We start from the raw sequence: 47,021 nt of genomic DNA, 5'->3' as shown, positions 1-47,021 counted from the left end.
ATCAAATATTTATTATAAATATAAAGGTGTCGATATTATGCAAGATACACAACAAAAATTACCACTATTAATTACCACAGGTGAACCAGCGGGTATCGGCATGGACGTTGTGCTGCTACTAGCGGCAGAGCGAAAATTGCAAGATTTTAAACGGCCAATCTGGGTTACGGCAGATAGTAAGGCGATGCAAGCGCGTGCAGATGAGCTTGTGACTGCTGGCGTATTAGACGTTTGTCCGCCTTGGCAAACTGTGGATGTAAATATAGAAGCTGATCATTTTTTGGAACAATTATCACAGCAAACTATAAATAGTGATAATACCTTTATTCTGTTTAACATAGATTGTGCTACGCCAGTCGTTCGTGGGCTCATCGATATTAATAACTCAGCGATGGTGGCAAAACAGCTAGAGGTTGCTCATAAACTGGCAGCAAATAAAACCGTGGCGGCTATCGTTACAGGGCCATTGCAAAAATCTGCGTTGATAGATGCCGGTATCAAACTGCTGGATGGCACCATGTTTAGCGGTCATACCGAGTTTTTTATGCAGCAAAGTGGCTGTGAAAAAGTCGTGATGATGCTAGCCAATCAAGCCATGAAAGTCGCACTTGTGACCACGCATTTGGCGCTAAAAGATATTCCTGCCGCCATCACTGCTGATAACGTGCGCCAAACCGTACAAATTGTCGTCGATGATATGCGTGAAAAATTTGGCTTAATGCAGCCGCGTATTTTAGTGTGCGGTCTCAATCCTCATGCAGGCGAGGGTGGACATTTGGGCGTCGAGGAGATTGAAATTATTAATCCAGTGCTGCGAGAGTTTATCAGGGCAGGTGTGAATATATCGGAGGCGATGCCAGCGGATACGTTATTTACTGCTAAGCATTTGGCAAACTGCGATGCCGTTATCGCTATGTATCATGACCAGGGTTTGCCAGTACTCAAATCGCACGGCTTTGGCGATACCGTTAATTTAACGCTGGGTCTGCCGTATATTCGTACTTCTGTTGACCACGGTACGGCGCTTGATTTGGCAGGGCGTGGCGGCGCGAGTGCTACTAGCTTATACCAAGCGTTATTGATGGCAAATGAGATGGCAGATAGATCGCTTGTCGATGTACCTTTTGCATAAGTCATTGTCTTAGGGGTATTTATCACGCAATACTAGATAATTTTAGTGTCAGTAATGCCTATTCATAAATCATCAAATATGACCTAATATAAGTGGTTCCATTATACCAGTCTGTTATAAGTGGTCTATTAATACGTTTGAGGCGTGAAATAGCTGGTTCCCTTGGGGTATAGGCTAAATATAGTAAGTTCAAGTTAGCTCAAACGCTGATTACCTAAAACAACTCTGATGTTGATATTCTAAGTACATCAGATTTACTTAGCCAAATACCTTTAGAGCATTTTATACCACTAAGATAATTTTTAAGGTACTCTATAAAACTAAATCCGGTACATTCAAATGTATCGTCACCATCACAGTAGTGCCAAACTTGTAGTTCTGGATCTGTCGTATAAATAAAATAATAAGACGTTTCATTCAATCGACTAAAAAAGTAAGGTTGACCATCAAGATCTTTTTGAGTAATAAAACCCTCATCAACTAGTTCTGGTTGCCACCATAAGTTGATACTCATATGAACTAAAAATGTTGTCTCATCAGAACGATTATTGTATTTATTGAATACAAAAAAGTCATCCATAAAAAGGCCTCCAGAGCATTTACCAAAAGTCTGTAACCAAAGCCTGAAATCCCCTTTGGCTTCTATGTTTAACTTCTCCGTATAAACATCTATTTCTTCATTTTTAAGTCCATCAATAGCATTTATATCTATGTTCCAACAAATATCTTTACTAATGTATGGCATAAACTGGTCGATAAACTCATTCATTTTATAATTCCAATTTTCAATAACCTATGGATTCTTTGATGTTGATTCCTCAAATATCTAAATCATCATTTTAGATAGCCTGTTTGAATAATTGCTTAGAATTGTACTACCCCCAATACATAGGTCTGCATGACCCATATTACCGATTTCATAGCTACTGAAGTTACAGCTAATACTAGGAGTTCGATGCCTGTATAGCGCACCGAACATATACTGATAACTCATTGAGTGAATATACCACTTTGAAAATGGGTTTAGAGACTGAATTATGTTTAAAGAAGAGTTAATAGAATTTCTATTGTCTACCGAGAACTTCAACGAGCTTGGTGAATGGTATATGTCTGATTTTGATGATAAGCATGTCCAGGGTATCAATTATGAGCAAGGCTATCCTATGCTAGAAGACTGCTGTGAGGTCTGGATACAATATCCGGAGTATACTTGGGAGTTAATAGATATTATGGGTAGTATAAGAAATATAATATCAACCAATACATTCCCAGATATTTTTATTGAGAACAAACAAAATATCTTAGCTATCTATTTTGATACTGAAAATAGAGTTCGAACTATAATTAGTAGAGTTCACGAAGGGGTTAATATTGATGAAAAGTTAATTGAAAATTCTATAGAGTCAGGAATCAAGGATGAGAAACTTATGTTTTCTAAGCTTTTCTACCGTTCTAATATTAACTGGTCTGTTTGAACAGTGAGATGCTTGCAAATATACCCCTAAAATCCTTTTTGCACCCATAACAATGCTTACGATGAATAAAGATGATGTTATCTACTACCAAAAGCTCACTGCATGTACACAACGAAGTACACCGCTGGCACTTCAATAACTCAAACCATTGCTATAATTATCCTACAGCCAAGAACTCAATTCCTCACTAGGGGACCGAATAAGATTTAGGGCAACCTCAATGGTTAGAAAAAACAGTCATAAGCATACTTTTAACTCAGCAACCGCCTAAACCTATCATTTTTTATTCGTATTGAATCTCCGTCGATACTCGCTAGGTGTCAACCCAACAATGCGCTTAAATATCTTACGAAACGCACTGACATCACTATAGCCCACCTTCCACGCAATTTGCTCAACAGGCGTTAAAGAGAACTGGAGAAAGTCTTTGGCACTACCGATGCGTAATCGTTGACCGTATTCTGTTGATGTCATCCCCGTCGCCTTATGAAAACGACGCAGAAAAGTGCGCTCCTCTAACTGCGCACAATTGGCTAGTGTGGACAAATCAATATCCTGCGCTTCTGTTTTTTGCAACCAATGCTGCACCTTTAATATGGCGGTATCACCATGCGTGAGGTTGGGTGAAAAAGCACTGTAATAGCATTGTTCACGTCTTGAGGGATCAATCAATAACGCACGAGCCGTCTCATTCATCACCTGTGAGCCAAGAAAGCGATCAACCAACCGTAATCCTAAATCTGTCCAAGCCATCGCGCCACCAGCGGTCACAATATCACCGTCTTCGATAATAATGCGATCCACATCAAGCGCCACATCAGGAAAACGGCTTTTAAAGCTCTCTGCATAACCCCAATGCGTGGTTGCTTTGCGTTTAGAAAGTAGTCCTGTTTCAGCAAGTAAAAAAGCTCCAGCACAAACGGATGACATTATCACACCTGATGAATGCTGATCTCTCAGCCATTCTAGCCAAGGCGCTGCTGCTGGTTGTGTAATCGGAGCCTCTAACGTTGGCGGGATAATAATAGCCGCTAATTGTCCAACGCTATCAGGATCGCTAGAAAAAGTGCAAATAGGCTGCAAATCAGAGTCTTTAACCTCCCAGTGACTGACCTGTAAAGGCAGTTCGGTTGTATCTTGACGTTTGGCGGCAATCTTACTGGCAACCACCAATAAATCAGTCAGCCCAAGGACAGCCGCCATTTGTGCTTTTTCATAAACGACCAAGCCGATTTCGATAGCATGTTTTTGATTCATTTGTCGTTATTAACCTCTTATGTGTCGATGTAGCCACTCGTTAGTGTAGCACAGTGCTTGTAAAATGTACGTCTACACACTCAACTCCATAAACAAAGAGGCACTACCATGAACACACAAGCACTTATCGTTGTAGACATTCAAAATGAGTATTTCCCACAAGGTAAATTATCACTCGTAGGCATTAATGAAGCCGCTGATAATGCCGCTTTGGTGATTGAGTCTGCCAGACAAAAAGGCCATACCGTCATTCATATTCGCCATGAAATGCCATCTGCTGATGCACCGATTTTTACACCTGGTACCGATGGTGTGGTGATCAATGAGAAAGTAAAACCTGTAGAGGGTGAAGCCGTCGTTGTTAAGCATTATCCCAATTCATTCCGAGAAACCTCTCTTAAAGATCTGCTTGATAAAGAAAGTATCAAAGACGTTACCGTGATTGGCGCTATGAGCCACATGTGTGTGGATGCAACCGTTCGTGCTGCAGTAGACTTTGGTTATACAACCACTACGGTTCATGACGCATGTGCCACGCTTGATTTAGAATTTAATGGAACGATAGTACCCGCAGCACAGGCTCATGCCACTATCATGGCAGCGATTGCGTTTCTATATGGCGAAGTGGTTGATACCCAGACTTGGATTGCACGTTAATCTAAAGTAATTAAGCAAATCACGATTAACTCGTCAAACAGATTTATCAAATAGACTCTCATCGAAAAGGTAGACATTATGAAGATAGCGAAATTTTTGACCAGCACCACACTGTTAAGTGGCGCGATGTTTTTAACCGCCTGTAGTACTTTTTCCAGTCCAACCGTCAATACCAATGCTGCAAAAGAAACGGCGACCCATACCGTGCAATTTCAGCAAATCCGTAATGCCACGATCAAGCTTAATTATGCGGGCACCACTTTTTTAGTGGATCCTATGCTAGCGTCTAAAAACGCTTATCCAGGGTTTGAAAATACCGTGCATAGTGAAATCCGCTATCCAATGGTAGATCTGCCAATGTCTGTTGAAGAAGTACTTAAGGCCGATGTGATTATTTTAACGCATCTACATGCCGACCATTGGGATCCAGCGGCACGCAACCTCGTCCCTCGTGACATGCCAATCTTTACCCAAGATGAAGCCGATGCGGCAACTGTACGTAAAGATGGTTTTACCGATGTCAGAGTATTAACTCAGCAAGGCGTTGTGTTTAAAGGCACTAGAATCAATAAAACCATTGGGCAGCATGGTACTGATGCAATGTACAAAATACCAGCCCTTGCCGAAGGACTTGGTAAGACGATGGGTATTGTGTTCCAAAAGTCAGGCTATAAGACCGTTTATGTAGCAGGCGATACCATTTGGGATAAGGAAGTAGAGAATGCGCTTACTCGCTATAAGCCTGATGCGGTCGTCCTGAATACAGGATATGCGAAGATGACTGGTTTTGTCGATGATTCTATCATTATGGGCAAAGACGATGTATACCGTGCGTATCAATTCTCTCCTAATACTCAGATAATTAATGTGCACATGGATACGGTCAATCATGCCACGCTAACAAAGGCAGAGCTGCGCCGCTTTATCGAGGAAAAACATCTGGATAAACAACGTGTGCTTGTTCCTAATGATGGTCAAACCTACAAGTTCTAGCACTGATTCTAGACAAATCGTTTTTCAATTCTTCCTTGTGTGGCAATACCCAAAGTGTGTTGCCACACATCATCAATACGGTATAACTGAGATCGTTCTTGGTCATGATAAATTCCGATTAATAAGCTTAGTTTACTTTTACGGTTTCTTTAGCATAGCTCAAAGTTATTTTCTTTGTCTCTATAGGTTTGGGGTAAAAGGTTCGAATACGTAGCATTCCAACTTTCAAATTGTATATGAGCAATATCTGATACATCGTCCAGGTTTGCCTTACGTGTAAAAAACATGTGGCACTCCATCGTTAAATATTAGAGTAATACCACAGGGTAGCAAAATGCATCATTTGATGTCTCTAAACGTTCCCAAGATTGTCTAACATTAAAGCTCCTTCATCAAGTCGCATAAAGAAACGTTATATAAAATAATTGTAGATTCGAAAAAGCCAATAATTTGATTGCATTAAAGTATGGATGCTTTATCGATAATAATATTTCAAAAATACGTCCTAATTATGAGCTGTGCTATAATTCATTTTCATAAAAAAAGCACGTTGTTGCGACAGCGCTATAGCCCACTTATCATTGATACATTAAGACTCTTTTATGTCCAAAACTCCGTTTGATGCTCAAACCATTTCCAACAGCTTAAAAGCTGCCAAACACCAACCGCGTAAACGCTTTGGTCAAAACTTCTTACATGACCGTAGTGTTATCCGTGAGATTGTTGAGAGCATTCGTCTAGAGCGTGATGATAATTTAATCGAGATTGGCCCCGGTATGGGCGCGCTGACTGAGCCATTATTGGCCGAAGTGGATGCGATGACGGTGGTGGAGCTGGATCGTGATTTGGCAGATAGCTTACGTATTCGCATTGGTGCCAACAGCCATCCAAACTTCGAGATTATCAAAGACAATGCGATGCACGTTGATTATCGTGATCTCTATAGCGAAGAGCGCGGTAAGCTACGCGTGGTAGGCAATCTGCCTTATAATATTTCTACGCCGATATTATTTCATTTGCTCAATTATGCCGATGTGATTCAAGACATGCATTTTATGTTGCAAAAAGAGGTGGTTGAGCGTATTACGGCTGATGTTGGCAGCAAAACCTATGGTCGTTTGTCCGTCATCATGCAATACCACTGCGATACTGACTATCTGCTAACAGTGCCTCGTGGCGCATTCAATCCACCACCAAAGGTGACCAGTGCTGTTTTTCGACTGACGCCGCATATTAACAAGCCAGTCGTGGCAGAAGATGAAGCGTATTTTGCCATTGTAGTACGCGAAACTTTCAATCATCGTCGCAAGACGCTACGTGCAATTTTTAAGAATTCGACCTTACTACCAACACTTAGTGAAGAGGATTTTTCTGCTTGCAGTATCGATCCACAAGCACGTCCTGAGACATTGAGCGTTAAAGATTTCGTAAGTTTAAGCAATCGTGCACGGCACTTAGAAGTATAACGAGTCTTTTATCATTCTCACATCTAAATCACTGAGGTATTATGAGTTTTCGTCATCAGTATGTCATCGGTGATTTGCAAGGTTGCTATGCTGCCTATCGCCAATTGCTCAAAATATTGGATTTTGATCCAAGCCAAGACAAACTATGGTTTGCAGGCGATTTGGTGGCACGCGGTGAGGACTCATTAAATACGTTGCGTGATGTCAAAGCACTGTGTGAGCAGGGAGCAGCTGCGACGGTACTTGGTAATCATGACATTAATTTGATTGCCGTATGGCGCGGGGCGACCAAAATCAAGAAAAAAGACAAGACCGCACCAATTTTTGCTGCTGATGATTGTGATGAGTTGCTGGAATGGTTGCGACATCAGCCAATATTGGCTTATCCTGACGAGCATACTGTACTCGTGCATGCGGGTATTCCACCGCACTGGAGTATCGAGGCGGCAGCGGAATATGCAAAGCAGTTAGAAGAACAAATGCAAAGCAGTTTAGAGCAGCTAGATCGGTTGTTGCCAAACTTATATAGCAAGAGCGCTGATGACTGGCACCCAAATATTAGTGGTTTCACTAAAATGCGAGCGATTGCTAATTATTTTACCCGTATGCGCTTATGCAAGCAGGATGGCACACTTGAATTTAGCTTCAATGCAAACATAGATGAACCAATGCCAAAGGATTTTTTGCCTTGGTTTGAATGGTACGTACCGCGCACTCGAAAGATATTGTTTGGTCATTGGGCAGCGTTGCAAGGGAACGTTGATCTGCCCCATGCTCGTGCGCTTGATGGTGGCTGCGTTTGGGGCAATTATCTAATGGCTTACCGATTGAGTGATGGTGAAGTCATAACGTCAAGTGCGCAATGCCCGAGTCCATGATTGTGGACTCTAGATGATTAGCTGAACACAATTGATTGACATACCACTTTAGCGATCATGAAAACCACTAAGTTATCAAAACCACCAAAGTTGCCAGTTAGCTTGGCAACTTTGGTGGTTTTTTAGGTTTCGGTAGTGGCGTTTTAGCGTCTCCATTCGCTTTGCCATCAGGGCCATTAGGATTTAATCCATCATCAATTAATTGACCAGTATCGCTATCAGAATTATTGAGCGTTTTGGTTGCTTGGTCATACTGAATGTCATCGGTATAAGGCACGCTGTTTAACTCTTCATCTACTAAACCATCATCAAGATCCACCACTTTGGTCGGAGAGAGGTGAGGCTTTGTATTATCGCCCTCAGGCTGATTGTCATAGTATATATCTGTCTTCGTTTGCGTGTTTTTTGAGCTTGCTTGCTTAGATTCAGGCAGTATTCTGACATCAGACAATCGCCTTACTACATAATTACTCGGTAATGTTTTTCCAACTTTTTGCATTGAGGTATCATCAAATATCATGTGCCCTTGGCTATCGATACGTGCATACTTCATTGGTTTGTCACGTGGCCAAAAAAAGTCAGAGGGATGGCTTATAATATGTCCAAACACTAACTTTGTGAGGCGACTCCATTCGAAAAAACGTACTTCTTTAGAGCGTAATGCGACAAATAATGCTAGCGAGAAACTGACCATGAGATTGACAATACCAATAAGTGCCACGCCCAGTATCGAGACTAAAATAACACTCCAGCTTATTTGATCGGCAGACAGATTGAATAATCCATGTGCTAAGTTTGCTGAGGCAAAAGCAATGTGGCGAATATCAATCGGCAAGCCAAATATAAAGCCAATAGTAGCGGTACTACCGAGGAAAACCCCGAATAAAAAGTTACCCATGATTGCGCCCAAATTGGCTTCAATAAAGTCGCCTAGACGCTGAAGCCATGACTTGGGCAATATAAACTTGAGCAGTCTGTGACGCTGTATACGCGCGCCTACATGGTTATAAACCGCTAGATTGTCATAGTAGCCTGCAATCAGACCTGACAAAAACAAATACACACCAGCGATAGCCGCGTGGGGGAGCGCTAACGAATGGAACGGATCAAGGTCATGAAGTAAGTGTTCCGCTTGTTCAGTATCAATCATCGACACGCCCGTATATTGTAGCCAGGCAAAAGAGATGATAAGCGCAACGGGTATCGCCAGCATAATGTTACCCATGATAGCGATAAATTGAGTACGTAAAATATCGACAACCAATTCTGATAATTTAGTCAATTGATGTGACTTTTTACCAGAGCCCTCAGATATGGTAGAGGCAATGGCCGCCGCCGTCATGGCTGGCTGCTTGGTCGCCACTGTGCCATGAATGACATGGATAAATACGAAGCCTAAACCATAAATCATACTATTGATAAAAGCTCGGCCCATCGGTGCGAGTGCCAAGTTATATGCCAGTATTTTGGTAGTGGCCATAAAAGCGATAACAAAACCACCAATAGAAGCTTTTTTAAACATCTGACGATAGCCAGCTCTATCGGTACTAATATAATGCTCACCAACACGACTGGCGTTTTCAGTGACTTTGCGCGAGAGTAATTTGGTATTGTTATCAATTAAATAGCCGATACTATAGCGGCGATTGGCAGTGGTAATCAGCGTTTGTATCAGCTCAATCACAGCACGATCACGCTTTTGATGATTCTCTGTCACCAGCTCCGTTAAGATGCGTATACGTTGTAAGCTTTGATCTAACCGCAGCATCATATTGGTTAAACGAATAGAGATGCCAGTTTTGTAAATACGTTTGCGCACAGTCGCAACGATATCTTCGCATTGCTCAACCATAACCAATAAAGGCGCAGGATCAACCGCATGCTCAGGGGTAATATCCGTCAAACTATCAAGCTCGTGTGCTTGCCTGTATTGATTGACAAAGAGCACCGCTTCTTGATTTTGAGCCACGAAAGAGGCTGAATAATTCAATATCTGTGGGTAGGATTCCATCAAATCTGGATGCAGGCCGATACCAGTGATACGATAAGATAAAATAATAATAGCGTTTAAAATACTGTTTTTGACAGTAGCCACCAAGTCTAAGTGCTTCTCTTCTACTCTAATTAACGCAACCAGCTCATCCCATTTTTCTTTTTCAATATTGGCGAGCCAACGTTCATCAGAGCGGTTACTAAATAAATAACCGACCAGCTCAACGACCGAATCCTCTTGAGGCAATAGCGGTAAAAACCGATGCCCAATTAAACGGCGTAAACTGTTAAAGAACCCTTGATCTGACATGATGCCAGTATCGGTATAAAGGGCGATTTGACGGTATTCGATAATCAATTTTAAGACAAAGCTAGAGAGCCCATCTCCATATTCTGGATGCTGACGAAGCACATCAATCAGTGATTCAATGTTTTCATTGGCTAAAGCGGTTTCCTTTTCACCCACTCTTAGCTCATCTATTAAGCGTTTGAGCACTGCTGGATCAGGCACATCGCTTAGCGCTGTAATCTGCTGCAAAATGTGTTTTAATTCTGACACGTCACATCCTTTATAATAGTTATTTCGATCGTTTTTATATTCAAAATGAGTCATCGTGTAATTGGGTGCAATGCTCAACATTGCTAAAATGCAGTCATACTTTTGCGTCATTTGAGCGATATTGATATTTGCGTTATTTTAATCGTAACCATGCGTCGATAGTTAATTATTTTGTTAGCAGTTGTTTTATTAGCCATGACTATTATTTGACAAAAAAAAGGACAGTAACGTTACTGTCCTTTTTATGAGAGTACTATAGATTGGTTATTGTGACTATTTAGATAGCAGGCACATCAAAGTAGTCAAGATCAAAGTTCATCATCGCATCACTACCAGCTTGAACCATTTTTGCATGAGCATCCAGACGTGGCAAGATACGGCCGACAAAATAATCGGCAAGCTTGGCTTTATTGGTATAAAAGTCACCTTCTTTACCATTCGCCGCTTCTACCATTAATGCAAACATGTACGAATAAGCGAGATAGCCAAAGGCATGCATATAGTCAACGGCACAGCCATTGATTTCATTTTTACGTTCACCAATATTGCTAAGTACGGTTTTGGTCAATGCATCAATCGTATCTACCGCCTCTAGCGTTGCTTGCTTGATGGCGTGATCCGCTTGCATATTGTTCACAAAGTCACGAATTTCACCCAAGAAATGCATGACATATTTGCCATTATTTTTCGCCACTTTACGACCCAATAAATCGAGGGCTTGAATACCGTTGGTGCCTTCATAAATTTGAGCAATACGAGTGTCACGAACGATTTGCTCCATACCCCATTCGCGGATGTAGCCATGACCACCAAAGACTTGTTGGCAATCAACAGTGGCTTCAAGCGCTTTATCGGTTAAGAATGCCTTAGCAACTGGCGTCAATAGGGCAACGCGAGCAGACGCTGCTTGTGCTGCCTCAGGATCAGTACTAAATTTTTCTTCATCCAGGCTTTTGGCGACATACATAGCAAAGCAACGTGACGCTTCACTGTTGGCTTTAGCATTCAGTAGCATACGGCGAACATCGGCATGATGGATGATTGCGTCCGCAGGCTTTTCTGGGCTTTGCAGTTGTGTATCACTACGACCTTGACCACGGTCATTGGCGTATAGAGCTGCATTTTGATAAGCAAGCTCAGAACCGCCAAGGCCTTGCAAGCCCATGGTGACACGCTCATAGTTCATCATAATGAACATTGAAGACAGACCAGTGTTTTCTGCCCCAACCATCCAACCCTTAGCACCGTCAAAGTTCATGACACAAGTGGCAGATGCCTTGATACCCATTTTGTGCTCGATAGAACCGACGGCTAGCGTATTGCGCTCGCCTAAGCTACCGTCTTCATTGACTAAGAATTTTGGTACGACAAAAAGCGAAATACCTTTTGAGCCTTCTGGTGCGTTAGGCGTTTTTGCCAGTACTAAGTGAATGATGTTTTCAGTGAGGTCGTGCTCACCGCCAGTGATAAATATTTTAGTGCCAGAAATACTATAACTGTCGTCATCGTTAGGCACGGCTTTGGTTTTAATGATACCTAGGTCAGTACCTGCATGTGGCTCTGTTAGGCACATGGTACCAGCCCATTCACCGTTATACATTTTCTCTAAATAGGTTTGTTTTTGCTCTTCAGAGGCGGCCGCATTCAGACAAAGTGTCGCACCGACGGTTAGGTTTGGATACAACGCGAATGATTGATTGGCCGTGAAAATCATTTCTTCGGCAAGCATGGTCACCATTTTTGGGAAGCCTTGACCGCCATATTCAGCGTTACCACTTAAGCCAACCCAGCCTGATTCAGCATATTGCTTATAAGCGTCTTTAAATCCGGTCGGAGTAGTGACGACGCCATTACCTTCAAAGGTTGCACCTTCTTCATCACCGCTACGGTTAATGGGAAGTAGGATGTTTTTTGACAGTTTTGCCATTTCTGTCAAAATCATATCGACTGTTTCCATGTCAACGTGTGCTAACTTTTCGTTATTTTGCCAAAATTCTGGCGCTTTGAATACATCAGTTAATATAAAGCGCATGTCGTTCAGAGGGGCATTATAAACAGCCATAAACATTCCTTGGTTTAAATGAATAAAATTGGAGTTGTTAAGATTATCAACTGTTTTTCTGATGTAACCTTATTAAATCATAATCAAAGTTTAACAAATAAGCGTGTAAGCGGGGTATTTCTTCGTGAATTATGCGTACACCAAAAATTAGTAACGGCTATTGCAGTAAATAACTATAGTCGATGAAAAGTTAAATCAATACATTAATAGTCAGATACTACTGGTATAAATTTTCTTCGCTTGCTATGCCGTTGCAGACAGAGGTCTCTGAAAATTCATTCCAGCAGTACGGTAGCGCTTTTATTGTTTTTAACTACATATTTTGAAAGTAGTAATGACTCATAAAAAGCTGATAATCATCAGTTATCAGTAGGAATGTTCAACATAACGGTGCCTAACGTCACTAAAGATATATGCATAAAACAAATCGGCAACACACCTAAGTATGTTGCCGATTATTAAGAAATTTTAGTGAATCAATGAGCCGTTAAAAATTTAATTAAAAAGCAAACTGATCAACATTCATGCTCATGTACGGCTCAACGCCAGTAGCGATACGCTGTGCGTGAGTCGTGGTACGTGGCAATAATTTAGCAAAGTAGAATTGTGCAGTTTTTACTTTGGCATCATAGAATGCTTGTTCGCTACTACCGTTTGCGATTTCGGTTTGAGCAATTAATGCCATACGCGCCCATAAGTAGGCAAGGGTAACGTAACCACTAAAGTACATGTAATCGACCGCTGCGCCGCCTACGGCTTCAGGGTTTTCAGAGGCTTGTTCGCCAATGCGCGACGTTAGGTTGCCCCATTCTTCAATATGCTTGACAAGAGGAGAGATGAATTGATCCATCTCATTATTGTCTTTGTTGTCTTCGCAGAACTGCTGAATAACGTTGGTGAAGTTCGCAAGCAATTTGCCTTGTGAGCCCAATACTTTACGACCAATCAGATCAAGTGCTTGAATTTGAGTCGTGCCTTCATAGATACAGGAAATAGTTGTATCACGGACATTTTGCTCCATGCCATACTCAACACAGAAACCACTACCGCCTAATGCTTGAACGCCATGTCTGGCGGACTCAAGACCCGTTTCGGTTAAGAAAGCTTTACCGATAGGCGTAAGCAATGACAGCATTTGATCAGCATATTTGCGAGCATCGCCTTCACCTTTTGCTACGGTATCAGCAAACTGCGACATATAACCAATTAATGCACGGCCACCTTCAGCAAATGCTTTAGTCGTCAATAGCATATCACGAACAGCAGGATGCACGATGATAGGGTCAGCCACTTTTTCAGGGAATTTAGCGCCGTCTAAAGAACGAAATGCTAAGCGTTCATTGGCAAAAGCCAATGCACCTTGAAAAGCGAATTGAGAGGCGGTAACCCCTTGAATAGAAGTACCGATTCGTGCCACATTCATAAAGGTAAACATGTAGTTCAAACCACGGTTTTCTTCACCGATCAAATAACCAGTTGCTCCATCATAGTTGATGACGCAAGTGGCTGAGGCTTTAATGCCCATTTTGTGCTCAATAGAACCACAAGAGACCGCATTACGCTCGCCTAAGCTGCTGTCGTCATTGACCATGAACTTTGGTACGACAAATAAAGACAAGCCTTTGGTGCCCGCTGGTGCATCTGGAAGACGCGCTAAAACAATATGGATAATATTGTCAGACATATCATGCTCGCCTGCAGAAATCCAGATTTTGCCACCGTTAATTTTATAGGTTCCATCAGTATTAGGTTCAGCTTTGGTGCGCACTAAGTTTAAGTCAGAGCCACATTGTGGTTCAGTCAAACACATGACACCTGTCCATTCACCGGAAACTAGCTTTGGCAAATACTTTTGTTTTTGCTCGTCAGTGCCATGATGTTCAAGCGTAGAGACACAGCCTTCAGATAACCCAGGATACATACCAAACGACCAGTTAGCGGTACCTACAAACTCAGAAATAGCTGAGTTTAGCGACATTGGCATGCCTTGACCGCCGAACTCTTCATCAGCTGTCAAAGAGGTAAATCCAAGTTCGCAATATTGCTTATAAGCTTCTTTGAAGCCTTTAGGGGTAGTGACTTCACCATCGTTAAAATGACAGCCTTCTGCATCACCGCTCATATTCAGTGGTGACAGCTCATTTTCAGCGAAGCTAGCGGCGGCTTCTAGATAGCTATCTACAATATCGGCCTCAATATGAGAGAACGCGTCAATCGTTTGATAATGTGCAGTGCTGTTTAAAAGTTCATGCATGACAAATTTCATATCACGTAGGGGCGCTTTATATTGCATAACTTCCTGTCCTTTTGGGAATGCAATCGAGACCAATAGTTAATCATTCTATGACAGCGCGAAAATTTCGCACATGAGGCAGAACTGACTATATCCGGACTTTCTACTGAAGTTGTAGACAAGGATGCGAATTATCTAAGGTATCGATTGTATAAATAGTATTGAGACGAATAGTAATTGTCAGAGTCCGTTTAATATTTAATCAGGTCTAACAAATTCATTATAAAAGATAGGCTTTCAGAGGCGATTATACAAGTTTGGTGACAGCACTGATAAGTCATGAACCTATCTTGCATCGGTTATATAATCGACGGTAGGGGTTAAGAGTGAAAAGCATGATCGCTATTAAAATGCTAATAATATTAAAAAGATACAAGGCAATTAAGACACATGTATTAGGGCGTGTCCTCAATCTGAAAATGGTGATAAAAATAAGATAAATGGCAGCCAAACAAGGAAAATAGCGCAGATAATATCGAGATATTGACCAGCTATTTGACGTAGTTTGGCAAGATTTAGCTATTTTTAGCCCATTTAGTCGCTTTTGTTCAGATTGAGGACATGCCCTAGGAGGCATATTGCTTAGTCAACATTTCAGTTGCAACCTCAGCGGTTACTGGTCTACCAAGCCAATAGCCTTGACCATACTGACAGCCCATAGCCAAGAGTACGTCGCGCTGCTGCTCGGTTTCGATACCCTCAGCGATGACTTGCATATCTAGGGCAGTGGCCAAGTCTAAAATGGCCTTTACAATCGCGTGCTGGGTACGATCAGTCGCGATATTGGAGATAAAGCTTTTATCAATTTTAATAAAATCGAACGGATATTCTTGCAGGTAACTTAAGGAGGCATAACCCGTACCAAAATCATCCAAAGCGAGAAATACGCCTAACTCTTTGAGCGAATTAAGTTGTTTTTTTACGTGAGCATGGCGCTGGATTAAGGAAGATTCAGTCACTTCAATATGTAATTGCTGGGCGAAGATATCATGCTGTGTCAGTAGGCTGCTCACCATCTCAAAAAAATCAGGATGGATAAATTCAGCCGCGTCCGCATTGATACAGATATGCTGACAAAAACCTTGTTGTAGCCAAATGGATAACTGTTTGGTAATTTGAATAGCCATTTGTGAAAACAGCTCAAACGATAGCTTGTGAGTGATAATAGCATCAATAAAATGTATAGGTGATAGTAGACCACGAGTTGGATGTTGCCAGCGTACTAACGCTTCAAAACCAGTGATAATACCAGTAGCCAGCTCAAATTTTGGTTGATAATGAGGTACAAACTGACCTTCAATGGTGGCGACTCTAAGCTCAGCTTCTAATTGCAAGCTACCGTTGGTTTCCTCATCAATAGCGGTATTATACCAGCAGATATCATCACCACCTTGCTGTTTGACATAGTGTAGGGCTTTTTCAGCTTTGGTTAATAACCCGATCAAATCATCGTCATTTTTGGGGAAATAACTGACTCCAGCGGAAATACGACAATAAATGTTTGTCTCTGGCGCTAAGTTTTCATCTAAACAAAAAGGGCGCTCACACATTTGTATCAAACGGTCTAATTGATGACGTATCATATTGGCGTCATTACACTCAAATGCTAAGGCAAAGTCATCACCGCCAAAATGAGAAAAACAATGCAAACTATCTAGCTTAAGTTCTTTGACGCGTGTTGCGAAATCTCTTATCAGAGTATTGATACCATCAGGGCCTAACAAGCTTGCAAGGTTACGATAACGGTCAATATTTAGGCGCACAACGATGACTTCTTGGTAACTGTCTAATAATAAATCACTGGTTAGACTCAAAAATACTTTACGGTTTGGCAAACCAGTCACTTGATCGTAATTGAGCAGGTGTGTCACTTGCTTTTGATCTTTGACAACCGCAGACATATCACGCACCATACCGACATAATAAACAGTATGCTCGATACAAATCTTGCGATAAGTCATATGACATTCAATAATTTGGCCGTAGCGGTTCGGCATCGAAAAATCACTTTCATAAATACCACTGCTGTCTAAGTGATCAATAATATCCGCTAAAATGACTCTTTCTTCTTTCTCCAAAAATTCTGCTGCATATATACCAAGCGGTCGTCCCAGTATAAATGCCTCACTATAACCAACGATCATCTCGTAACTGGCATTGACCGATAAATAGCGAAATTTGTCATCTAAGATAAAAATAGCGTCATCAAACTGTTCACATAACTTGGTCAGTAATTGCTGCTTATCGGCGATGGGAATAGGTTTAAAAGTAGGCATAATTGGGACTCATAATCTCAAAATTGAGTGATAGATTTAGTTGCGTCTATAAGGTCTGAACCACTAATGACTCAAAGCATGCATGGTTGCGAGCGCCACTACTGGTGCAGTCTCAGTACGTAATATCCTTGTACCAATTTGCCAAGCTTCGAAACCAACTTCTGCTGCTTGCTCATATTCGTCGCTACTGAGTCCGCCCTCAGGGCCAATTAATAACTCAACATAAGCATTTTTTTGCTTCAAAATTGTTGGCAGCGACTCAGGCATAGCAGGTTGCCCTACTGCGGGCACACTCAGTTGTATACGCAAGTCAGCTGCTCGTTGTAATACTTGATAATAAGGGTCTTGACTGAGCGTAGCAACTACAGGGCTAATCGCTATTTCTACGTTTGCAGGCTCAGCTTCTAAATGGCTCAGCCAATCATCGATGGATAAAGGCGCAATAATAAGCGGTGGACGATTCAGTCCGCATTGTTCACAGGCGGCGATAGCAACTTGCTGCCAATGCGCCAGCTTTTTTTCTACTTGTGCTGGCTTTAGGTTGACCTCGCCGTGATGACTGCTAAGCAGTTGGATGGCGGTTGCACCAAGCTCAGTCGATTTTTGGATCGCATAGTCCATTCGTTCACCGCGACTCATTACCAACCCTATTTTGGTAAAAACAGATGGACTGCGATCATCAGCTAGATGCGCAAGTAAAGTCGCCGTGGCGTGTTTTTTGCTGATGGTCTGTAGCTGCACCTGATACTCACCACCAAAGCCATCAAATAAAACACCTTGGTCACCAATATTTGCCCGTAATACACGGCACCAATGGTGGACGATGTTTTCTGTTAATTCGACGCTAGCACCAATAGGCAGTGCGCTCAGTTGAGGAAAGGTGTTGTTCTGATCGTTACTGGTGGCATAAAAAAAACGTCGCACAGTCGCTTAGTCCTATATTTTGTATAATGATATGCTTAAATATCTTAGCAGAATATTGTTTGAGAAGGGATTCTCGTTAGTAGATTTTACATTATATTTATAATAATAAGTTTCATCTGACGTGCAAATAAATAATAGCAGCAACAAAAAACTGGCGCTCCTAAGAACGCCAGTCATTAAATGATAAATACAGTACTGGTTTAAGCAGAGGATTCTAAGCAGAAAGCCCCAACGCTTCAACCAAACGCTTATTAGGCTCAATCTTATTCATGCTATAAAAATGCATGGCGGGTACGCCCTCACTAATTAAGCGCTCACATAAGCGATAGACCACGTCAAAACCAAACTCACGAATGGCAGTGCGGTCATCACCAAAATCAGCCAATCGCTTACGCACATAACGTGGAATATCAGCGCCACAGCTATCAGCAAAGCGTATCAGATTACTAGAGTTGGTAATCGGCATAATACCGGCAACCAAGGGCTGCGCTATGGTATCGATACCGCGCTTCTCTAACGTATCACGCAAATGCAAATAGCTATCAGCGTTATAGAAAAACTGTGTAATCGATGCACTGGCACCCGCTTGGTACTTATTGACTAAGTTACTAACATCAAGCTCAAAGCTACGCGCTTGAGGATGCATCTCAGGATAAGCGGCCACTTCGATATGAAAATGATCACCTGAATGTTCACGGATAAACCGAACCAAGTCTACCGCAAACGGCAACTCACCCATACCCACCTGACCTGAAGGTAGATCACCACGAAGCGCTACCAGACGCTTGATACCTAAGCTTTTATAATGCTCAAGCAATTCAGCAATTTGCGGTTTATCATCACCGATACAAGATATATGCGGTGCAATATCCGTATCACCGCGTTTGCATAATGCTTGAACGATATCTAAGGTGCGGCTACGAGTAGAGCCACCAGCACCGTAGGTTACCGAAAAATACGCCGGTGACAGCTTATTTAGCTCATCGTAAGTGTTCAGTAGCTTTTCATGACCTTGCTCGGTTTTGGCCGGAAAAAACTCAAAGGAGAAAGTAGGCTTAGTCACAGTCTGGCCCCTTTTAGTATTTATAAGCGTCAGGTTTGAACGGACCTTCGACAGGCACACCCAAATATTCGGCTTGTTTTTCGGTCAGCTTAGTCAAAGTGCCGTTAAAACCTGCAACCATCGCAGCAGCGACTTCTTCGTCTAGCTTTTTCGGTAAGACTTTGACGTATAAATTGTCAGTACGATTATCTGCTGGCAAGTCGGCAAATTTTTCTTCGAATAGATACATTTGCGCCAATACTTGGTTAGCAAATGAGCCGTCCATCACGCGTGATGGGTGACCAGTGGCATTGCCTAGGTTTACTAAGCGGCCTTCAGCAAGCAAAATCAAATAATCGTTTTCATCGTCTGAGCGGAAGATTTGATGGACTTGTGGTTTGATCTCAACCCAGCGCCAGTTGTCACGCATAAACTGAGTGTCGATTTCGGTATCAAAGTGACCGATATTACAAACGACCGCACCAGGTTTAAGCGCCGCTAGCATATGTTTATCACAAACATGGTAGTTACCAGTAGTCGTGACAATCATATCGGTGTCTTCGAGCAAGCGAGTATTGATATTGTCTGCGCCGCCCGTATTATCACCATTAATGTACGGTGATAGTACTTCAAAACCGTCCATACAAGCCTGCATCGCACAGATAGGATCAACTTCTGATACCCGTACAATCATGCCTTCTTGACGTAAGCTTTGCGTAGAGCCTTTGCCCACATCGCCATAACCTATCACTAAAGCGCGGCGACCAGCAAGAAACATATCAGTTGCGCGTTTAATAGCATCGTTTAAGCTATGACGACAGCCGTATTTGTTATCATTTTTAGACTTGGTAACAGCGTCATTAACGTTGATAGCTGGTACTTTTAGCGTACCTTTATTTAGCATCTCAACCAAGCGATGGACGCCAGTGGTCGTTTCTTCTGAAATACCATGGATATTATCGAGAAGCTCAGCATAATCATTATGAATCAAAGCCGTTAAATCACCGCCATCATCCAGGATTAAGTTTGCATCCCAAAGTTGACCTGATGCTTCACCGCCGACATGGATTTGCTGACGCAAGCACCATTCGTACTCTTCTTCTGTTTCGCCTTTCCAAGCATAAACAGAGATACCAGCAGCAGCAATCGCAGCAGCAGCATGGTCTTGAGTTGAGAAGATGTTACATGACGTCCAGCGAACTTCAGCACCCAACGCGACTAGTGTCTCGATAAGAACAGCAGTTTGAATAGTCATGTGGATACAGCCAGCGATTTTAGCGCCTTTAAGTGGCTGATCTGCTTCGTAGCGGCGACGCAAACCCATTAGGGCAGGCATTTCAGCTTCGGCAAGAGTGATTTCACGGCGGCCGTAATCAGCAAGGCTGATATCAGCGACTTTATAGTCAGTGAAAGAGGGATCGATCGTATGGGCAGATGGGGTGTTAGACACTGCGTCCATAATATGCTCCTATCAGTGGTTAATTTATGATAAAAAGAATAAAAACGCAGGTGCCGTTATTTGCGCTGTGAGCGACCAAAACAATGGACACTCAACAGTTAACCGAGCCTAACATAATCTGTGATTTGCATAGCTTTAGAGCCTAAATGCAATATTAGATATTATGGCGCAACACCTCTCGGAGGTCGTTATTGTAATGTATGGCAATTAATTTGTCACCTATTGGCTAAGTAAAATAGTAAGCGTCTGTGATGCGTATGACACGTAAAATTGACAGCCATAAAAAAAGGCCATCGATTGATGACCTTAATTGTTCATTTAAGTTTGCTCAATTTAACTGAAATTAGAACCAGTTGTAAGTTAGTGAGGTGAAGTAGTTTGTCCCTTCAGTAGCATATTCTGTACCGAATTGATTAGCCAAAGTATAGTCTTCATCAGTAAGATTATCGACTCGTAAATTAGCACGAAGATTAGGCGTAATATAAACGCTGCCACTTAAATTAACCAAAGTATAACTATCTAACTTGGTTTCATTGGTTACGTCAGAGAATCTATCATCAGTATGTTTAGCTTCAAGGCGCACATCAAAAGTAGGTTGCTGATAGCCAATATAAATTAAACCGCTATTTTGAGGACGGTAGACGAGGTCGTTACCTTTATTCGCACTATTTGATGTGTCGTCCTTTGCATCTAGATAGTCATATCCTAAACCAAATAAAAACGAATCAACGCGCCAGTCTGAGGTCAGGCTTAAGCCTTTGATTTTTGCTTTGCCAGTATTGGTATTACCACCGATTAAATCTTTGACATCGGTATGATAGCCAGTCAGGCGTGAAGTTTGATTATCATTATTATATTCTACGAACACTTCCGTATTTTTGCTGGTTTCGGGCTTCAAATCTGGGTTGCTAAAACCAGGGTAGTAGAGATCATTAAAAGTTGGTGCGCGAAAGCCGGTCGCATAGTTTGCCCCAATGCGTACACCATCCAGTGGACGTACAGCAGCACCTATATTGTAGGTGCTTTCGTTACCATATTGAGAGTTATCATCAACGCGGTAATTGGCTTGCAAATCATAATAAGTATCTGCTAACTGATAACCAACAAAGGCACTTTTTACTTCTCTATCGTCAGGTGAGTAGGCAACTTGGGCGGCTGGTTCTGGAAAGTTTGAAAAATCCAATACATCTGAGGCGTCAAGTTTTTGTGAAAGCCATTCAGCACCGATGGTCACAGTACCCGGTTGGGCGTTAATCTGACTCTCTAAACGTGCCTGCTCTTGGGTGGTATCAAATTGACTGCCTTCTTGATAACTAATAGAGTTAGCATCATGTGAGGTCAGTTTGTCAATACTTTGGCCATAGCTAAACTTGGTAACAGTTAATGGCGTTTGATGTTGAATAAAAGCATTGGCGCTACCATTTTTTTGATCTGAATAGGCATTAGGAAAAGTATTTCCTGCTGAATCAATATCAGTAGTAGAGTCAGAATACAATGCACTGATTCCAGCGCTTAGAGAGTCTGAAAGCTTATGCCGTAATGCTAGACTGGCGTTAGTAGATTCGAAACCATCATCATCAGCGTTATAATCAAGAGAGCTACTATTAGCAATCGCATTAAAACCGTCTGTTTCATTGCGACTGATGCCTAAACTCAATGACGAAGTATCGTTTTTAAGCTGGCCTGTGACGCCTACTTGGTAGTGATTGTTACTGCCGTAACCAGCGGTCGCAGAAACATTGGATTGTTCTACACTGTTGCCTTTAGTGAAGATTTGAATCACACCGCCCATGGCATCAGAGCCGTAAATACTAGAACCTGATGCACCATATAAAATCTCGATACGGTCAATTTGATCAGCAGGTAATAGGTTTAAAGAAGGTGTTCCTGTAGAAATAGAGCTATAACGAATGCCATCAATGATTACGAGAACTTGTTTGCTGTCATAACCACGCATATAAAAATTGCTAGTAGTTCCCATACCGCCGCTTTGAGCGATGTTGATACCTGATTGATTTTTTAGCACATCAACCACTGTTTGACCCTGATAACGCTGTAACTCTTCGCTATCAATAACGCGAGTTTGCGCAATGACATTGCTTGTTTTAGTTGGCGTGCGCGTGGCGGTCACCACAATTTTATCAAGTTCAACTTGTGGTAGCTCATTATCGCTGACAACGTTTATCTCATTGGTAGCTGCTGTAGCGCTAACGGCAAATATGCCAAGCGAGCTTAGGATACACAACCGAAGATAAGTGGTCGAAGATGAACGTGATAAAATCATTTTTAATTCCAAATTAATCAAATAAAGACGTTACAGAAGAGAAAGTCAAGAAGGTAAAAATTACAAAAAGTAATAATTAGATTACAAGCCGCCATTATCTATAAAAGTGATTCACTTATAAACCACTTTAACCTAATATTTATTCACGTTAAGATGAATATTTTTCATGATTGGAGGTTTGTGATTGTTTAAATACCTGTATTATTTTTTATATGAGCTATTTACTATCTATATTGAAGATAGTAATGAAAACTAGCACATAAGAGAGCTAACACAGACGATTGTAAAAACGCGTAATCAAAAGTACTGCTGCAATAAATAGTTGTTATCATAGAGCCCTTTTCCATCTATTTTTAGTTGTAGTATCTATTAAGCTAAGAGGTTTGTTTTGTCTATCAAGCGTAATGTAATCTTCAATATGGAATTGTCCTCATCACATGCAGTTATCAAAATGCCATTAATAGTAGTGGCATTTTTGCTTGCGATGATGATGAGTTTGTTATTTCCTAATACATCCTTTGCCGCTGAAGCAGGGGCGCTTGGTGTGGGTAGCAGTAATAGTGAGGAATCGGCAGACACACCGACACCTGACTCATTTGGGCGTGATACGCCGCGCCACACTGTACAAGGATTTATCAGTGCGCTGAGTGAAAATGATTATTTGCTGGCAAGTAATTATCTGAACTTATCAAAGTCTGACAATCCGACCACTATTGTGAGACAGTTTAAACAAGCGCTGGATGCAGGAGGGCGTTTCCAACCTGATCTACAGATTAATAATAATATCGAGGGTAATTTAACCGACCAATTGCCGCCAAGCCAAGAAAATGTTGGTGCGATTAACATTGGCGAAAAAAGCGTATCGCTGATACTCGAAAGAGTGGTGTCCAAGCAGGGCGAGCAATACTGGCAGTTTTCGAGTGATACGCTCAATTCAATACCAGAGGTGATAGAGAACACCGAGCCCACTTTGGTTTCTCGTTATACCCTTGATTCATTAGAAGGTAAGAAGCTTTTTGGTTACCAAATGGCTGATTTGGTCGCTGCAATAGCCATGATTGTTAGTAGCTTTGTGCTCACTTATATTGTGGTATGGCTGTTGTACCATCTATTGCATATTACCTATCCACGCGTGCGTGGTGCGCCATTGCCGCTGCCTAATAAAGTGATATTACCACTGGCTGTGGTCATTATGGCTCTGATATTGTCTGAGGTGATGGTCTATGCAGGCGTGTCAGTCACGCTGCGCGAACCGGTCAATCGCTTCGCTGATATTGCTTCTTGGCTTGCTCTAACTTGGTTGCTACTCCGAGTTATCGATGCGATATTTACTCGAGCGGTAAACTTAAGTTACAAGAAAAACTATACGGAGCGAGTCTCGATTTTGGGCCTGATGCGCAAAGTTGTTAAGGCGCTGCTGTTGATATTTTCTGTCATCGTCATCTTCGGTAACTTGGGTTTTGATTTGACGACTGGTATCGCAGCGTTGGGTGTGGGTGGTTTAGCATTGGCACTTGGTGCGCAAAAGACCATCGAAAACCTTGTCGGTAGTGTCGTTGTGGTGGCAGATTCGCCCGTACGGATAGGGGATTACTGTAAGTTTGGCACGTATGAAGGTACCGTCATTGATATTGGTATTCGCTCATCGCGCGTGCGTACATTGACGCGTACGATTGTCACTGTACCAAACGGTGATTTTTCATCAATGCAGATCGAGAATTTTACCTCTCGTGATATGTTCCGCTTCTTTCATCAGTTATATATTAAGCGCAATGCTGATATTGACTTGGTCTTTAAAATGGTAAAAGACTTGGACGCATTTATTAAGGAGCATGACTTAACCAATCAAGAGTGGAATCAGGTCAATATCTTAGAGCTACGCCAAGATTGCTATGTCATTCAGTTGCAGGCTTATATCAATGCCAGTGGTATTATTGAGTTTTATGACAAACAGAACGTTTTATTTGTCGATATGCTAAACCAAGTAGCCAGATACAATGTTGAACACGCGCTACCAACGCAGCAGCTCATCGTCAATCAACCTGAACTTGAGCATCACACAGAAAACGACACTAAAGATGACGGAGTTGAATCGATAGAAGATACAGAAAATGACAACGATACAGATAAGGATGATACCACTGCTACTGACCCTCAGGATGTTCATGGTTCGATAAGTTTGAACAAAGATAACGATGGTACTAATAAGGGTGGGCAAATAACTGGCTCGAAAAATAGTAGACAAAGCCACAGACTCAGAGCGTTAAGAAATAAAAGCCGTCTACTAAAAAAAAGTACTTTTAAGCATGCAAAAAGAACATTTGGTTTTTCTATATGGAATCAGCCTTAAAAATTTTGGTGGTGTTCTAAAAAGTATGCTGGCATCAGACATAGCCATAATTGACATAATAGAACACCAGATCAAACACTTTAAAGTGATTGTCGAGCTTCTTTGAGAAACAACAAGTCTTTCTAACGGCTCGACGTAATCGGTGTCTTAAGCGGCAGTTATTACCTTCTATGCCAACGGTATACTGTTTGCCAACCCGTTTGTTATCTGCCTTAAAAGCCGTTATAAAGCTGTCCCAGTTATCCATGCTAATAGAGTCATAGCCCACTTTAAGTTGCTTAAGATGTGCTCTTAGCTTCTTAGCCGTTTTCAAGTCACGTTTACCCCAGACATAAGCCACCATCTCATTGGTAACACGGTCATAAGCATAAATGAGCCAGACTTTACGTTTCTTGCGATACACGTAAGTCCAGAACTCATCAACCTCTAAGCGTTCATAGTAGCGCTTTTTAGGCGCAATTTTATAAACGGATGAGCCTATGGTGCTGAGCACTTTGCCAATACTAACCTCTACTATAACGGCTATGTCTCTAACACCACAACCTCGAACCGTCATTAGTCGTATGAGGTCTTCTATTCTAGAGTGACAGCCGTTATAAGTTAAGGCATGATCTCCAATGAACTGACGTCTACAGTCTTTACATTGGTAGTTTTGCTTACCATAGCTTTTTATGCCATTTTTCTTTAAACTGGGACTGTGACAGTCGGGGCAATTGATATCTATTTGTGTCTTCATAACCTCAAATATATCATCTTGCTTCGGCTGTTACCCTCCTTTATTCTTCAGCATACTTTCTGATACACCACCAAAATTTTAATCAAACAAGACACTTAGATGGGTCATGGCACAAGGTTAAGTGTTTACCTTACAAAGGCATGGCTGTTTTATTGCGCAATAAACCATAGTATGACCATAATAAAAGACTGGCAGCGCTACGATGGGGCGACCAGTCTTGCGTCAGATGCTTTAACTGTTTGGGTGTCGGGCGCTCTGCCAAACCGAGTAACTCCATCGCTGCGACTTTGATGGCTAAGTCATCGACCGCAAGTACATCTGCTCGTTTTAATGAGAATAATAAGTACATCTCGGACGTCCAGCGTCCGATACCAGTCACAGCTGTCAGCGTTTTTATGACTTCTTCATCGGGTAGGGTTTTTAAGGCAGCAAAATCTATATCATGCTCTACTAATGATCGGACGTAACGTGTTTTTTGCTTAGACAAGCCTTTTTCTCGTAACGTCTCGTCTGTCGCTTCATTAATCGCTTGCGGATTGGTCAGATTGGCATCAACCAATCGTTGCCAAATACTAGCGGCTGCTGCCACAGACAGCTGTTGACCTACCATCGCTCTCATTAGCTGCTCAAACCCACCAACATTGTGCCTAAGGCTTGGTAGTCCAACTTGCTTATAGACCGAAGCAAATTTTGGCTCGATAGCAATTAACATTGTGATGTGTTCATCTAACGCTTGAAGGTTTTCAATGGTTTGTATACTCATAATTGATTCACCTTAACAATGAGAAAAATGTGTGCATGAAAGTACTGTAGATATATATCTAAAGGCAGTTATAGAATAAACATACGATTGGCTTATATAAAAAAGGACTGCTTATTCGCAGTCCTTTTTCAGGTTAAAACAGTAATACTTATTCGCCATCAGTTTTAGGCTTTTTAAGCAGTACCAATACAGCACCGTTACCACCGTCTTTTGGCGGGGCAGAGCAAAAGGCCAACACTTCTGGCAACTGACGTAACCAACCATTCACACAGGTTTTTAGGATGGCTTCGCTGCCTTTGCCATGAACAATTTTCACCATAGTTTCATTGTTCTGCTTGGCTTGGCTGAGTAATTGCGTCATCGCATCGCGTGCTTCTTCAATGGTACAACCATGGATATCTACGGCATCATACCAGCGCAACTTGCCTTTTTTGAGCTGATCAAAGATTTTGTTTTGCAAGGTTGGCTGTTTATAAGACAAGTATGCCTCTCCAGCGACAGGATTTAGTAGTGCTTGCATGTCTGACAAGCCTGCACCTAAGTTGCTGGCCTCACTACCTTGAGCGGCAGCACGTTTCGATAATGTCGTTGCATCAGGTTTGCGTGCTTTTTCTGCACTGGCAGGTGAGCGAACGTTTTTGTCTTCAAGCTGATTAACGCCATGCATGGCTTGCATAAACAGAACTTTATCGTCATCGACATGTTCACTGTTTAATTGTTTGACCGTCTTTTTGACCTGTTTTTGGCTCAGCAATGAAACAGGCTCTGTTGGCTTTTGATTTTCGCCTTCAGGCGAATCTGCGTCATGCCCTTTGCTTAGTTGGCCTTTGAGCTCTTTGAGTTGGTCTTGCATTTCTTTTGAAAATAAGGAGTTTGACATAAAAGTTAACGTATCGTTGGTTGATGAATGAATGATTTCATACTATTTATAATAGCCAATATTGTATTCATATTGGCCATCTAATCTTATTAAATCCTAAACTATGTCAGTTACTTTACCCGTCTGCTGCGACGCTCGCAAGTAAGGATTGTAACGCTTGTCCAGGATGATCGGTCTTCATAAACTGCTCACCGATTAAAAAGTGCTGGATATCATGGCTCAGCATCAAACGAATATCGTCTGCACTATGGATGCCACTTTCGGTGACGATAAGAGGTCGCTGTAAGTTATCATTTGGATTAGACGCCATAGCATCGTCAATAGCCAGCTCTCGTAATAGAGTGTTCTTTAGATTAAGTGTTGTTTGCAAATCTACTGTAAAAGTATTCAAATCGCGATTATTGATACCATAGATGTTGTGTTCTGAACGTGGTAATTGTAAAGCACGCTCCAGTTCAGCCTCGGTATGTACTTCAATCAATACGTCCATACCTAGGTCGATACTCAGTGCATGTAATTCTCTTGCTTGAGTGTCATCGAGGCAGGCCATGATCAACAATATACAATCTGCACCCATTAAATAAGACTGATAGATTTGATAAACATCAATCATAAAGTCTTTACGTAATATAGGCAGGCTTACAACGTTAGAGGCTTGAATAAGATAGCTGTCATCGCCCTGAAAATAATCACGGTCTGTCAATACAGACAGGCAGCTGGCACCCGCTTGTTCGTACTGCTGAGCAAATAAGGCAGGCGCAAAATTATGGTTAATAACACCTTTAGAAGGTGAGGCTTTTTTGATCTCAGCGATGATGCCGACACCGTTCTCTTTAGCACTGGCATATCGAAGAGCAGCAGCAAAACCTCGGCGTGGTTTGTCATCAGCGGCCACTTGCACTTTTAAGTCTTCAAGAGATAATACTGCGCGAGCCGCTTTTACTTCTTCTATTTTGGTTGCGACGATGCGCTGTAATACTGACGGAATATTTGTATTGTTCATGCTGGTATCCGAATATCATTAAATGTGAATAGATAGTGCTGGCTAGGTTTGCACAATAATGGTGCTTACTGCTTACTGCTTACTGCTTAACCTTTAGCTGCGAGCAACTGCGTGTATTTGGCTAAAGACTCAAGCTTGATTAAAGCCTCACCATTTTGGAGGATTTTTTGTGCTTGGCTGACACCATTTGGGTAATTGCTGGCAAGCCCTGCGGTATATATCGCCGCGCCTGCATTTAATGCAATCATATCACGAGCTTTGAGTACCGAGCGATCGTTTGTTTCTGTTCCAGATAGTGCAGCACGAATCAAATCAAGGCTTTGCTGTGGAGAGTCAACATCGAGACCAATCAGCGTTTGTGACTCAATGCCCGCATCTTCTGGCATCATCTCATACACGGATATTTCTCCATCTTTTAGCTCAGCGACCGTGGTGGAGGTTGCAAGGCTGATTTCGTCTAATCCATCTTTTGCGCCAACGACCATCACATGGCGTGCGCCCAAGTTTTTCATTACTTTGGCGATAGGTTCACAGAGTTGAGCCGTAAAGACGCCAATGACCAGATTGGGCGTTCCAGCAGGATTGGTTAATGGCCCCAAAATATTAAAGATTGTACGTGATTTTAATTCGCGACGTACTGGATTGGCATAACGCATGGCGCTGTGATGATTGGGTGCAAACAAAAAGCCAAGCCCTTGATTTTCGATACAGTCTTTTGCTTGCTCAGGCGTGAGCGCAAGACTAATACCTGCTTGTTCGAGTAAGTCTGAGCTACCAGATTTGGTCGATACGCCGCGGTTACCATGTTTGGCAACTTGCGCCCCTGCGGCTGCGGCAACAAAGGCGGATGCGGTAGAAACATTAAATAAATTAGCACCATCACCACCCGTACCGACGATATCCACTAAGTAATCACAATCCTTCGGCGTAATATTCGCCGCCAAAGCGCGCATGGCACTGGCAGATGCGGTGATTTCATCAATGGATTCACCCTTCATCCGCAATCCCGTCAAAATAGCGCCCATCATCGCATCGCTACATCTTCCTTGCATGATGACAAGCATGACCTGATACATCTCATCAAACGTTAAGTCAATATGCTGAAATATTCTGCCTAAAGCCGTGGTTAGCAGCTTGTGTATTTCTTCATCAGACAGTCGAGCAATCGTATCTGGTGCGTGGTTTCCCTCTGTTTTAGTCGTGCTCATTATTATCTCGCTTAATATTTTTTATGTATTGGTTTTATTGTAGGCTATTTAGATATGATTACTGTGATTGAGGACTAATCTTATTATTAAACTTTTATTCTCAGTCCACAGCTAACTGACTTGCGGCAATTGGTCTGAGGCTAATACAGCCAAATTATGAGTCTGCAAAAAGTTATTGAGCAACTGATAGCCAGCTTCACTTAAGATAGACTCAGGATGGAATTGTACGCCTTCGATGGCAAACGTTTTATGACGAATGCCCATTATTTCCTCGATACTACCATCAATATTTTGAGTCCATGATGTCAGCTCCAAACAATCAGGTAAACTGGTCTTGTCAATGACGAGTGAATGATAACGCGTGACTTGCGATGGATTAGGTAGTCCTGCAAAAACGCCTTCGTCATTATGATAAATGGCAGATAATCGTCCATGCATGATTTTACCCGCTTTAACCACTCGTCCACCAAATGCTTGTCCAATCGCTTGGTGTCCTAAGCAAATTCCCAATATTGGAATAATCCCCTTAAAAGTTTCGATAACATCTAACGAAATACCAGCACGGTCAGGGTCGCAAGGGCCGGGGCCGATGACGATTACGTCGGGTGCCAAGTTTTTAATGTGTTCGATAGTCATTTGATCGTTACGCCAAACGGTGATGTCCTGCTGTAATTCACCGAAGTACTGTACAATATTGTACGTAAAGCTGTCGTAATTATCGATCATCAGAATCATTAGATTTTCAACTTGTGCACGTGATGGTATTTTCAAAAATTATAGTTATCTATGTTTATTTTGAGATGTCTTAATAATCAAATTCGAGTCAGGTTAACAGTGACAATCGCTTTTGTAGAACGCGGTTATCTTACCACTATTTTGCCGTCTATCAAATGTGGTGTGCAAGCTGCGTAAATGAGCGGTGAATAAAAATTGGTTTTTCTTATCTCGCAGGTTGTGCTTCTCTAATGACGAGCTAATTAAATATTCGTAAACATTAGAGATGCACTATAAAAGCACATCACTGATAAATCATTCATTTCTGATGCACTAATTCTGTGCAAGTCTAGAGTATTACATGAATGTTAGTGAGCTAAAAATAGAGATCTAAACCTTTTAAAAATATTCTTAAAATATAAATATATTAGATTAAGTATTTGAAGTATATGATAATTAATATAGCTATGACTTCTGATAAAATTAAAAAAATAAGTAAATTGGCACAGTCTTTGCAATATTAATGTTACGATTATTTATAGCGATAGCGCGATCCAAAAATAGCGTGATCTAGAAATAGCTAGCAACAACTACCTGAAGAGTGCAGCATGGTAAGTCAGATATTGTTAGAATAATATGAGAACCGATTTGGCATATGAATCATTTTGAGAGATGATCATTGGCCTCATTGAGGATATGATCTAAACGAGCCTCTTGACTAATAACGTGAATAGTGTTGATAATAAGTATAATATTAGATGCGCTGTTTGGCTTTATTTAGAAACACATTTAACATGCTTAAACCAAAAAATTGCACCAAGAACTTTAACTTGTAATAACGTGATTAACACAACGGAGACTATTTATGTCGAACAAACTACTAGACCTTATCAAATCCTCTAATGCTAAATGGGTCGACTTCCGCTTTACCGATACACGCGGTAAAGAGCAGCACATCAGTTTCCCAGCGCATAGCGTTGATGAAGAAGTCATGGAAGACGGTAAAATGTTTGATGGCTCATCTATTGCTGGTTGGAAAGGTATCGAAGCGTCAGATATGATCTTACGTCCAGACCCAGAGACCGCTTTTCTTGATCCTTTCTTTGATGCAGTGACTGTGGTAGTGACGTGCGATATTATCGAGCCATCAACGCTTCAAGGCTATGAACGTGATCCACGCTCTATCGCCCGCCGTGCAGAAGAGTACTTAAAGTCTACGGGTATCGGTGATACCGCTTATTTCGGTCCTGAGCCAGAATTCTTCGTATTTGATGATGTTAAATGGTCAATCGATATGTCAGGTGTTAGCCATAAAATCACCGCAGAAGAAGCGCCATGGTCAACCAACAATGACTATGAGTGGGGCAACATGGGACATCGTCCACGTGTTAAAGGGGCGTATTTCCCAGTACCACCAATTGATAGCTCACACGATATGCGTGCTGTGATGTGCGAACGTATTGAAGAAATCATCGGCGAAGGCTGTATCGAAGTACACCATCATGAAGTAGCACCTTGTCAGTCAGAGATTGGCGTCGCTTTCAATACGCTAGTCAAAAAAGCGGATGAAGTACAACAGTTAAAATACGTCGTTCATAATGTCGCGCATCAGTTTGGCAAAACAGCGACCTTTATGCCTAAGCCAATCGTTGGTGATAATGGGTCAGGTATGCATGTGCATATGTCAATCTCTAAAGATGGCGTAAACACGTTCTCAGGTGATGAATACGCTGGCTTGTCTGAAACAGCACTATATTTCATCGGCGGTGTCATCAATCATGCTCGCGCTTTGAATGCGATTACCAACCCATCGACCAACAGCTATAAGCGTCTAGTGCCACATTATGAAGCACCTATTAAACTAGCGTACTCAGCCTCTAACCGCTCAGCGTCTATTCGTATTCCACATGTTAGTAGCCCTAAAGCTGTCCGTGTCGAAGCGCGTTTCCCTGATCCAGCCGCTAACCCGTATCTAGCTTTTGCTGCGCTATTGATGGCTGGTCTTGATGGTATTCAGAATAAAATGCATCCAGGCGAAGCCGCTGACAAAAACTTATATGACTTGCCGCCAGAAGAAGAAGCGCAAATCCCAACGGTTGCTGAAAGTCTAGAAGTGGCACTACAAGCGTTGCGTGATGATCATGAGTTCTTGTTAAAAGGCGATGTGTTCACCGAAGATATGCTAGAAGCGTTCATTGCACTGAAAGAAGAAGAAGTGCAGCGTGTCAACGTTACCGTGCATCCAGTTGAGTTTGATCTTTATTACAGCTGCTAGTGAGTAGTTAGCTTTTCAAAGCTTTTTCAATAAAAAAAACCAGCTGAGGCAATCTTGGCTGGTTTTTTTGTGTCTACTGGTAAGAATTTACCACCTCAAATATTATGACTTCTATAAATTCATTACTGATTTACCATTAAAATTACCGCATAATGGCTTTCACAATAGCATATTAATTAGTACTACATAACGATTAGGTTGACTGACTATGATTTCATCATCAAAACCGAGCTTCTTAAAAGGTGGTTTAACGATAAGCGTGCTGGCTACTGTGATGATTAGCGCCGCCAGTGTTTATATGACAACGGCAAATGCCGCACCTATTTATAAAATTGTTGATAAAAAAACAGGTCAAGTGACTTTCACCGATCGTCCACAAAGCTATGAGCAACAAGCGGATAAACAAGTCAGTCAAACTTCGGTTAGTACGGGCAATAGTAGTTCTAAATCAGACAGTTCTAAATCAGACAGTTCTAATTCAGATAGTTCTAGTTCAAGCAATACCAGCTCAAACAATAGCACTAACGGCAACGCTGCTAATAATGCTCAAACGGCAACTATACCAGTAGCAGCTGTCAAAGCGGTACAGGTAAATTACCAATTAACCTTAATAGAGCCGAGTGAGGAGCGGGCTTATCGCCGTCCAGCACAAAACGTTAACGTGAGCGTACAAATTAAACCAGCACTACAAGCAGGCGATAGCATCAGTATTTATTTTGATGATAACGAAGTAGCAAAAGGTTTAAATACGTCGATTGCGACTGTTGATATATTACCGGGCGAACATAGCGTACAAGCGGTAGTCAAGAACAAAGAAGGGCAGGTGCTACAACAAGTCTCGCGCACCATTTATGTAATTCAAAACAATACCACTTTACAGAATAATAAAAAGATTGCGAAACAGCTTTTGGCCTATCAGAATTTGCCATGGCATCAAAAAGTCATGTTGAAAATGCGTCAAAAGAATACCGCTAAGCCTTAAATTGATTTATAGCTATAATAGGTCATACCTCAGTTCTGCTCATTATTCACGTGTTTTGATATAGTCAAAAAAAATAAAAGCGCGACAGTACTGCTGGAATGAGTTTTTCGAAGCCTCTGTCTGTAACGGCACAGCAAGCGAGGAAAATTCATTCCAGTAGTATCTGACGATTGATGTATCGATTTAATTTTTCACCGAATACACATCATAAGAAAAAGGCAAGTACTGTCTATAGTGCTTGCCTTTTTTAATACTAATAGCTCAGTTTTGAAGGTTGAGCGGTTTTATTTAGTCAGCTCAATAGTACCGTTAGCCGTTACTGAAATGGTGCTATTACCAGACTCAAAGTTCTGACTTGGTACTGAGTCAGCAGATGCAGACTTCATAGCAAAAACGCCATACATCGGGCGGGGATAGTTGCTGCCTGTATTTAGATTGACATTCACCACACGATAACTGCGAGCATCCCATGCACGTGTTAGATTTTTAGCTTGTTGTTGAAAAGCACGAGAAGCTTCAGTCATCAGTTTTTGCTCTAATGCAGTTTTTTTAGTGTCTGAAACACCAAAGTTTAGATTGTCCATGACCAAGGTTTCTTGCAAGTCTGCAATGAGCTGGCTCGTCGCTGCAAAATCTGTGCTCTTTAACTCTATATTTGCCTGTCCTGTCCAGCCGATGATTTTGTCATTTTTATCATAGCGAGGATAGGTGGTTTGTTGGCCTGTGCTAACTGTGACGCTAGGATAGCGCTTGGCAATTTTCATTGCACTGTTAATTGTCGTGTTGAGAGTCGTGGCTAGCGTTTTAGAGTCAGTGGCTTGGGCTTTTTTATATAAGCTGGCGCGTACTTCGTCATTTTGGATTTCTTCTTTTACTTCTGATTGAAAAGTCAGCTGGTCGTAGCCGGTTGTTTCTGCATGTGCGCCGCCCATCATTGCTGTTAATAGAAGTGCCGTACCTGTAGTGAGCGCTGCTTTGTTAAATAGATTAGTTTTCATGATTATCTCCTAAGTAAGGTTGATGCGAGTCTTATTAAAATTAATATACATACTAGAAGCTGTTCATTTTATTTGTTAGATGACAATGTCTGTCCAGCTTCATGCACTAAAATAGCAAAATTTAAAAGTGCTGCTGTAAGAATTTTGTCACTTAGGTTACTACTTATTTTATGCCCTAAAACAAACAGTTTTACAAAGGGGGTTGTAATACTGAAAAATTCTTGTATAATTTGCAACTGGTGGCTCCATTGGTAGCCTCGCAACATTGTTCTATGAATCCCGCCAGGACCGGAAGGTAGCAACGGTAATAGTCACGATGTGTGCCGAGGATTTGCTTTTGGAGTCGCTTTTTTTTGCTTAAAATTTGATAACTGTCTCAACAAATAATTAAAAATGCTTTTGCATTGTATTAATCCCTTTATCGTAAAGGGCTTTTTTTTGCAAAAAAATGGGTCATGATTTGATTCCAAATCTTGTTAAGATAGCAAGCCAGTAAAATTTATACCAGCAGCGCATTTAAGCTTGTATAACTGTTTTATTTTCAGCTGACTATATTGGCGCACGTAATCCTGATGGTAATTGTCGAGAGAGGCAACAGAGCAGTCATCAAATAGATTATAATGGTCATACAAATAGTAGCCATGCTAATAATGCTACTATTGACCATGGTTATACTTATAATGATTACCGACAATGGCTGAGTACATTGCATACGGCGATGTTACGCGATACGATAGTCAGTCAAGACGAGTGCGACTGATTACGCTTACTGTCAGAGCATTGGTTAGGAGTTCGTCGGATTTTTGCTTGACTTGATGATGCTTGGTGAAGTGAGTATGTGAATGCCAAGAAGCGATATTTTTTAGACGATTTTGTCAAATAGAAACCTATAAACCCATTTAAGACAAGTAGGATAGTAGAGACGCATGAGTGATATCCAAGACCCGCTAATCATATTGCAACATCGTATGCAGCAGCGCCAGATTTTAGCGATGATGGGTATTAATCAGTGGGTGCAACCAAGCTCAGAAACTATTAATATTGCAGATATCTCTGCGCCTACCGCAGCATATAAAACTATTCAGTCTACTTCTTCTAACGTAAGTATTGAACAACCGAGCATTGACGATTTAAATGATGATATTTCAGATATTGAGTCCGTGGACGCTGTTCCAAACATAGTAGATCATGAAACTATTAGTCATAATTATAACGACATTAATGATATTGGTTTAAATCAACCTGACGAGCAGCAGCCAGTAACCTATAGTTTTGATACGAGCACCGCTGACGCTACTATCAGCCCTATTGTAGATAAGATAGTACAGTCAGTAACGGCATCTGCTAAACAGAATCAGCCAACTGAAAGTTATCGTGACCATAATATTAAAGTGGTCCCATTTGACTTACAAGGTGGCCGCTATGGCAATTGGGTGATCTTGGTTGATATTCAAGCACTGAACAATAATAGCCAAAAGTTATGGGAAAATATCACGCAAGCACTATCCATAACTTGCGAGACAACGTCATTTCCTATCTGTGCAGGCATGGATACGGCCGAGCTTGCCAATGCCAGCCTTGCAGGTTATGTATTTAAAATAGGTAGAAGTGAAGACATACAAGTCGCTGCATTGACCGCCCTGCCTGAAGGACTTGAGCATCCTAATCTTACTGTTATGCCCGCATTAGATGAGATGCTCGCTGATAGCAGCTTAAAGCGTCAGTTTTGGGAGCAGCTTTCTGGTTTGGCTGTTTTTTAACTGGCACTTTGATCGTTTTTTATATAAATTGATGGCTTTGTACATAAATAGCTTTCTATGATAAGTACCTTCTATGATAAGTAAATTTTTATATAAATAAGCTCTGTATTGGTAATATAGTTGTTCTTAACTCAATAAAAACTAGGGCGTGTTGAACATTCGACCATGGCACTGACAGAGACTATTTTTTAGACAATTCAAATTTAAAAATAATAAGTTTAGTCATTCTAAGCGTCTATTTTTAACAAAGAAGTGGTAAAAAAGCGTCCTGTCCTCACTGCGAGCATAGCTCTTGTCTTGCGGACGGGCAAAGCAGTACTTTGCTTACTCCGTCCTCAGGGCTGATGCTAAAATCGCTCCACACTGCGTTGCAATTCTAGCTAAGGTATTAACATTATCGTCAACTTGCGCCTTGTATGAAACCATTTTAGCTATCAGCAGTGCCTATTTGTGAATGTTCAACACGCCCTAAGATCAATTTTAGCGTGTTTTAAGTTTCAAAGCCCAATTAACAACGATGATCCCATCATATTTAGGATGAAAGCCATGTCTACAAACTCAGAACCTACACCAACTTTCAATACTACGACGCCTAACCGTTTACCTAACTTTTCTGCAGGGCCTGCCACAATACCGACTGAGGTATTATCACGTGCTCAAGAAGAGCTGCTTGATTGGCAAGGGAGTGGTATGTCGGTGATGGAAGTGAGTCATCGTAGTAAAGAATACATTGAGATTACTGAAAAAGCCGAAGCTAAATTGCGTTCGTTGATGGAAATTCCAGATAACTATAAAGTACTGTTTTTACAAGGTGGCGCTAGTCTGCAATTTTCAGCGATTCCATTGAACCTTTTAAAAGGCGGGCGTGCAGACTATTTAACGACTGGTGCTTGGTCAGGTAAAGCGATCAAAGAAGCCCAGCGTTATGCCACTCTAGGTCTTGGTGAGGTTAATTTAGTAGCAACTGGTAAAGACAGTAATTTTACTGATGTGCCTGCTCAAAGCGATTGGAATGTGAGCGATGATGCGGCGTATTTCCATTATTGCGCCAATGAAACCATTCATGGCTTGCAGATATTTGAGCCGCCCCAAGTTGATGCACCCCTTATCGCTGATATGTCTTCTTGCATCTTGTCACAGCCAATTGATGTGTCCAAGTTTGGTATGATTTATGCGGGTGCACAAAAGAACATTGGTCCTGCGGGATTGGTCATTGTTATTGTCCGTGAAGATTTATTGGGGCAGGCAAGTGAGTGGTGTCCCTTGCTGCTGAGCTATACCCATCAAGCCGAAAAAGAATCTATGTCGAACACGCCAGCGACTTACTCCTGGTATCTAGCAGGTTTGGTTTTTGATTGGTTAGAAGAGCAGGGCGGTGTTGCTGCCATTGGCAAAATCAACCAGCAAAAAGCAGACTTATTGTACAAAACAATCGATGACAGTGGCTTTTATAGTAATCCAATCGCTCATAAATATCGCTCGATCATGAATGTGCCATTTACTTTGCCTGATAGTGCCCTTGATAAAGTATTTTTAGAAGAGTCAAAGGCAGCGGGTTTGATGAATCTAAAAGGTCATCGTGATGTTGGCGGTATGCGTGCCAGCATTTACAATGCGGTGCCGCTTGAGTGGGTGCAGCAATTGGTCGACTTTATGATAGCATTTGAAAAAAAGTACGCTTAAATACGTGTGAGTTTTAGAATAAAAAGACGCAAATCCTATGGACTGCGTCTTTTTTATTGAATGTGCGTTTGATTTTTGCATTATTGACGCATAAGGTGCCACACTTAACACGGTAAACCATTAGGTGAAAAAACCTAAATTTGTTATGATGAATTTTTACTGTATTGATGTTTCTTAATAAATTCTCAATACATCAATGGGTTTAGCACAGAGGCTGGTTATAACGCTATTATGATAAAAAATGCCATGCTACGAACCGTCTTACTCGCCCTTGCTGTCAGTTGGATGCCAGTCAGTTTGGCGGCGCCAATGACGATTACTGCGCTGGGACATAATAGCCCTACTGAGTATATTAACGCTCCCTTTATGCCCTATGCCAATCCAGATGCGCCAACTGGAGGCACGCTCTCATTGGGTGCGCAGGGAACTTTTAATGCTGCAAACAAATGGATGACGACAGGTGTGGCGATGGCTGGCACTGATTATCTATATGATACCTTGATGACGGGCTCATTGAACGAAGCATTTACCATGTATCCGCAGCTGGCAAACAAGGTGACTTATGATCCAGCGGATACGAGCTGGATTATCTATCATATAAACCCCGCTGCCCGTTTTTGGGACGGCTCGCCCGTGACCAGTAGCGATGTCAAAGCGACATTTGATGCGCTATTGAACAAAGGGCCAATGTATATTCGCAGTTATTTGGGTGACATCCGCAAGGTACAAATTATTGATAAGCAACAAGTAAAGTTCGTTTTTGCCTCAAGTAACAATAAAGAAATTTTATTGACCGTCGGGCAGTTTCCAATATTTGCCAAGTCCTCTATCGATACGGATTTTGAAAAAATAACCCTGACACCATTGATGGGTAGTGGGCCTTATAAGCTTGGCCGTGTTGATGCAGGTCGTGCGGTCAGCTATGTGCGTGATCCCAACTATTGGGGACGTGATTTGATGGTTAATCGTGGTCGTTATAACTTTGATATGATTAAGTTTGTATATTATCAAAGTGATGAGATTTCTTTTGAAGGGTTTAAATCTGGTCAATATCGCTTTCGCCCTGAAAACAAAGCCTCTAACTGGGCAACAGGTTATAACTTCCCTGCGGTAAAGGCTGGCATGATTAATAAAGAAACGATAAGTAGTGAAAACCCAGTACCGATGCAAGGTCTGGTCATGAATATGCGCCAACCAATTTTTCAAGATATTCGCGTTCGCCAAGCATTGAGTGCAGCTTATGACTTTGAATGGATGAATAAGACTTTATTTCATGGTCAATACGAACGCTTGCAAAGCTTTTTTTATGGCTCGGAGCTGGCTGCGACAGGAACGCCATCGGCTGAAGAGATGAAGGTGCTCAGTCCATTCTTATCCAAGCTTGAGCCGATTCAGCGTCAGGCGGTATTGACAGAGTGGCAACTGCCAACCAGTGACGGTAGTGGTTTTAATCGTCAAGGATTGCTTGCGGCGCGGCAGTTATTGTTGGATGCTGGGTTTTATTATGATGATATGAAACTGTATCAGCCCAATGGTCAACGCGCCAAAATTGAGATTTTGATGACGGGTGAGACGGTAGGACGTGTATTGCTGCCTTATATTCGCAATCTAAAACGTTTGGGATTTGATGCGACGCTGCGCCAAGTCGATGGTCCGCAGTATTATGAGCGTATGCGCCGTTTCGATTACGATATGGTGGTTGATGTATTTGCCCAAAGTTTATCCCCCGGTGCGGAACAGTTTGGCTTTTGGGGCAGTGCTGCCGCCGATCAAGCTGGCAATCAAAATACACCCGGTATCAAAAATGCGGTGATTGATAGCGTCATAGAAAAACTAGGCAATGCTAAAAATCGTGACGAAATTGTTCTCTATACTCATGTGCTTGATCGCTTATTGCGCGCAGGTTACTATTTGGTGCCTTTATATCGCAAGTCTGGTACCAATGTCGCCTATTGGGATCAATATCGTCATACTGATAAATTGCCTACCAATGCCGTCGGTATTGACTACTGGTGGTCGGATAAAAAAGCAGAGACGCGTGTTAACAATTATTTAAAGAAATAACATCATTTTCAATCTATAAGTGTTTGCAAAAAAAACGAGCAATAAAAATAACTATTGGTAAGGATTTAACATGAGTATTCGTATTCACCCGATCAAAGCATTTAATGACAATTACATTTGGACACTGATTAACGAAAGTAATAAGCAGGCGATTGTCATTGATCCAGGGCAAGCGGCACCTGTCATCGCCTATTTAGAAGAAAATGAGCTGGAGCTGACCTCGATTTGGACCACCCATCACCACCATGATCATATCGGCGGCGTCGCAGAGCTACAAGAGTCTTACCCCATGACCCATCTGGTTGCTCACGCTGAGCATAACGTAGATGAAGATCAGACGATAAAGGACGGTAGTACGGTAAGTGCTTGGGGTTGTACAGCACAAGTGTGGGAGGTGTTTGGACATACAGCCAGTCACGTAGCTTATGTTTTAGATATCGAGGGTCGTCAGCATTGCTTTTGCGGTGACACGCTATTTAGTGCTGGTTGTGGCCGTGTGTTCACTGGTACGATTGAACAATTACATGACAGCTTTAAGCGTTTAGATGGTTTGCCAGCCAAGACGTTACTGTATCCAGCCCACGAATATACCGCTAGCAATTTACACTTTGGTCTGTTTATTGAGCCTAACAATGAGGCAATGCAGCAAGCACTGATACAAGCAGAAGAAAAAACGGCTCAGGGCATGCCGACCTTACCTGTGACTTTGGAACATGAGCGCGCAGTAAATGTGTTTTTACGGGCGCAAGAGCCGAGTGTGATAGCGGGTGTCAATTCTAAAATGGATCTTGCTGACGAAAATTCTTTGACCGTGTTTACCGCTTTACGTGAGCTCAAAAACGACTTTTAAACGGTCATTTTTTAAATTTAGTTTTAAAGTTAAATGTTTTAAACCACCACGCTGCTCTGTTAAAAGTTAATTGCCCACTTTCTCCATTGTCATATTTTTACTTTAGGAAATCGCTATTATGGGTCGTTATATCTTAAAAAGGTTATTGCTAATCGTACCAACGCTTTTTTTGATATTGCTGGCAAATTTTGTGATTGTACAAGCCGCACCAGGTGGTCCTGTTGAACAGCAACTGGTGCTTATCGAGCAAGGTAGAAAAGACAACGCACTCAGCGCTAATATTGGCGCAGGTAGTGCAGGTGGCAACAGCACCTATCAAGGGACTCGCGGCTTGTCAGAGGAGATGGTCAATGCCATCAATGCCCAGTACGGTTTTGATAAATCTGCCCCTGAACGCTTTTGGCTAATATTAAAAAACTATGCTCAGCTAGATTTTGGCGAGTCGTTTTTTAAAGGGCAACCGGTAACCGCTCTTATTGTAGAAAAGCTGCCTGTCTCAATTTCGCTCGGATTATGGAGTACGCTGCTCATTTATATGATAGCTATTCCACTCGGGGTGTATAAAGCCATGCATCATGGTTCAGGGATTGATAAAGCCACCGCCATGTTCCTTGCCATTGGCCATGCGATACCTGTATTTGTATTTGCCGTCATACTATTGGTATTTTTTGCAGGTGGTAGCTATTGGAATATTTTTCCGCTGCAAGGATTAACCTCTGAGAATTTCGATCAATTAAGCACACTTGGTAAGGTCAAAGATTATTTTTGGCATTTGACACTGCCGCTCCTAGCAAGTACGGTTGGCGGTTTTGCTGGCTTGACTTATTTGACCAAGTTCAGCTTTTTGGAAGAGCTTGGTAAGCAGTATGTGCTCACCGCTCGCGCCAAAGGCTTAAATGAGCGTCAGGTTTTATACGGGCATGTATTTCGTAATGCAATGTTGATTATTATTGCGAGTATTCCAGCGGCTATCGTCGGGATTTTCTTTGCTGGTAATTTTCTTATCGAGATTATTTTTAAACTTGATGGGTTAGGGTTACTGGGGTTTGAGGCTATTCAGCAGCGTGACTATCCTGTGATATTTGGTACGTTATTTATTTTTACGTTGGTGGGACTGCTATTACAGTTAATCAGTGATTTAAGTTATCACTTAATCGATCCGCGCATTGATTTTGAGGGGCGCTAATGTCAAGTCATCCGCAATCCTCAACGGCTGCTCCTGTGGCTGTCCAAAAAAAACGCCGTCTAAATCCTATTTGGCAGGCACGTCTAAATCGTTTTCGCCGCAACCGCCTTGGACTGATATCACTGTTTGTTTTTTTGCTGATATTTGTCATTTGTATGGCAGCCGATGTGATAGCCAATGACAAACCGCTATTGGTGCATTATCAGGATGATTATTACTTTCCGATATTAAAAGCATATCCTGAAACGACTTTTGGCGGTATTTTTGAGACTGAAACCAACTATAAAGATCCTGCCGTTCAGACGCTGATCAATGATCAGGGTTATTATATAATGCCGCTCATTCCCTTTGCCGATCAGACGCCCAATGTTGAGCTAGGCATTCCGTATCCAGCAGCGCCCAACAGTCAGAATTGGCTCGGTACTGATGACTTGGGCCGTGATGTGCTGGCGCGAATACTTTATGGGTTGCGAGTATCGTTATTGTTTGGTCTGGCATTGACGCTCGCGGGTGCACTAATTGGCATTATTGTCGGTGCGATACAGGGATATTATGGTGGTTGGGTAGATTTGGCAGGGCAACGCTTCATGGAAGTATGGGGCGGGATGCCGCAGCTTTTTATGATTATTATCTTGGTTAGTTTATTTAGCCCTAGTATCACGATGCTGTTCGCCATGATGCTGCTATTCGGTTGGATGGGATTGGTCGGTTTGGTAAGAGCAGAGTTTTTGCGAGCGCGCAATTTTGATTATGTCCGCGCTGCCCGCAATCTTGGTGTTTCGGACAGTCAAATTATGCGTAGACACATTCTGCCAAACGCATTAGCATCAAGCTTGTCGCAGCTGCCATTTATCTTAACCGCCAACATTATTGCTTTAACCGCGCTCGACTTCTTGGGATATGGGTTGCCACCTGGTTCTCCATCACTGGGTGAGCTGATGGTGCAAGGGAAAAACAACCTCGATGCCCCTTGGTTGGCATTATCGGGATTCTTTAGCTTGACCTTCATTTTATCATTGCTTATCTTCGTTGGTGAAGCGCTACGTGATGCGTTCGATCCAAGGCGCTCTTAATATGATAAATACTCATTTGACAATGACTACTGTAAAAAACGACCGTCCAAAAGAAAATAACAGCGATACTCTAAACAAGCTAATGCTGACAGTAGATAAGCTGAGTATTGTCACATCCGCCAGTATGACTTTAGTTGATCAACTCTCGTATGAGCTGAGACAAGGACAAACTTTAGCCATCGTTGGCGAGTCAGGCTCTGGCAAATCGATTGCGAGTCTGGCGTTGTTGGGCTTGCTGCCTGATAATCTGGTCATTAGTGGTCAGGTGCAGCTGGCAGGCTCAGCAGCAATGGTTACGCTACCAATAGCAAATGATAATGCGCGTAATGCTGCATTGCGCTGTATCCGTGGTCAGCGTATTGGGATGGTATTTCAAGAGCCGATGACAGCGTTAAATCCATTGCATACGGTCGCCAAGCAAATCGCCGAATCACTGCGTTTAAGCGGTGTACCCAAAAAGCAGTGGCGAGACAAAAGCATCGCTTTGCTAGATGACGTCAATATCACAGATCCTATCGATAAGCTAAAACGTTATCCACATGAGCTATCGGGCGGTCAGCGTCAACGCGTAATGATTGCCATGGCGTTGGCTCAACAGCCTGATATATTAATCGCTGATGAACCCACGACGGCGCTTGATGTGACCTTGCAACATGAAATACTTGAGCTATTGGATGATCTCAAGCGTCAGCATAATATGGCAATGGTGCTGATTAGTCATGATCTAAATTTGGTCAAGTGTTATAGTGATGAAGTCATCGTTATGCGTCAAGGACAGACGATTGAGCAAGGGCCAACGCTCACTGTGTTTGACCAGCCTAAGGCAGAATATACGCGTACGCTTATCAAACAAGACTTTGGGCGAGCATTAGATCTAATAGATGATAACGAAGATAAGCAATCAAGTGTACTAGAAGTGAATAATCTCAAAGTACAGTTTCCAATTGAAAAAAGTGTGTTTGGTGTTACTAAGCGCTGGTTCGACGCGGTCAAAGATGTCGATATGACGATACAAAAAGGCCATGCGCTAGGTATCGTTGGTGAGTCTGGCTCTGGAAAGACGACGATTGCCCTTGCGCTCAGTCAGTTACTCAGCAATCAAGCAGTCGTGAGTGGCCAGATAATGGTCAATGGGCAAGATATCTCAGCATTGTCTAAAAAAGCATTGCGCACCTTTCGCTCACAGATTCAAATGGTATTTCAAGATCCATTTGCCAGTATCAATCCGCGTATGACCGTATTGCAGATAGTGGAAGAAGGACTACTAGTACAAGGTGTCGACAAAATAACTCGTCAGAAAGCGGTGATGGACAGTCTTGCTACCGTGCATTTACCGCTGGATTTTGCCCAACGTTATCCCCATGAGCTATCAGGTGGTCAGCGTCAGCGCGTGGCATTGGCACGTGCGCTCATTATGAAACCAAGTCTATTGATATTGGATGAACCCACGTCCGCACTCGATAGCACGACGCAGGTGACTGTGGTCAATTTACTGCGTGAAATTCAGGAAAAACTGCACGTCAGCTATGTGTTTATTAGTCATGATTTAAAAGTAGTACGCGCCTTGTGTCAGCATATTATGGTGCTAAAAGACGGTGTATGTATTGAGTCTGGGCGTACCGAAGCGCTTTTCAATAATCCACAGCATCTATATTCGAAGCAGTTGTTGCAGGCGAGTATGGTTTAGCCTAAGTAGGGTATACTCTCAAGTTAATTGATAGCTATTTAAATGATAGAAATTAAATATAGTCGATGCACCATAAAAAGAACACAGCGCTACTGGAATGAATTTTACGCAGCCTCTGTGATAACAGCAAGCAAGGAAAATTTATACCAGTAGCGCATTTAAGCTCGTATAACTGTTTTGTTTTCAGCTGACTATACAATTCAATTTTTATCGAAACATAGCAGTTCATAATAAGAGCAACATACCAAAAAGGGCGGTGGTACAATAAATTGGGACAGTCGCTTGCTTGATGTACGCGCTCACACTATCTGTATATTTTTTACTTTAATAACGATCATTATCAGCAGATTAAAATGACCGTTATGGCTGTTATTAACATCATTAAGAAGGATTTTTGTGGCCATGAAAAAACAAAATAGTATTTCAAAATTAGTCAGCGGTAAATTAGTCAATGCTAATACATTACAGCATGCAGGTTATTTGGCCGTTGCTAAGACTCGCGCCAAAGTGCTAAAAGCGTTTGCTTATGTGATACCGATTAGAAGACCGATGTTATTTGTCGGTGAGACTTCTTGTGATGAGCTATGCGATATGCTCATCAATGAAGGTAGTCATAATGTTTTTATCGTCACTGATGCAGTGCTAAATAAGCTTGGCATACCAGCCAAAGTGATTGATTACCTAGAGGCAAAAAACATCAGCTATACAGTCTATGATGGTGTGACGCCAGACCCTACTTTTAAGGTGGTAGAAGAAGGGCTGCGTCAATCTTTAGCAGCTGATTGTGATTCGATAATCGCTATTGGCGGCGGCTCGGTGATTGATGCGGCTAAGATGATTGCAATGTCGCAAGGCAATAACTGCCAGCCCAGACAGCTAATCGGCATTCTTAAAGCAAGAAAGCCTGCAACGCCGCTATATTGTATCCCTACGACGGCTGGCACAGGCTCAGAAGCGACGCTTGGTGCGGTTGTGTCAGACGACGAAACTCATCAAAAAGCATTGTCTATCGACCCAAGAATGGTGCCATTAGCCGCGGCTATTGACCCTATTATTATGAAAGGCATGCCCGCACATATTACGGCAGACACGGGCATTGATGTATTGACGCATGCTCTTGAAGCATGGATGAGTGTAAACGCAAGCGTAGAAACCGATTATTATGCGGCCTCTGCCGTCAAATCCGTTATGCACTATTTACCATTGGCTTATAAAGATGGAGCTGATCTAAAAGCAAGAGAAGAGATGGGTATTGCCGCGCATTATGGTGGGATCGCTTTTAACAAAGCGGGCCTTGGTTATGTCCATGCCATTGCCCATCAATTGGGTGCGTATTACAGTATTCCTCATGGCCGAGCCAATGCTATCGTGCTGCCTTATGTGCTTGATATCAATCGTAATGTTGCCAAAAAAAGATTGGCTGAATTGGCTAAAAAAACGGGTATCGTGAAGGATTCTCAAGCCAATAATAGTAACCTAACAGACTATTTTATTGCTCAAGTGCGCGACTTGATTGAAGTTTTGAATATCAATCCAACTGTTAAAGGGATGCAGGTCAGTGATTTTGATAGTATCGCTAAAGCCGCTGCCAAAGAAGTGAGTGATACCTACGCGGTGCCAACTTATATGTCAGCGTCTGAGATAAAAGATATCTTAACGAAAATTAAGCAGGCAAGCGAAAGCTATACTGATAAAGGTAGCGAAAAAGCAGCATAGACTATCTTATCTAGGGCGTGTCACCACTTAAATAGTGCGACTTAAAACGGCGAAATTTTGCTAAATGTTGTCGAAAACAAAAAATCATATTGTCTATGATAATAGGATTTTTTGTGAAAAATAATTAAGCGCATTGTGTATATAGTCAGTGAAAAGTTTATCCCAGTAGCACTGTGTCTGTTTTATAGTGAATTGACTGCATAGCATTTTTAAAACTTCCAACTATATATAACAATATAGGAATATTCTAGTGACACCTAAGAGTTACTATAGTCAATCCAGAATAAAAGAGATACAACCCATATCATGAAACAGTTTAGGTAGATTATTCTCCATCCACCCTT

The 47,021-nt window shown here is 41.9% G+C and carries 34 protein-coding genes and 1 other RNA gene; 18 read left to right on the top strand and 17 right to left on the bottom strand.

Features of this window, described 5'->3' with window-relative positions:
* Window positions 1-37: 37 nt before the first annotated feature.
* A complete protein-coding gene (pdxA, locus tag JMX48_RS11945; RefSeq protein ID WP_201538085.1) occupies window positions 38-1,132 on the top strand; it encodes a 4-hydroxythreonine-4-phosphate dehydrogenase PdxA in 1,095 nt (364 codons plus the stop codon).
* A 214-nt stretch (window positions 1,133-1,346) separates the two neighbouring features.
* On the opposite strand, the gene JMX48_RS11940 is transcribed toward pdxA, so the two are convergent.
* Window positions 1,347-1,901, bottom strand: a complete 555-nt coding sequence (locus JMX48_RS11940; RefSeq protein ID WP_201538083.1) for a hypothetical protein — start codon at window positions 1,899-1,901, stop codon at window positions 1,347-1,349.
* A 268-nt stretch (window positions 1,902-2,169) separates the two neighbouring features.
* Here JMX48_RS11940 and JMX48_RS11935 point away from each other — a divergent pair, with 268 nt between their 5' ends.
* Window positions 2,170-2,607: a hypothetical protein gene (locus tag JMX48_RS11935; protein ID WP_201538081.1), complete on the top strand. Its 438-nt coding sequence runs from the start codon at window positions 2,170-2,172 to the stop codon at window positions 2,605-2,607.
* A gap of 276 nt (window positions 2,608-2,883) precedes the next feature.
* Here the strand turns inward: JMX48_RS11935 and JMX48_RS11930 are convergent, their stop codons facing one another.
* Window positions 2,884-3,864 (bottom strand): GlxA family transcriptional regulator, encoded by a 981-nt coding sequence (locus tag JMX48_RS11930; RefSeq protein ID WP_201538079.1) that lies wholly within the window; start codon window positions 3,862-3,864, stop codon window positions 2,884-2,886.
* Window positions 3,865-3,972: 108 nt separating this feature from the next.
* Here JMX48_RS11930 and JMX48_RS11925 point away from each other — a divergent pair, with 108 nt between their 5' ends.
* From JMX48_RS11925 to JMX48_RS11910, 4 genes are all read left to right on the top strand, one after another.
* Window positions 3,973-4,521, top strand: coding sequence for a cysteine hydrolase family protein (locus JMX48_RS11925; protein WP_201538077.1), 549 nt, complete (start codon window positions 3,973-3,975; stop codon window positions 4,519-4,521).
* Between the two features lie 78 nt (window positions 4,522-4,599).
* Complete coding sequence (locus tag JMX48_RS11920) at window positions 4,600-5,514, top strand: MBL fold metallo-hydrolase (protein ID WP_201538075.1); 915 nt, start codon at window positions 4,600-4,602, stop codon at window positions 5,512-5,514.
* A 602-nt stretch (window positions 5,515-6,116) separates the two neighbouring features.
* Window positions 6,117-6,980: a 16S rRNA (adenine(1518)-N(6)/adenine(1519)-N(6))-dimethyltransferase RsmA gene (gene rsmA, locus JMX48_RS11915; RefSeq protein ID WP_201538073.1), complete on the top strand. Its 864-nt coding sequence runs from the start codon at window positions 6,117-6,119 to the stop codon at window positions 6,978-6,980.
* A gap of 41 nt (window positions 6,981-7,021) precedes the next feature.
* Entirely contained in the window at window positions 7,022-7,858 is an 837-nt protein-coding gene (locus JMX48_RS11910; RefSeq protein ID WP_201538071.1) for a symmetrical bis(5'-nucleosyl)-tetraphosphatase, read from the top strand.
* Window positions 7,859-7,955: 97 nt separating this feature from the next.
* Here the strand turns inward: JMX48_RS11910 and JMX48_RS11905 are convergent, their stop codons facing one another.
* The 8 genes from JMX48_RS11905 to JMX48_RS11870 form a co-directional block, all read right to left on the bottom strand.
* Complete coding sequence (locus tag JMX48_RS11905; RefSeq protein ID WP_201538069.1) at window positions 7,956-10,409, bottom strand: site-specific recombinase; 2,454 nt, start codon at window positions 10,407-10,409, stop codon at window positions 7,956-7,958.
* A 277-nt stretch (window positions 10,410-10,686) separates the two neighbouring features.
* Window positions 10,687-12,471, bottom strand: a complete 1,785-nt coding sequence (locus JMX48_RS11900; RefSeq protein ID WP_201538067.1) for an acyl-CoA dehydrogenase C-terminal domain-containing protein — start codon at window positions 12,469-12,471, stop codon at window positions 10,687-10,689.
* A 499-nt stretch (window positions 12,472-12,970) separates the two neighbouring features.
* The gene (locus tag JMX48_RS11895) at window positions 12,971-14,764 is read right to left on the bottom strand and encodes an acyl-CoA dehydrogenase C-terminal domain-containing protein (protein WP_201538065.1); all 1,794 of its coding nucleotides are present in this window, start codon (window positions 14,762-14,764) and stop codon (window positions 12,971-12,973) included.
* Window positions 14,765-15,330: 566 nt separating this feature from the next.
* A complete protein-coding gene (locus tag JMX48_RS11890; protein WP_201538063.1) occupies window positions 15,331-17,040 on the bottom strand; it encodes a putative bifunctional diguanylate cyclase/phosphodiesterase in 1,710 nt (569 codons plus the stop codon).
* A gap of 63 nt (window positions 17,041-17,103) precedes the next feature.
* On the bottom strand, window positions 17,104-17,964 hold the full coding sequence (locus tag JMX48_RS11885; RefSeq protein WP_201538061.1) for a 16S rRNA (uracil(1498)-N(3))-methyltransferase: 861 nt from the start codon (window positions 17,962-17,964) through the stop codon (window positions 17,104-17,106).
* Window positions 17,965-18,178: 214 nt separating this feature from the next.
* Window positions 18,179-19,027: a methylenetetrahydrofolate reductase gene (locus JMX48_RS11880; protein ID WP_201538059.1), complete on the bottom strand. Its 849-nt coding sequence runs from the start codon at window positions 19,025-19,027 to the stop codon at window positions 18,179-18,181.
* A gap of 13 nt (window positions 19,028-19,040) precedes the next feature.
* Complete coding sequence (gene ahcY / locus JMX48_RS11875; protein ID WP_201538057.1) at window positions 19,041-20,465, bottom strand: adenosylhomocysteinase; 1,425 nt, start codon at window positions 20,463-20,465, stop codon at window positions 19,041-19,043.
* Between the two features lie 343 nt (window positions 20,466-20,808).
* On the bottom strand, window positions 20,809-22,749 hold the full coding sequence (locus tag JMX48_RS11870) for a TonB-dependent receptor plug domain-containing protein (protein ID WP_201538055.1): 1,941 nt from the start codon (window positions 22,747-22,749) through the stop codon (window positions 20,809-20,811).
* Between the two features lie 451 nt (window positions 22,750-23,200).
* Between JMX48_RS11870 and JMX48_RS11865 the strand changes: the two genes are divergently transcribed.
* Window positions 23,201-25,099: a mechanosensitive ion channel family protein gene (locus JMX48_RS11865; protein ID WP_227688004.1), complete on the top strand. Its 1,899-nt coding sequence runs from the start codon at window positions 23,201-23,203 to the stop codon at window positions 25,097-25,099.
* 34 nt (window positions 25,100-25,133) lie between these two features.
* On the opposite strand, the gene JMX48_RS11860 is transcribed toward JMX48_RS11865, so the two are convergent.
* The 6 genes from JMX48_RS11860 to JMX48_RS11835 form a co-directional block, all read right to left on the bottom strand.
* Window positions 25,134-25,835: an IS1 family transposase gene (locus tag JMX48_RS11860; RefSeq protein WP_201538043.1), complete on the bottom strand. Its 702-nt coding sequence runs from the start codon at window positions 25,833-25,835 to the stop codon at window positions 25,134-25,136.
* A gap of 130 nt (window positions 25,836-25,965) precedes the next feature.
* Window positions 25,966-26,598 (bottom strand): DNA-3-methyladenine glycosylase family protein, encoded by a 633-nt coding sequence (locus JMX48_RS11855; RefSeq protein WP_201538041.1) that lies wholly within the window; start codon window positions 26,596-26,598, stop codon window positions 25,966-25,968.
* Between the two features lie 148 nt (window positions 26,599-26,746).
* Entirely contained in the window at window positions 26,747-27,478 is a 732-nt protein-coding gene (locus tag JMX48_RS11850) for a Smr/MutS family protein (RefSeq protein ID WP_201538039.1), read from the bottom strand.
* Window positions 27,479-27,593: 115 nt separating this feature from the next.
* A complete protein-coding gene (trpC, locus tag JMX48_RS11845) occupies window positions 27,594-28,481 on the bottom strand; it encodes an indole-3-glycerol phosphate synthase TrpC (protein WP_201538038.1) in 888 nt (295 codons plus the stop codon).
* 86 nt (window positions 28,482-28,567) lie between these two features.
* A complete protein-coding gene (gene trpD / locus JMX48_RS11840; protein WP_201538036.1) occupies window positions 28,568-29,689 on the bottom strand; it encodes an anthranilate phosphoribosyltransferase in 1,122 nt (373 codons plus the stop codon).
* Window positions 29,690-29,800: 111 nt separating this feature from the next.
* A complete protein-coding gene (locus JMX48_RS11835) occupies window positions 29,801-30,424 on the bottom strand; it encodes an anthranilate synthase component II (protein ID WP_201538089.1) in 624 nt (207 codons plus the stop codon).
* An 844-nt stretch (window positions 30,425-31,268) separates the two neighbouring features.
* Here JMX48_RS11835 and glnA point away from each other — a divergent pair.
* Together glnA and JMX48_RS11825 are read left to right on the top strand one after the other, a co-directional pair.
* Window positions 31,269-32,678 carry a type I glutamate--ammonia ligase gene (glnA, locus tag JMX48_RS11830; RefSeq protein WP_201538034.1) on the top strand — a complete coding sequence of 470 codons (1,410 nt, stop codon included), beginning with the start codon at window positions 31,269-31,271 and terminating at the stop codon, window positions 32,676-32,678.
* A 208-nt stretch (window positions 32,679-32,886) separates the two neighbouring features.
* Window positions 32,887-33,660 carry a DUF4124 domain-containing protein gene (locus JMX48_RS11825; protein WP_201538031.1) on the top strand — a complete coding sequence of 258 codons (774 nt, stop codon included), beginning with the start codon at window positions 32,887-32,889 and terminating at the stop codon, window positions 33,658-33,660.
* Window positions 33,661-33,944: 284 nt separating this feature from the next.
* On the opposite strand, the gene JMX48_RS11820 is transcribed toward JMX48_RS11825, so the two are convergent.
* Window positions 33,945-34,658, bottom strand: coding sequence for an SIMPL domain-containing protein (locus tag JMX48_RS11820; protein WP_201538029.1), 714 nt, complete (start codon window positions 34,656-34,658; stop codon window positions 33,945-33,947).
* 246 nt (window positions 34,659-34,904) lie between these two features.
* Between JMX48_RS11820 and ffs the strand changes: the two genes are divergently transcribed.
* From ffs to JMX48_RS11775, 9 genes are all read left to right on the top strand, one after another.
* Window positions 34,905-35,001: signal recognition particle sRNA small type (gene ffs, locus JMX48_RS11815), an RNA gene on the top strand.
* Between the two features lie 583 nt (window positions 35,002-35,584).
* Window positions 35,585-36,418 carry a hypothetical protein gene (locus tag JMX48_RS11810; RefSeq protein ID WP_201538027.1) on the top strand — a complete coding sequence of 278 codons (834 nt, stop codon included), beginning with the start codon at window positions 35,585-35,587 and terminating at the stop codon, window positions 36,416-36,418.
* A gap of 546 nt (window positions 36,419-36,964) precedes the next feature.
* Window positions 36,965-38,101 carry a 3-phosphoserine/phosphohydroxythreonine transaminase gene (gene serC, locus JMX48_RS11805; protein WP_201538025.1) on the top strand — a complete coding sequence of 379 codons (1,137 nt, stop codon included), beginning with the start codon at window positions 36,965-36,967 and terminating at the stop codon, window positions 38,099-38,101.
* Between the two features lie 231 nt (window positions 38,102-38,332).
* Window positions 38,333-40,165, top strand: coding sequence for an extracellular solute-binding protein (locus tag JMX48_RS11800; protein WP_201538023.1), 1,833 nt, complete (start codon window positions 38,333-38,335; stop codon window positions 40,163-40,165).
* A gap of 70 nt (window positions 40,166-40,235) precedes the next feature.
* On the top strand, window positions 40,236-41,015 hold the full coding sequence (gene gloB / locus JMX48_RS11795) for a hydroxyacylglutathione hydrolase (RefSeq protein WP_201538021.1): 780 nt from the start codon (window positions 40,236-40,238) through the stop codon (window positions 41,013-41,015).
* A gap of 118 nt (window positions 41,016-41,133) precedes the next feature.
* Window positions 41,134-42,201 carry a microcin C ABC transporter permease YejB gene (locus JMX48_RS11790; protein ID WP_201538019.1) on the top strand — a complete coding sequence of 356 codons (1,068 nt, stop codon included), beginning with the start codon at window positions 41,134-41,136 and terminating at the stop codon, window positions 42,199-42,201.
* Window positions 42,201-43,274: an ABC transporter permease gene (locus JMX48_RS11785; RefSeq protein WP_201538017.1), complete on the top strand. Its 1,074-nt coding sequence runs from the start codon at window positions 42,201-42,203 to the stop codon at window positions 43,272-43,274. The genes JMX48_RS11790 and JMX48_RS11785 overlap by 1 nt, the downstream gene beginning before the upstream one ends.
* 22 nt (window positions 43,275-43,296) lie before the next feature.
* Entirely contained in the window at window positions 43,297-44,961 is a 1,665-nt protein-coding gene (locus tag JMX48_RS11780; RefSeq protein WP_201538087.1) for an ABC transporter ATP-binding protein, read from the top strand.
* Between the two features lie 402 nt (window positions 44,962-45,363).
* Window positions 45,364-46,677, top strand: a complete 1,314-nt coding sequence (locus tag JMX48_RS11775; protein ID WP_201538015.1) for an iron-containing alcohol dehydrogenase — start codon at window positions 45,364-45,366, stop codon at window positions 46,675-46,677.
* Window positions 46,678-47,021 lie beyond the last annotated feature (344 nt).

The sequence above is a fragment of the Psychrobacter immobilis genome (assembly GCF_904846225.1).
GTDB lineage: Bacteria > Pseudomonadota > Gammaproteobacteria > Pseudomonadales > Moraxellaceae > Psychrobacter > Psychrobacter immobilis_F.
The sequence above is the reverse complement of the archived record's forward strand: the minus strand, read 5'-3'. Positions and strand labels throughout refer to the sequence as shown.

What these genes read in the sequence shown, in the direction of transcription:
- JMX48_RS11910 (WP_201538071.1), top strand. Translation starts at nt 7,022, where the DNA reads ATGAGTTTTCGTCATCAGTATGTCATCGGTGATTTGCAAGGTTGCTAT.
- JMX48_RS11925 (WP_201538077.1), top strand. Translation starts at nt 3,973, where the DNA reads ATGAACACACAAGCACTTATCGTTGTAGACATTCAAAATGAGTATTTC.
- trpD (WP_201538036.1), bottom strand. Translation starts at nt 29,689, where the DNA reads ATGAGCACGACTAAAACAGAGGGAAACCACGCACCAGATACGATTGCT.
- JMX48_RS11920 (WP_201538075.1), top strand. Translation starts at nt 4,600, where the DNA reads ATGAAGATAGCGAAATTTTTGACCAGCACCACACTGTTAAGTGGCGCG.
- gloB (WP_201538021.1), top strand. Translation starts at nt 40,236, where the DNA reads ATGAGTATTCGTATTCACCCGATCAAAGCATTTAATGACAATTACATT.
- JMX48_RS11860 (WP_201538043.1), bottom strand. Translation starts at nt 25,835, where the DNA reads ATGAAGACACAAATAGATATCAATTGCCCCGACTGTCACAGTCCCAGT.
- JMX48_RS11835 (WP_201538089.1), bottom strand. Translation starts at nt 30,424, where the DNA reads ATGATTCTGATGATCGATAATTACGACAGCTTTACGTACAATATTGTA.
- JMX48_RS11940 (WP_201538083.1), bottom strand. Translation starts at nt 1,901, where the DNA reads ATGAATGAGTTTATCGACCAGTTTATGCCATACATTAGTAAAGATATT.
- JMX48_RS11790 (WP_201538019.1), top strand. Translation starts at nt 41,134, where the DNA reads ATGGGTCGTTATATCTTAAAAAGGTTATTGCTAATCGTACCAACGCTT.
- JMX48_RS11870 (WP_201538055.1), bottom strand. Translation starts at nt 22,749, where the DNA reads ATGATTTTATCACGTTCATCTTCGACCACTTATCTTCGGTTGTGTATC.
- serC (WP_201538025.1), top strand. Translation starts at nt 36,965, where the DNA reads ATGTCTACAAACTCAGAACCTACACCAACTTTCAATACTACGACGCCT.
- trpC (WP_201538038.1), bottom strand. Translation starts at nt 28,481, where the DNA reads ATGAACAATACAAATATTCCGTCAGTATTACAGCGCATCGTCGCAACC.
- JMX48_RS11820 (WP_201538029.1), bottom strand. Translation starts at nt 34,658, where the DNA reads ATGAAAACTAATCTATTTAACAAAGCAGCGCTCACTACAGGTACGGCA.
- JMX48_RS11850 (WP_201538039.1), bottom strand. Translation starts at nt 27,478, where the DNA reads ATGTCAAACTCCTTATTTTCAAAAGAAATGCAAGACCAACTCAAAGAG.
- JMX48_RS11780 (WP_201538087.1), top strand. Translation starts at nt 43,297, where the DNA reads ATGACTACTGTAAAAAACGACCGTCCAAAAGAAAATAACAGCGATACT.
- JMX48_RS11900 (WP_201538067.1), bottom strand. Translation starts at nt 12,471, where the DNA reads ATGGCTGTTTATAATGCCCCTCTGAACGACATGCGCTTTATATTAACT.
- JMX48_RS11895 (WP_201538065.1), bottom strand. Translation starts at nt 14,764, where the DNA reads ATGCAATATAAAGCGCCCCTACGTGATATGAAATTTGTCATGCATGAA.
- JMX48_RS11785 (WP_201538017.1), top strand. Translation starts at nt 42,201, where the DNA reads ATGTCAAGTCATCCGCAATCCTCAACGGCTGCTCCTGTGGCTGTCCAA.
- rsmA (WP_201538073.1), top strand. Translation starts at nt 6,117, where the DNA reads ATGTCCAAAACTCCGTTTGATGCTCAAACCATTTCCAACAGCTTAAAA.
- JMX48_RS11775 (WP_201538015.1), top strand. Translation starts at nt 45,364, where the DNA reads ATGAAAAAACAAAATAGTATTTCAAAATTAGTCAGCGGTAAATTAGTC.
- JMX48_RS11800 (WP_201538023.1), top strand. Translation starts at nt 38,333, where the DNA reads ATGATAAAAAATGCCATGCTACGAACCGTCTTACTCGCCCTTGCTGTC.
- ahcY (WP_201538057.1), bottom strand. Translation starts at nt 20,465, where the DNA reads ATGGACGCAGTGTCTAACACCCCATCTGCCCATACGATCGATCCCTCT.
- pdxA (WP_201538085.1), top strand. Translation starts at nt 38, where the DNA reads ATGCAAGATACACAACAAAAATTACCACTATTAATTACCACAGGTGAA.
- JMX48_RS11855 (WP_201538041.1), bottom strand. Translation starts at nt 26,598, where the DNA reads ATGAGTATACAAACCATTGAAAACCTTCAAGCGTTAGATGAACACATC.
- JMX48_RS11825 (WP_201538031.1), top strand. Translation starts at nt 32,887, where the DNA reads ATGATTTCATCATCAAAACCGAGCTTCTTAAAAGGTGGTTTAACGATA.
- JMX48_RS11935 (WP_201538081.1), top strand. Translation starts at nt 2,170, where the DNA reads ATGTTTAAAGAAGAGTTAATAGAATTTCTATTGTCTACCGAGAACTTC.
- glnA (WP_201538034.1), top strand. Translation starts at nt 31,269, where the DNA reads ATGTCGAACAAACTACTAGACCTTATCAAATCCTCTAATGCTAAATGG.
- JMX48_RS11930 (WP_201538079.1), bottom strand. Translation starts at nt 3,864, where the DNA reads ATGAATCAAAAACATGCTATCGAAATCGGCTTGGTCGTTTATGAAAAA.
- JMX48_RS11865 (WP_227688004.1), top strand. Translation starts at nt 23,201, where the DNA reads ATGCCATTAATAGTAGTGGCATTTTTGCTTGCGATGATGATGAGTTTG.
- JMX48_RS11890 (WP_201538063.1), bottom strand. Translation starts at nt 17,040, where the DNA reads ATGCCTACTTTTAAACCTATTCCCATCGCCGATAAGCAGCAATTACTG.
- JMX48_RS11810 (WP_201538027.1), top strand. Translation starts at nt 35,585, where the DNA reads ATGAGTGATATCCAAGACCCGCTAATCATATTGCAACATCGTATGCAG.